Annotated in this window: 54 protein-coding genes and 3 pseudogenes (1 of these 57 only partly in view); 29 read left to right on the forward strand and 28 right to left on the reverse strand. The window is 61.3% G+C overall.

Annotated elements, in window-relative coordinates:
- Nucleotides 1–67: 67 nt before the first annotated feature.
- The gene (locus HK439_RS21810) at nt 68–523 is read right to left on the reverse strand and encodes an Arm DNA-binding domain-containing protein (protein ID WP_190293602.1); all 456 of its coding nucleotides are present in this window, start codon (nt 521–523) and stop codon (nt 68–70) included.
- A 287-nt stretch (nt 524–810) separates the two neighbouring features.
- Complete coding sequence (locus tag HK439_RS21815) at nt 811–1521, reverse strand: hypothetical protein (protein ID WP_190293603.1); 711 nt, start codon at nt 1519–1521, stop codon at nt 811–813.
- A gap of 145 nt (nt 1522–1666) precedes the next feature.
- On the opposite strand from HK439_RS21815, the gene HK439_RS26985 reads away from it, so the two are divergent.
- Nucleotides 1667–1948, forward strand: coding sequence for a helix-turn-helix domain-containing protein (locus HK439_RS26985; protein ID WP_235988057.1), 282 nt, complete (start codon nt 1667–1669; stop codon nt 1946–1948).
- A 119-nt stretch (nt 1949–2067) separates the two neighbouring features.
- Here the strand turns inward: HK439_RS26985 and HK439_RS21820 are convergent.
- A pseudogene (locus tag HK439_RS21820) lies at nt 2068–2972 on the reverse strand (type II toxin-antitoxin system HipA family toxin); the annotation flags it as partial.
- Between the two features lie 387 nt (nt 2973–3359).
- Between HK439_RS21820 and HK439_RS26990 the strand changes: the two are divergent.
- Nucleotides 3360–3584, forward strand: a pseudogene (locus HK439_RS26990) (hypothetical protein); the annotation flags it as partial.
- Here the strand turns inward: HK439_RS26990 and HK439_RS21825 are convergent.
- From HK439_RS21825 to HK439_RS27280, 4 genes and pseudogenes are all read right to left on the reverse strand, one after another.
- Nucleotides 3517–3867: a type II toxin-antitoxin system RelE/ParE family toxin gene (locus HK439_RS21825; RefSeq protein WP_190293604.1), complete on the reverse strand. Its 351-nt coding sequence runs from the start codon at nt 3865–3867 to the stop codon at nt 3517–3519. The pseudogene HK439_RS26990 and the gene HK439_RS21825 sit on opposite strands and share 68 nt — an antisense overlap.
- Nucleotides 3854–4123, reverse strand: a complete 270-nt coding sequence (locus HK439_RS21830) for a ribbon-helix-helix domain-containing protein (protein ID WP_190293605.1) — start codon at nt 4121–4123, stop codon at nt 3854–3856. Before HK439_RS21830 ends, HK439_RS21825 begins: the two co-directional genes overlap by 14 nt.
- A gap of 571 nt (nt 4124–4694) precedes the next feature.
- Nucleotides 4695–5110: pseudogene (locus HK439_RS21835) on the reverse strand (aldehyde dehydrogenase family protein); the annotation flags it as partial.
- Nucleotides 5111–5483: 373 nt separating this feature from the next.
- Nucleotides 5484–5627 carry an integrase arm-type DNA-binding domain-containing protein gene (locus HK439_RS27280; RefSeq protein ID WP_328804218.1) on the reverse strand — a complete coding sequence of 48 codons (144 nt, stop codon included), beginning with the start codon at nt 5625–5627 and terminating at the stop codon, nt 5484–5486.
- Between the two features lie 417 nt (nt 5628–6044).
- Here HK439_RS27280 and HK439_RS21845 point away from each other — a divergent pair, with 417 nt between their 5' ends.
- The 7 genes from HK439_RS21845 to HK439_RS21875 all read left to right on the forward strand — a co-directional run bounded on the left by HK439_RS21845 (nt 6045) and on the right by HK439_RS21875 (nt 12309).
- On the forward strand, nt 6045–7154 hold the full coding sequence (locus tag HK439_RS21845) for a DUF3734 domain-containing protein (RefSeq protein WP_190293606.1): 1110 nt from the start codon (nt 6045–6047) through the stop codon (nt 7152–7154).
- A 30-nt stretch (nt 7155–7184) separates the two neighbouring features.
- Nucleotides 7185–7931, forward strand: a complete 747-nt coding sequence (locus tag HK439_RS21850) for an acetoacetate decarboxylase (protein WP_190293607.1) — start codon at nt 7185–7187, stop codon at nt 7929–7931.
- 8 nt (nt 7932–7939) lie between these two features.
- Nucleotides 7940–8722 (forward strand): 3-hydroxybutyrate dehydrogenase, encoded by a 783-nt coding sequence (locus tag HK439_RS21855; protein ID WP_190293608.1) that lies wholly within the window; start codon nt 7940–7942, stop codon nt 8720–8722.
- 50 nt (nt 8723–8772) lie between these two features.
- Nucleotides 8773–9408: a hypothetical protein gene (locus HK439_RS21860; RefSeq protein WP_190293609.1), complete on the forward strand. Its 636-nt coding sequence runs from the start codon at nt 8773–8775 to the stop codon at nt 9406–9408.
- A gap of 145 nt (nt 9409–9553) precedes the next feature.
- Entirely contained in the window at nt 9554–9706 is a 153-nt protein-coding gene (locus tag HK439_RS21865) for a DUF3096 domain-containing protein (protein WP_190293610.1), read from the forward strand.
- 93 nt (nt 9707–9799) lie between these two features.
- Nucleotides 9800–10777: an HlyD family secretion protein gene (locus HK439_RS21870; RefSeq protein ID WP_190293611.1), complete on the forward strand. Its 978-nt coding sequence runs from the start codon at nt 9800–9802 to the stop codon at nt 10775–10777.
- Complete coding sequence (locus HK439_RS21875; protein ID WP_209011989.1) at nt 10774–12309, forward strand: DHA2 family efflux MFS transporter permease subunit; 1536 nt, start codon at nt 10774–10776, stop codon at nt 12307–12309. Before HK439_RS21870 ends, HK439_RS21875 begins: the two co-directional genes overlap by 4 nt.
- Nucleotides 12310–12321: 12 nt before the next feature.
- On the opposite strand, the gene HK439_RS21880 is transcribed toward HK439_RS21875, so the two are convergent.
- Both HK439_RS21880 and HK439_RS21885 read right to left on the reverse strand, forming a co-directional pair.
- Complete coding sequence (locus tag HK439_RS21880) at nt 12322–12948, reverse strand: DedA family protein (protein WP_190293612.1); 627 nt, start codon at nt 12946–12948, stop codon at nt 12322–12324.
- A gap of 311 nt (nt 12949–13259) precedes the next feature.
- Complete coding sequence (locus HK439_RS21885; protein WP_190293613.1) at nt 13260–13946, reverse strand: fumarylacetoacetate hydrolase family protein; 687 nt, start codon at nt 13944–13946, stop codon at nt 13260–13262.
- A 171-nt stretch (nt 13947–14117) separates the two neighbouring features.
- On the opposite strand from HK439_RS21885, the gene HK439_RS21890 reads away from it, so the two are divergent.
- The 5 genes from HK439_RS21890 to HK439_RS21910 all read left to right on the forward strand — a co-directional run bounded on the left by HK439_RS21890 (nt 14118) and on the right by HK439_RS21910 (nt 18261).
- Nucleotides 14118–14807, forward strand: coding sequence for a FadR/GntR family transcriptional regulator (locus HK439_RS21890; RefSeq protein WP_190293614.1), 690 nt, complete (start codon nt 14118–14120; stop codon nt 14805–14807).
- Between the two features lie 91 nt (nt 14808–14898).
- Nucleotides 14899–15873, forward strand: coding sequence for an ABC transporter substrate-binding protein (locus HK439_RS21895; protein ID WP_209011990.1), 975 nt, complete (start codon nt 14899–14901; stop codon nt 15871–15873).
- Between the two features lie 77 nt (nt 15874–15950).
- Nucleotides 15951–16712, forward strand: coding sequence for an ABC transporter permease (locus HK439_RS21900; RefSeq protein ID WP_190293615.1), 762 nt, complete (start codon nt 15951–15953; stop codon nt 16710–16712).
- Entirely contained in the window at nt 16699–17499 is an 801-nt protein-coding gene (locus tag HK439_RS21905; RefSeq protein WP_190293616.1) for an ABC transporter ATP-binding protein, read from the forward strand. The genes HK439_RS21900 and HK439_RS21905 overlap by 14 nt, the downstream gene beginning before the upstream one ends.
- Before the next feature lie 9 nt (nt 17500–17508).
- Nucleotides 17509–18261 (forward strand): ABC transporter permease, encoded by a 753-nt coding sequence (locus HK439_RS21910; protein ID WP_190293617.1) that lies wholly within the window; start codon nt 17509–17511, stop codon nt 18259–18261.
- A 23-nt stretch (nt 18262–18284) separates the two neighbouring features.
- Here the strand turns inward: HK439_RS21910 and HK439_RS21915 are convergent, their stop codons facing one another.
- Entirely contained in the window at nt 18285–19193 is a 909-nt protein-coding gene (locus tag HK439_RS21915) for a crotonase/enoyl-CoA hydratase family protein (RefSeq protein ID WP_190293618.1), read from the reverse strand.
- 362 nt (nt 19194–19555) lie between these two features.
- Between HK439_RS21915 and HK439_RS21920 the strand changes: the two genes are divergently transcribed.
- Both HK439_RS21920 and HK439_RS21925 read left to right on the forward strand, forming a co-directional pair.
- On the forward strand, nt 19556–21292 hold the full coding sequence (locus tag HK439_RS21920) for a B12-binding domain-containing radical SAM protein (protein ID WP_190293619.1): 1737 nt from the start codon (nt 19556–19558) through the stop codon (nt 21290–21292).
- The gene (locus tag HK439_RS21925; protein WP_190293620.1) at nt 21292–22053 is read left to right on the forward strand and encodes a cytidylyltransferase domain-containing protein; all 762 of its coding nucleotides are present in this window, start codon (nt 21292–21294) and stop codon (nt 22051–22053) included. The genes HK439_RS21920 and HK439_RS21925 overlap by 1 nt, the downstream gene beginning before the upstream one ends.
- Before the next feature lie 217 nt (nt 22054–22270).
- Here HK439_RS21925 and HK439_RS21930 read toward each other — a convergent pair whose 3' ends face one another.
- On the reverse strand, nt 22271–22789 hold the full coding sequence (locus HK439_RS21930) for a glycine cleavage system protein R (RefSeq protein WP_190293621.1): 519 nt from the start codon (nt 22787–22789) through the stop codon (nt 22271–22273).
- 95 nt (nt 22790–22884) lie between these two features.
- Nucleotides 22885–23298: a carboxymuconolactone decarboxylase family protein gene (locus tag HK439_RS21935; RefSeq protein ID WP_190293622.1), complete on the reverse strand. Its 414-nt coding sequence runs from the start codon at nt 23296–23298 to the stop codon at nt 22885–22887.
- Nucleotides 23299–23699: 401 nt separating this feature from the next.
- On the opposite strand from HK439_RS21935, the gene HK439_RS21940 reads away from it, so the two are divergent.
- Genes HK439_RS21940 through cobM form a run of 8 tightly spaced genes read left to right on the forward strand, consistent with a single transcriptional unit; the run spans nt 23700 to nt 30488 of the window.
- Nucleotides 23700–23948 (forward strand): DUF6732 family protein, encoded by a 249-nt coding sequence (locus tag HK439_RS21940; protein ID WP_190293623.1) that lies wholly within the window; start codon nt 23700–23702, stop codon nt 23946–23948.
- On the forward strand, nt 23945–25075 hold the full coding sequence (locus HK439_RS21945) for a sirohydrochlorin chelatase (RefSeq protein ID WP_190293624.1): 1131 nt from the start codon (nt 23945–23947) through the stop codon (nt 25073–25075). The genes HK439_RS21940 and HK439_RS21945 overlap by 4 nt, the downstream gene beginning before the upstream one ends.
- On the forward strand, nt 25072–25743 hold the full coding sequence (locus tag HK439_RS21950) for a precorrin-8X methylmutase (RefSeq protein ID WP_190293625.1): 672 nt from the start codon (nt 25072–25074) through the stop codon (nt 25741–25743). The genes HK439_RS21945 and HK439_RS21950 overlap by 4 nt, the downstream gene beginning before the upstream one ends.
- A complete protein-coding gene (locus HK439_RS21955; protein WP_190293626.1) occupies nt 25736–25963 on the forward strand; it encodes a hypothetical protein in 228 nt (75 codons plus the stop codon). The genes HK439_RS21950 and HK439_RS21955 overlap by 8 nt, the downstream gene beginning before the upstream one ends.
- Nucleotides 25960–27165 carry a precorrin-6y C5,15-methyltransferase (decarboxylating) subunit CbiE gene (cbiE, locus tag HK439_RS21960; protein WP_190293627.1) on the forward strand — a complete coding sequence of 402 codons (1206 nt, stop codon included), beginning with the start codon at nt 25960–25962 and terminating at the stop codon, nt 27163–27165. Before HK439_RS21955 ends, cbiE begins: the two co-directional genes overlap by 4 nt.
- 4 nt (nt 27166–27169) lie before the next feature.
- On the forward strand, nt 27170–27895 hold the full coding sequence (gene cobI, locus HK439_RS21965) for a precorrin-2 C(20)-methyltransferase (RefSeq protein ID WP_190293628.1): 726 nt from the start codon (nt 27170–27172) through the stop codon (nt 27893–27895).
- Nucleotides 27865–29718 (forward strand): precorrin-3B C(17)-methyltransferase, encoded by a 1854-nt coding sequence (gene cobJ, locus HK439_RS21970; protein WP_190293629.1) that lies wholly within the window; start codon nt 27865–27867, stop codon nt 29716–29718. The genes cobI and cobJ overlap by 31 nt, the downstream gene beginning before the upstream one ends.
- The gene (gene cobM, locus HK439_RS21975; RefSeq protein WP_190293630.1) at nt 29715–30488 is read left to right on the forward strand and encodes a precorrin-4 C(11)-methyltransferase; all 774 of its coding nucleotides are present in this window, start codon (nt 29715–29717) and stop codon (nt 30486–30488) included. Before cobJ ends, cobM begins: the two co-directional genes overlap by 4 nt.
- A gap of 24 nt (nt 30489–30512) precedes the next feature.
- Here cobM and HK439_RS21980 read toward each other — a convergent pair whose 3' ends face one another.
- The gene (locus HK439_RS21980) at nt 30513–31139 is read right to left on the reverse strand and encodes a hypothetical protein (RefSeq protein ID WP_190293631.1); all 627 of its coding nucleotides are present in this window, start codon (nt 31137–31139) and stop codon (nt 30513–30515) included.
- Nucleotides 31140–31267: 128 nt separating this feature from the next.
- On the opposite strand from HK439_RS21980, the gene HK439_RS21985 reads away from it, so the two are divergent.
- A complete protein-coding gene (locus HK439_RS21985; protein ID WP_190293632.1) occupies nt 31268–31894 on the forward strand; it encodes a class I SAM-dependent DNA methyltransferase in 627 nt (208 codons plus the stop codon).
- A 10-nt stretch (nt 31895–31904) separates the two neighbouring features.
- Here the strand turns inward: HK439_RS21985 and HK439_RS21990 are convergent, their stop codons facing one another.
- From HK439_RS21990 to cobA, 3 genes are all read right to left on the reverse strand, one after another.
- Nucleotides 31905–33473 carry a S1 family peptidase gene (locus HK439_RS21990; RefSeq protein WP_190293633.1) on the reverse strand — a complete coding sequence of 523 codons (1569 nt, stop codon included), beginning with the start codon at nt 33471–33473 and terminating at the stop codon, nt 31905–31907.
- A gap of 94 nt (nt 33474–33567) precedes the next feature.
- Nucleotides 33568–34872, reverse strand: coding sequence for a cobyrinate a,c-diamide synthase (locus tag HK439_RS21995; RefSeq protein ID WP_190293634.1), 1305 nt, complete (start codon nt 34870–34872; stop codon nt 33568–33570).
- Complete coding sequence (cobA, locus tag HK439_RS22000) at nt 34872–35735, reverse strand: uroporphyrinogen-III C-methyltransferase (protein WP_190293635.1); 864 nt, start codon at nt 35733–35735, stop codon at nt 34872–34874. The genes HK439_RS21995 and cobA overlap by 1 nt, the downstream gene beginning before the upstream one ends.
- Nucleotides 35736–35857: 122 nt before the next feature.
- On the opposite strand from cobA, the gene HK439_RS22005 reads away from it, so the two are divergent.
- Both HK439_RS22005 and HK439_RS22010 read left to right on the forward strand, forming a co-directional pair.
- The gene (locus HK439_RS22005; protein WP_190293636.1) at nt 35858–36952 is read left to right on the forward strand and encodes a cobalt-precorrin-5B (C(1))-methyltransferase; all 1095 of its coding nucleotides are present in this window, start codon (nt 35858–35860) and stop codon (nt 36950–36952) included.
- Nucleotides 36945–37694 (forward strand): cobalt-precorrin-6A reductase, encoded by a 750-nt coding sequence (locus tag HK439_RS22010; protein ID WP_190293637.1) that lies wholly within the window; start codon nt 36945–36947, stop codon nt 37692–37694. Before HK439_RS22005 ends, HK439_RS22010 begins: the two co-directional genes overlap by 8 nt.
- On the opposite strand, the gene HK439_RS22015 is transcribed toward HK439_RS22010, so the two are convergent.
- The 8 genes from HK439_RS22015 to HK439_RS22050 all read right to left on the reverse strand — a co-directional run bounded on the left by HK439_RS22015 (nt 37687) and on the right by HK439_RS22050 (nt 47631).
- Nucleotides 37687–38478 carry a WecB/TagA/CpsF family glycosyltransferase gene (locus HK439_RS22015; protein WP_190293638.1) on the reverse strand — a complete coding sequence of 264 codons (792 nt, stop codon included), beginning with the start codon at nt 38476–38478 and terminating at the stop codon, nt 37687–37689. The two genes, HK439_RS22010 and HK439_RS22015, sit on opposite strands and share 8 nt — an antisense overlap.
- A 431-nt stretch (nt 38479–38909) precedes the next feature.
- Nucleotides 38910–40505, reverse strand: coding sequence for a GumC family protein (locus HK439_RS22020; protein ID WP_190293639.1), 1596 nt, complete (start codon nt 40503–40505; stop codon nt 38910–38912).
- A gap of 162 nt (nt 40506–40667) precedes the next feature.
- Entirely contained in the window at nt 40668–41690 is a 1023-nt protein-coding gene (locus HK439_RS22025; RefSeq protein ID WP_190293669.1) for a glycoside hydrolase family 5 protein, read from the reverse strand.
- 56 nt (nt 41691–41746) lie between these two features.
- Entirely contained in the window at nt 41747–42814 is a 1068-nt protein-coding gene (locus HK439_RS22030; RefSeq protein ID WP_190293640.1) for an acyltransferase family protein, read from the reverse strand.
- Nucleotides 42815–42832: 18 nt separating this feature from the next.
- A complete protein-coding gene (locus tag HK439_RS22035; RefSeq protein ID WP_209011991.1) occupies nt 42833–44035 on the reverse strand; it encodes a hypothetical protein in 1203 nt (400 codons plus the stop codon).
- A 191-nt stretch (nt 44036–44226) separates the two neighbouring features.
- Nucleotides 44227–45399 carry a glycosyltransferase family 4 protein gene (locus tag HK439_RS22040; RefSeq protein WP_209011992.1) on the reverse strand — a complete coding sequence of 391 codons (1173 nt, stop codon included), beginning with the start codon at nt 45397–45399 and terminating at the stop codon, nt 44227–44229.
- A gap of 156 nt (nt 45400–45555) precedes the next feature.
- Nucleotides 45556–46686, reverse strand: coding sequence for a polysaccharide biosynthesis protein GumK (locus HK439_RS22045; protein ID WP_190293641.1), 1131 nt, complete (start codon nt 46684–46686; stop codon nt 45556–45558).
- A 42-nt stretch (nt 46687–46728) separates the two neighbouring features.
- A complete protein-coding gene (locus HK439_RS22050; RefSeq protein WP_190293642.1) occupies nt 46729–47631 on the reverse strand; it encodes an ATP-grasp fold amidoligase family protein in 903 nt (300 codons plus the stop codon).
- 349 nt (nt 47632–47980) lie between these two features.
- Between HK439_RS22050 and HK439_RS22055 the strand changes: the two genes are divergently transcribed.
- Nucleotides 47981–49519, forward strand: a complete 1539-nt coding sequence (locus HK439_RS22055) for a lipopolysaccharide biosynthesis protein (protein WP_190293643.1) — start codon at nt 47981–47983, stop codon at nt 49517–49519.
- A 50-nt stretch (nt 49520–49569) separates the two neighbouring features.
- Nucleotides 49570–51342 carry an alpha/beta fold hydrolase gene (locus HK439_RS22060; protein ID WP_190293644.1) on the forward strand — a complete coding sequence of 591 codons (1773 nt, stop codon included), beginning with the start codon at nt 49570–49572 and terminating at the stop codon, nt 51340–51342.
- On the opposite strand, the gene HK439_RS22065 is transcribed toward HK439_RS22060, so the two are convergent.
- The 4 genes from HK439_RS22065 to HK439_RS22080 form a co-directional block, all read right to left on the reverse strand.
- Nucleotides 51327–53774: a glycoside hydrolase family 2 protein gene (locus HK439_RS22065; protein WP_190293645.1), complete on the reverse strand. Its 2448-nt coding sequence runs from the start codon at nt 53772–53774 to the stop codon at nt 51327–51329. The two genes, HK439_RS22060 and HK439_RS22065, sit on opposite strands and share 16 nt — an antisense overlap.
- Before the next feature lie 65 nt (nt 53775–53839).
- Nucleotides 53840–54838 (reverse strand): DUF1839 family protein, encoded by a 999-nt coding sequence (locus HK439_RS22070; RefSeq protein WP_190293672.1) that lies wholly within the window; start codon nt 54836–54838, stop codon nt 53840–53842.
- Nucleotides 54839–54855: 17 nt separating this feature from the next.
- Nucleotides 54856–55767 carry an amino acid--[acyl-carrier-protein] ligase gene (locus HK439_RS22075; RefSeq protein WP_190293646.1) on the reverse strand — a complete coding sequence of 304 codons (912 nt, stop codon included), beginning with the start codon at nt 55765–55767 and terminating at the stop codon, nt 54856–54858.
- 5 nt (nt 55768–55772) lie between these two features.
- Nucleotides 55773–55818, reverse strand: partial view of an acyl-CoA dehydrogenase family protein gene (locus HK439_RS22080; RefSeq protein ID WP_190293647.1) — the 3' end only. Its footprint extends 1136 nt past the window's final position; the window shows 46 of its 1182 coding nt (coding positions 1137–1182); its start codon lies beyond the right edge, outside the window; it ends in the stop codon at nt 55773–55775.

Here is a 55818-nt window from a genome sequence, read left to right on the forward strand (position 1 = left end):
ACCGAAACGATGCAAACTGAAACATGATCGCAGGCAGATGGTCAGCCGTGCCCGAACTGTCCGGGAATTACTGAAACGGTTGTCCGGGATTTAGCGTAATCGCTGTCCGGTATTTCTGAAATCCGCAGGCGTATTTCGTAAGTGTCATCCGCCATTGAGCTATGTGTTTTTCATTGCGGAAAGCCGTCGCCTGTCCGTTCACAAATTCATCCGCAAATGGTCCGAAAGCGGGAACGTCCCTGATGGTCAGGTCAACCTCTTTCTTTTCCTTCAGAGGATCGCGCCCCTGCTTGAGTTCGTCGCGTGCTGCTTTGGCAAGCTCTCTGGCTTCCCGCAGCGACACGCCGCCCTGGTGTGCCGCTCCCAGGCCCATCTCGCGGGTCTTCCGGCTTTTTGGTGGCTTGTATCGGAGCACCCAGCGTTTCAGGCCCGTGTCGGTAACCCGCAGATACAGTCCACCGCCATCACTATAGCGTCCCGCAGCCTTGATAGAACTGACCTGTTTTGCGGTCAGCTTGTGCAATCCTCTCGCCATTTCAGTCCCACGTTCAGTCCCACTTTTGAAGTGCGATACAGTAATTTTTCACGAGATGGGATGATGCGAGCTATCTTCAAATAAGTAAATATTATCATATAGATAGATGACAGTATGTTACTCTATGAGAAATGAAAATAGCAGACCCTTAGTCCGACGAACTTACTTGTTCTGATTTACTGTGAAGCCTGAGCGCCCATTTTCAGAACAAGCATCGGTCAAAGTCCCAGATATCCTTACATCTCTTATGTACCCTGCGGGACGATGTGGGGCCATTATCGACTGCCGCTGTTGTCAGATGTTTCCGACAACGTCCCAATCCGGTCGTAACCGGGTATAAAGCTACCTGGCTGAATCTGTTGAGCGACACGCACAAGGTCGACTAGAGCCGAACGAATGACCGGCCACGGGAAGTCCGAACAGTCAGGCGAACTTTCCCCCTCGCGCAGGATAGCATCGAGCTTCCCCGCCACGCCGGCAAGAGACGTCGCAGGTGTTTTCATCAGAGCATCAAACACTTCCTGTTCCCGGAGAGACGCTGCTTCTTCCGCGTGTTTGGCAACGGAATACCCCAATTCTCTATCCGCGACATCCCAGCGTTCTTGGTGTGCCTCCAACTCATTTTCCGCAACTGCCCGGATCGCGTCCTTAGATGGATCATCGCGGAAAATCTCTTCAATCTGCTCATGCGAATGGAGAGAGACGTGTCTGTCCTCTTCCGTCAGATAGGCCTCTGCGCGGGGAAACCCGATCGTCCCGATCAATTGGGTTTCGAGGTCCTGCTGCTTGCAGCAAAGTTTCGAGGTGTGGAGGTAGGCCGCATTCCACTCGGACCAGAGCTGCAACGCGACATCCGGACTGCTTCTATTTGTCGGCGACCTGCCAAAGGGATTGATTGTCCATGCTACTGTTACCAATGTGGTCCCGGCTAGCAACATGCGACGCGTGACGGTAGACAGACTCGTGCTAATCTCAGAATCAGCCATGATCCGAGCTCCTTACAGCTTGGGTAGTGGTTAGGCTGGCTGGAGTGTTGCCGCACTCTAGTCAGCCGTTCTAAGTGCACGGTCCCACTTAAGGTGAGTACGCGCATTAAATTTGATAGAAAAAATATCAATTTGAACGGTGCGAATGTCAATAGAAAATCTATCAAATCGCGGCCCGGCTGTTACAATTCGGCAGGTCAAGGCTGCTAGGGCATTACTCGGATGGTCTCAAGGAGACTTGGCCGCCCATTCAACCGTCTCAGAGCCAACAATCGCTCGCCTCGAGGCTGATGAAGGTCTTCTTGGTGGGCGCCCGGATACAGCGGCGAAAATTGTTCACGCCCTAACGAATGCGGGCATTGAATTTATATCAGAGAATGGTGGCGGACTAGGTGTTCGGATCATGCGCCCCGCCGATGGTAAGTGATTACATCATAGCAGCGCACAAACACCGTCAGTTTCAATCATTCCACGCGCAACGATAAATGATGAATTTTACCCACCTCAGTTGATCAGAACCGTAGTGCCCAATTCTGGCCCTCCCCTTCAGAACTTGAAGGCCTTGCTTTGATCATCATGTTCAAAAGCAATGGCCATTCGATTGATCTCGGCGGCGCGTGCGCTGATTTCTTTTGCCGTTTCTCGCCAGGTGGAAGTCGCTACAGCGACTTCCTTAATGATCACGCGAGCATCTTTAAGCCCGAGACCGAAATATTCTGAAGCGCTTTCGAGCAACTCGACAGAACACGTGCCTTCATAGAGGTCGATATTGTTGGTGAGGACGCGGGCCTTGAGATCGACTGGCGTTGGATTTAAGTCGTAGGCCGGCGAGAGCGTCCAGCCCACCTTTCCAGCCTATAGGAACCCATGATTACGGAGATGGTCATCCACGTTGGAGATCAGAACACTGAAGGCGACGCGCCTATAGAGCTCAGCGGCATCGGTCTTTGCCCGTGCGCCTTGCTCTGCCAAAGCATCAACGATCTCAGGGTAACTGCCGCGCTCCCCGTCTCTCGAACCGGTCATAGCCATAGCGGAAAGGAACGGAATTCACGTGTTACCTTCCCTGTCAAAACGCTGCGATAGGAGCACCGCTTTGCCGGCGACCTCGATGAGTTCGTGCCTGGGCGTGTTGATCCCGGCACGCTCGGCAAGCCGAAGCGCGATCTCCTCCCAGGTGTCCATGCTGTATTCATCCGTTTCTTTCGGAAATTTTGCGATGGACAGTTGACCATGCTAGTCGATGATCGACGCTTTGGGGCGCGCGCACGAGCGCGTTCGTAACGGCAGGGCGCTTTGTGCTAGCGCCAGACAAGGCTGGTGTCCCGGTCGGACGCTTCGTCTACGGTAAAAGCTATCTTGGCAATTCGGATGCAGTTCCGATCGATCCGGCCGAGCTCAAGCTGGGAAGCGCTACCGTGTCGGCAACCCGCAGATACAGTCCACCGCCATCACTATAGCGTCCAGCAGCCTTGATAGAACTGACCTGTTTTGCGGTCAGCTTGTGCAATCCTCTCGCCATTTCAGTCCCACTTTTGAAGTAGGACACGGTGAATATCGATGAGATGACATATTGCAACGCAGTTTCTAATAATCCAATATATTCAAATAGATAATTGATATTATGTTATTATATGAAGCATGAAAATAGTTGAAATACAGGCCGGTAACTCCGCCAGAAAACCCAGCAGTCGGAACCGTTGGAGGCGTTTACGGAAAATGACAGCGCCGCTGCCATCAAATCCCGCAAGACTGCAGACCGTCTTTCCCAGATCAATCCCAAGGATATGCGCAACAATAGCTGCGTCTCGGTGGGAAGGCAGTTCATCCCATTAGCTCATTCATCGAATCCGGAGCTCACCTTGCGGGAAATCGCCTTCCGACTTGCGGCCCCTCATGAACGCACACGGCGCGGCAGCACAAAGTGGTCACCCTCTTCCGTCAAGAACCTCCTCGACCGTGCGAAGAAGACTGGCCTGGTGGAAGCAATTAGGCTTATTGTCGTGCTTCCAGCAGCCGCGCCAGCATATGTCGTATATGGTCTTGCCCCCCGAAGAAAATAGCTGCGACACGTATCGTTTGCGTATCATCGACCGGGGAAAACCAAATCGCCGCCTTATCGCGCCGCAAGAACCGAATTCCAGGATAGATGTCCGAACGAACGGTTCCGATATGTGGCGTCTCAATCAGCCGGTCTATCTCAGTCCGAAAATGGCGAATGCGATCCGCTGCCCGCCTCACAGCCTCTTCAGGCTCGTCACCGAATTCCACATAAGCCGACAATAGATGATCCAGTATGAGTTCGAAATCCCGCACGGCCTCAGCGGAAAATTCAATCCGCCACATCTAAAACTTTTCTCTTGATCATCGCTTCAATCTGACCGCCCATTTCATCAGAAGAGATGAAGCGGCCTTCAACACGGCGCCCAAGCAAAACCTTCAGCGCTTCTCTTTCTGCAGCCTCGGCTTCCGTGCGTTGTCGCAGCAGCTCAAGGCCTTGTTGCACTACGGCACTCAGGCTGGAATATTGCCCGTTTTGAACAAGAGCACGCGCGAATGCGTCCTGCTGCTCAGTCAGTGATATGGAGGATTTTACACTCATCAGCCGATCTCCGTTTCAAGAAATATGCGACCCAGTAGCACCAAATGTCAAGGAGAACGCATTTCAGAGCTTTCGAAGAGAGCTCGGCGAGATCGGTTTTCTGGCGCGAACGCATGTGTGGACGTATATGGACCCCGCCTGATTGCAACACCTGATCTGGTCGGGTTCGAGTTTCGCAATTGCGGACGTATATCCGGCTTCTTCGAGCGGCCCGATACTTCGTCGCCGCGAGCCCCGATGGATTTCCGCGTGCTTTCTCCTCAATGCCCCCGAGGCATCGGCAGGTGCCGTGCCGGTCCACACATCAGGTTCAGAAAGCGGTGGGAGCGACCCTTTCACCATCTCCAGCCAAGTTGCTTGTTGGTTTCCGCGCGGAAATGACCCTGTTTGCCATTTCCTACTGATTCAGGAATGAGGTTGATAAACCCAAATATTCCAAGCGACTATGAAAAGTCGACCGGATCAGCGACAAGTGCAAATGCAGATCAAATTCATGCGGAAGTCAACATCTTGCTCAAACGCTTTACGTTCCGCCAGCAACACGCTGCCGGCGGAACGATGGGAATGTTTCTTATTCGCCGTAACCGACGATACCCTTGATTTCAAGGAAATCGTGGATGCCCCAGTCGGCATATTCGCGCCCGTTACCGGATTGCTTGTAGCCGCCGAAAGGTGCCATCGTGTCCCAGTCCGGGTAATTGAGATAGACTGATCCGGCCCGTATCCGCGCAGCCACGTCGCGGGCGTCAGGATATTTTGAGACTGAATATAGGCGGCCAGACCGTAGACCGTGTCATTTGCGATCGCCACGGCGTCTTCTTCATCCTTGTAGGGCAGAATCGACAGCACCGGCCCGAAAATTTCTTCGCGCGCGATTGTCATGTCATTGGACACATTGCCAAAAACGGTCGGACGAACATAGTAGCCGCGGTTCAGGTTTTCCGGCCGTCCGAGGCCGCCTGCAACCAGTGTTGCGCCTTCCTTTAGCCTGGTTACGCCATGTCCTCACCGAATTGCCTCAGCGCACCGGCTACGCCGACATCAACGATCTGCTGCCCTTCAACTTCCCAAAAACAACTACCGCCCGATCGAACCGGACGCTCTCCGATTCGAACACGTCCCGCCAAGTCTCTGGCGTCAACGTGCAGGGAAATGAGCGCTTACGAATAAGTAAAATGCACCTGCAGTAGAGGTTGCATATGCCTGCAATGAAAATCATCGATACCACTGACGCTGAGAGGCTTCTTGCTGAACTTGGTATTCAGGTGATCCCGCCTAACGTGCCGATCCGACCGAAAGACGGTGACCCTCCAAAATGCAATGCTGCGGCCAGCGTGCAGTCACGGAAGACGAATTCTCATCAAACTACATCCTCAGATAGTACCCACCGTTTCAGGCCCGTGTCGGCAACCCGCAGATACAGTCCGCCGCCGTCACTGTAGCGCCCTGCGTCCTTAATTGAACTGACCTGTTCTGCAGTCAGTTTGTGTAATGACCTCGCCATCTAAGTCCCACTTTCAGTCCCACTTTCAGTCCCACTTTTGAAGTGGGACTCGGTGATTTTCTATGAGAAGGCATGGTGAGATAATTAGATTGAAAGATCAATATTATCAAATAGATAGTTGCTATTATGTTATTTTATGAGAAGTGAAAATAGCAGACTCTCTGTCCGCCATTTTTCCAAAATCAGAAAACACCCAACCTCACGTCGTAGGCCTTGTTTGAGGTTCACCGCCTGCTCGCGCCAAATTTGACGACCCGATCCGGGCCGAAGAGCGGGACGCAGACCCTTGCGGAGCTTCCGCTTCACGCCCCATGCCGGAGCCTGCGCAACTTACAAATTTGTAAAGTCCCGGCCATCTCCGCGTAATCCGGTCCCTGTTACGCCTCTGCCCATTCGGTCTTCGATTGGACACCGGGCATGGGACAGGCAGACGAAATCGTGGCGCTGGTTCTGCAGGGCGGTGGCGCGCTCGGCGCGTACCAGGGCGGGGCGGCCCAGGGTATTTTCGAATCCGGCAGTTCGATCGACTGGGTCGCAGGCATCTCCATCGGCGCGATCAACGCGGCGATCCTGTGCGGCAACGAGCCTTCGCAAGGCCTGCAAAATATCCGCACGTTCTGGGAACGGATTTCCTCCGCCCGCGTTATCCAGGAGCAGTTCGAAAGCTACCTGCCGCGCGGCCTGGTCAATGAGTTGAGCGCGGCGTCGACGGCGGTGACCGGGGCGCCGGGTTTCTTCAAGCTCCGGGTTCCGCCTGCCGCCGTGATGCCTCCGGGAGCGGACGGCGCCATCAGCTTTTACGACACTGCACCGTTGCGGGAGACATTGCTGGAACTCGTCGATTTCGATCGTCTGAATTCCGGCAAGACCCGTCTGAGCGTCGGCGCTGTCAATATCGAGACCGGAAACATGACGTGGTTTGACAACACGGAAATCGAAATCCGGACCGAACACATCATGGCCTCCGGGGCCCTGCCACCAGAGTTTCCGCCGGTCGAGATCGACGGATCCCTCTACTGGGACGGCGGCCTGGTCTCGAACACGCCGCTTCAATACGTGCTCGATGAGCGGATGCCGCACGAAAATCTGAGCGTGTTCCAGATCGACCTGTTCAGCGCCCGGGGCCGGGTTCCGGCATCGGTGTGGACCAGTGAGGCCCGCGAAAAGGATATCCGGTTTTCCAGCCGGACCCGGTTCAATACCGACATGATGCGGCGGATGCACCAGACGCGCGCCGCTGCCCGGCGGCTATACGGAAAGCTGCCGGCGGAGCTGAGAAACGACCCGGACGCCCTGTCGCTGATTTCGGGAAACGCGGATCCGCGTATTTCCATCGCCCATCTGATCTACCGGCAATCCCGCCACGAACACCAATCCAAGGACTACGAGTTTTCGCGCCGCTCGATGGAAGGCCATTGGTCGTCGGGTTTGCGCGACGCCCGGAAAACGCTGGCCCACCCGAAATGGAAAGGCCGGGGGACTTCGGAAGACCGTATCCAGGTCTTTGACCTGAACAACATCCGCTAGCGTCCCTCCCCACCCGTTGGAGATCCGACCATGAGAACCGACGCCGTCACCAGAAACGCCTTTGCGATGCCGCTCACGAGCCCGAGTTTCCCGAAAGGCCCGTACCGGTTCCACAACAGGGAATTCTTCACGATCACTTACCGCACCGATCCGGAGGAACTTCGCAAGGTGGTTCCCGAACCGCTGGAGGTGACAGAGCCGATCGTGAAGTACGAGTTCATCCGCATGCCGGACAGCACGGGGTTCGGCAGCTACAGCGAGAGCGGACAGGTCATCCCGGTCACGTTCCAGGGACGCGAAGGCGGGTATGTCCATGCGATGTTTCTCAACGACGACAGCCCGATCGCGGGCGGCCGCGAGATCTGGGGATTTCCGAAGAAACTCGCGGAACCGAAACTGACCGTCGAAAAGGACACGCTGGTCGGGTCCCTGCATGTCGGCTCCGTCCAGGTGGCCGGCGCCACGATGGGCTACAAGCACCGGGAACTGGATCGCGATGCGGTCCTGAAAAGCCTCGCCGCGCCGAGCTGGCTGTTGAAAATCATACCGCACGCCGACTGCTCCGGCCCGCGCATTTGCGAACTGGTCGAGTACTCTCTGGAAGATGTCACGGTCAAAGGCGCATGGGAGGGGCCCGGCGCCCTGGAACTCCATGAGCACGCGCTCGCGCCGGTCGCCCAGCTTCCCGTTCTTGAGGTGCTTTCCGCAACGCACGTGCTGACCGATCTGACCCTCGGTCTCGGCCACGTCGTCTTCGACTATCTTCAAACCGAATGAGGTGCATCATGAACCTGCAAGACAAGACCTGCATCATCACGGGCGCGGCCCGCGGCATCGGAGCGGCGATCGCCAAACGGTTCGTTGCAAGCGGCGCGAAGGTCGCCATCGCCGACCTGCGCCTCGCCGATGCGGAAAAAACGGCGGCTGACCTCACCGCCATGGGTCCGGGATCGGCCATGGGCCTCGAAATGGACGTGACTGACGAAGCAGCGGTGAACGCCGGCGTCGACAAGATCGTGACGGAGTGGGGCGGCATCGACGTCCTGGTCTCCAATGCGGGGATCCAGATCGTTTACGAGCTGCAGAACTTCCCGTTCGAAGACTGGAAAAAGCTCCTGTCCATCCATCTGGACGGCGGCTTTCTCACCTCCAAGGCCTGTCTGCCGCACATGTATGAAAAAGGGTCCGGTTCCATCATCTTCATGGGGTCGGTCCACTCCAAGGAAGCGTCGCCCCTCAAGTCCGCCTACGTCACCGCCAAGCACGGTCTTCTCGGGCTTGCGCGGGTGATCTCGAAGGAAGGCGCCAAGCATGGCGTCCGGGCCAACGTCATCTGCCCCGGTTTCGTGAAAACGCCGCTGGTCGAAAAACAGATCCCGGAGCAGGCGGAAGAACTCGGCATTTCGGAGGAAGAGGTCGTCAGGAACGTCATGCTCGGCGGCACCGTCGATCACGAATTCACCACCGTTGAGGACGTCGCCGAGGTCGCGCACATCTTCGCAGCCTTTCCGACGAACGCGCTGACCGGTCAGTCGCTGGTCGTCAGTCATGGCTGGTTCATGCAGTGACGGTGCGCGCGCACCATCAGCGAGCCTCGCCAACAAAGGAGCACAGACAAATGGATAGCTCAGACACATTCTACAAAGTACGCGAACTGGTCGCCCGTTTCGATGACGCCGAGACATTCGAAGACGCCGTCGAGCAGGTGGAAATGGCGGGCATCGATCGCGCGGACATCAGCATGATCGCAAGCCAGGACGCGATCGTTGAAAAGCTCGGGCACATCTACCGGAACGTCCGGGATCTGGAAGACGATGCCCGCGTTCCCCAGACCGTCAATTTCGACAGGCACGAGCTGGCGGAAGGCAAGGCAGCGATCATCGGTTTTCCCGTTTATATCGGCGGCGCGGGCGCAGGTCTCGCCGTCGTGGCATCCGGCGGAACACTTGCCATTGCCGCAGTGCTCGCCGCGGCCGGCGCCGCGGCGGGGGCCGGCATCGGCGCGATCTTCGCCCATGCCATCGACAAACGCCACGCGGACACGCTTGAGCAGCACCTGGCCGAAGGCGGCCTGCTGGTCTGGGTCCGGTTGCGCGACGAGACGCGGGAAGCGGAAATCGAGAAGCTGCTGAAGGCATGCGGCGGACGGGATGTCCACGGACACAGCCTGAAACGCTACTGGGGTACGGACGATGTTCCCTTGCACGACTTCAATCCCGATCCGCTTCTCGAAAAAGGTCCGAACTACGGCTGAAGAAGGAAATGCGACCTGCGCGGCAGTCGTCTGACGAGGTTGGCAGAGCCTTATGCCGTATTTTACTTAGGCGGCTAATGAAATTACCAAAAGGTATTGGCCCCTCCTTGGCAGATCCAGCCCGAATGCAGAAAGGAGTTTTGAAATGACAACGATCGTTCTCGTCCAACCGCTGCTGGCGCTGATTGCCGGCATTATCATCCTGTTCGTTCCACGCGTCCTGAACTACGTGGTCGCGGCCTATCTGATCCTGTTCGGTCTGATCGGACTGTTTCCGCATCTGGCGGGGATGACGTAACGCCCGCCGTGTAAACCAAAGACCCATCGAAACCGGCGGCTCCGTTCCATCCTTGTTTATCAGTGCGCGTCCCGAACCCTTGAGATCACGGCCATGAAGAAATGGAAGTTCGGCATCGCCGCCGTCGTGCTGATTGCGGCGGGCGGCGGGCTTTGGGGATATTGGTGGTATTCCACCCTGTATCCGTCGACACAGGACGCCTATGTGCGCGCGCATATCGTGGACATATCCGCGGAAGTCACGGGCCTGGTTTCAAAGGTCTACGTTACAGAGAACCAGAAGGTTGCCCAGGGCGATCCGTTGTTCGAACTGGACGACGAGATCTACCGGAACGCTGCGACCGAGGCACAGGCGCAGCTTGAGATCGCGAAGGACCAGCAAGCCGGCCTTGACCGGAAGGCGAAAGCGGCGAAGGCGGCGGTGAAAAGCACCTCGACGGCCGCAGAGACCGCTCATGCCCAGTTGACCAGAATTCGCGCGCTGTTCGAAAGCGGCGATGTCGCCCAGGCGGCCCTGGACCAGGCGAAAACGGCGGCGGCGCAGGCGGATACCGCGCGCGACACGGCCCGGGCCCAGCTTCAACAGGCACGAGACGCTGCAACCGCCAACAAGGACGCAATCGTTTCCGACGGAGCCGCCTACCGCATGGCGGAGTACAATCTCGCCCATACAAAGATCACCGCCCCAGCCGACGGATGGGTATCCAACATCCGTCTTCGGCCCGGCAGTTCGGTCACGGCGCACGAACCGCTGTTTGCGCTGGTCGACGCCTCGCACTGGTGGATCGACGCCAATTTCAAGGAAACCGACCTGCCGCGCATTCGCCCCGGGCAACCCGCCACCATATCCGTCGACATGCTCCCCGGCGTTACTCTGAAGGGGCATGTCGCCTCCATCGGCCGGGGATCGGGATCGACCTTCTCGCTGCTGCCTGCGGAAAACGCCAGCGGCAACTGGGTCAAGGTCACGCAGCGCTTCCCCGTCCGGATCGCGCTGGACAAGCCCGACCCGGGGCTGCGCGTCGGCGCCAGTTCCAGTGTCACGGTCGACACCACGGCAGACGCAAAGTGAGCACCACCGCCTCGATCGCCGAAGAGCCTGCCGCTCAGCGGCTCACCATCGTGGTCGCCGTCGTCCTGAGTGCCATGCTGGAGGTTCTCGACAGCACGATCGTCAACGTCGCCCTGCCTCATATTCAATCGGCCTTCGGCGCCACCACCGATCAGGCGACCTGGGTGCTGACCAGCTATATCGTCTCGGCGGTCGTCATCATGCCGCTGACCGGCTTCATGGCAAAGAGGCTTGGCCGGCGGCGGCTGATCCTGGGTGCCATCACCGGTTTCGCGGTATTTTCGGTCCTGTGCGGGCTCTCCTGGGGTCTTGGCGTCATGGCCGCTTTCCGGACGGCCCAGGGCCTGTTCGGCGCGTTCCTCATCCCGTTATCGCAATCGATCCTGTTCGATACCTTCCCGAAGGAAAAACGGGGACAGGCCATGGCCATGTTCGGGCTCGGGGTGGTGGTGGCTCCGGTACTGGGACCGACGATCGGCGCCCTGCTGACCGACTATTATTCCTGGCGCATGGTGTTTTTCGTCAATCTTCCGATCGCCGCGTTCGCCCTGCTCCTGCTTGCCGGCGAGCTGCCGAAGGACAAGCCCGAGCCGGTCAGGATCGACTGGACAGGGCTCGTCCTGATGGCCATCAGCATCGGTGCGCTGCAATTCGTTCTCGACCAGGGAACAACCAAGGATTGGCTGGCCTCCCGTGTGATTCAGGTCGCGGCACTTGCGTCGCTGATCAGCGGCGTGTTGTTCCTTGCGCGCGGCATCACCGAAAAGCACAACATCATCGACCTGACATTGTTTTCCGACCGCAATTTCGCGGCCGGCAACGCGATCATCGCAGGCTTTGCCGTCTCCATGTTCGGCGCGATCGCGATCCTGCCGCTCTTCGTTCAGGATCTCCTGGGATATCCGGTTCTTGAAGCCGGCTATCTTTTCATTCCGCGTGGACTGGCCGCCGGTTTTTCCATGGTCGTGACGGGTGCTGTTCTGGTCAACCGCATTGATTCCAGGCTGCTCGGCGCGGCCGGCCTCGGACTGACCGCCTGGGGCAATTTCCAGATGGCCTCTCTCAATCTGAATGCGAGTTTCTGGCAGCTGGCATGGCCTGGCCTCACATCGGGGCTGGGTATGGGACTGGTCTTCGTTCCTTTGTCGACCCTCGCATTCGACGGTATCGGGTCCGACCGTCAGGACGAGGCATCCGGCCTCTACGGCGTGACCCGGCAGCTGGGATCGTCGATCGGCATCGCCGTTGCCGGTGCCATGATCGTTCGCGGGATTGCGACGGACACATCCCTGCTCACGCAACATGTCACGCCGTACTCCGAAGCGGCACGGGCCTACCTCGCCCCGCTCGGTCTTTCCGTGCAATCTGCGAAGGGTGCTGCGGTGCTCTCGGCGGAAATCTCCCGCCAGGCAGCCATGATGTCCTACGCCCGCATCTTCAACTGGCTCGGCTGGGCCGCCCTGGTCCTGCTGCCGCTGCTGCTTGTCATGCACAAGCCCGCACACCAGACCTCCGCGCAGATGGCCCACTGACGCCTGAGAAGATCAACGCTTTCTGCGGAAGACATGCAGCCATCTGTCCCGGCCGAAAACCAGCAAGGCCAGGATGGCGAGAAAGACGGCCGCGCCGCCGACATAGACCAGATGATGCAATATCCAGGGCAGGGCCAGGCCGGCGACCGACTCTCCGAAGACATAGGCGATGGTCGCCCAGGTGCCCACCCAGAGTACGGCGCCGATGGCGTTCGCCAGGAAAAACACCGCCCAGTGCATGCCCGTCGAGCCGGCCACCAGACCGTTCAACTGGCGCAGGAGGACGACGAACCTGGCAAACAGCACCATCGCGAACCCGTAACGTTCCGCAAGCCGTTCGGCCTTCGCGTATTTTTCCTGCGAGACGCCGAACTTCGCACCGTGCCTTTCGATGAAGACCCGGCCGTAACGCCAGCCGATCAGGTACCCGATGTTGTCGCCCAGAATGGCGCCGAGAATGGCCGCAACGCCGACAAGATAGATGTTCAGTCCTCCGGCGCCGGCCGCAGCGGCGGCAGCGATGATCGCCGTTTCGCCGGGAACGGGCAGGCCCAGCGCTTCCAGACCGACAACGGCGAACACACCGGGCGCACCGTATTGATGGATGACATCGAGAACCTGGGACGTGAACGGGATCATGCGGGTCTGCTTGTCGATCGGCTTGGGGAGAGGACACCGGGCGGTGCCGACGTCCTGCTGGTCCGGGCACAGGTGTGCCTGTCCTTATGAAGAGCCATTCTATCGCCGGCTTTTTTAGAACGATCGCAATGTACCCGGACCGCCCTCATCGTTCAATCGGCAGACGGTCGCGCGCATCGCCGACGGCGGCTCGTGCGTGGCGCCCCGGGACGGATGTCCGGCCGGCGAATTCATTTTCGGGAGATCGACACACCTGCGGTCGCGTTCACCTCTAAAGACGAACGCGACCGCGGAATGTTTCGCAATAGCAATCAGACGACCGTGACCACCAGCGGGTCCAGGCCCTCGATGCGGGCTTCGAGCCTGTCGCCCTTCACCACCGGGCCGACGCCGGACGGTGTGCCGGACATGATGATGTCGCCGGCTGCCAGCTCGAAATAATCGGACAGATAGGAGATCATCTCGGGCACCTTCCAGATCATCTGGTTGAGGTCCCCTTCCTGCTTCAAGGCCCCGTTGACATGGAGCGTGACCGCGCCGTGGTCGAGATGACCGGTCTTGTCGGCGGGCACGAGCGGACCGACGGGTGCGGAGCGTTCGAAGGCCTTGCCGATTTCCCACGGGCGGCCCATGTCCTTGGCGATGCCCTGCAGGTCGCGGCGGGTCATGTCGAGGCCTACGCCGTAGCCCCAGACATGGTCGAGCGCCCGGTTAAGCGGGATGTTGGTGCCGCCGGACTTCAGGGCGACGACCATTTCGACTTCGTGGTGCACGTCGGAGGACTTCACCGGATAGGGAAACTGGCCGGAACTGTCGAGGTTGTCCGGATTCTTCTGGAAGAAGAACGGCGGTTCCTTGTTCGGGTCGTGGCCCATCTCCACGGCGTGGGCGGCGTAATTGCGGCCGATGCAATAGACCCGGCGAACCGGAAACCGGGCGTCGCTGCCGGCAACTGGAATGGCCGCCACCGGCGGCGGTGCGATCACGAACTCAGACATACGTCCCCCTTTGTTATTCTCGCGACACTGTCTTTCGCCATGACCCTAAACAATTTTGAACCAATCGCAACCAATTTTATTGAACATGCGAAATACCGCCAAAATCCCAATTGATTTGCAATTAATCGACTCATATGCCTAGTATTGGTTGACCAATAGAGAGGAATACCCGTGCTCACCAGGCTGGAAACATCCGAACGGGAAGAAGCGATCGCGGCCTTGCGCGAGTTCATCAGCGCCAGCGCCTACCAGCCCGGCGACCGGTTGCCGCCGGAGCGGGACCTGATCGGCCGGCTGGCCATGAGCCGCTCGACCCTGCGCAAGGCGCTGGATGCCCTGGAACGGGAAGGCCTGATCTGGCGCCACGTCGGCAAGGGGACTTTCGTCGCCGGCGACAACGACGGGTTCGACCCGAGCGCGCTCCTCGGGCTGGCCCAGCAGATCTCACCGGTTCGCATGATGCGGGCGCGCCTGTGCATCGAACCGGCGATTGCCGGCGAAGCCGCGATCAATGCGTCACGGGAAGCGGTCAACCGGATCCGGCTCGCCAAGGACCGGGCGAAACAGGCGCAGACCTGGAAGGAATACGAAACCCAGGACGAACTGTTTCACCGCGCCGTGGCCGAGGCGTCGGACAATATCCTGCTGATTTCGCTGTTCGAGCAGCTGAACAAGGTGCATCGGGCGGTTGCCATGAGCAACGTCGTTCGCGAGACCGAACGGCCGCCCGAGAGCCATTCCAGTTTTGCGGAACACGAATGCATTTTCGCTGCCATCGAGGCGCGCGATTCCAAAGCGGCCTACGACGCGATGCGGCAGCACATCGGCTCTGTGTCGGCTCGACTGTTCGGGGAGGTGTGACACCAGAGGACCATCGGAAAGGCCAACAGAGCAAAAAGCCGCGGCCTTTCGCGAGTAAACGGACCAGGGGTCCGTGAGTTGGGAGGAAAAAATGAATAAGCTACTTCGGAAGATCAGCGGTGTGCTGATAGCGATCCCGTTTGCCCTGGGCGTCATGGGGACCGGCGCGGAAGCCGGCAAGATCAAGATCGCCCTGGCGGAAACGCCCTCGGATGAACTGGCTGCTTTCTTCGTGGCGCTCGACCGCGCCAGGGCGGCCGGCCTCGACTATGAATGGACGGCCTTTTCCGACGAGGAACTGGCCATCCAGGCCGTCCTCAGCGGCCAGATGGATATCGGCTTCGGCACACCCTACGCCGCCATGCAGCGTTCCAAGGCGCCGATCCGCATCGTTTTCCAGCTGTCCAAGCTGAAGTTTTTCCCGGTTACGTCCAAGAAATACAGCAAGCTGGAAGATCTGGACGGTGAGCCGATCATGCTGCATTCGCGCGGCGGCGGCACGGACTCAATCGCCAACGTGATCGAGGAGAAGCTCGGCATCAAGTTCGGCCAGCGTTCCTATGTGCCCGGTTCGTCCAACCGCATCGTCGCCCTGATGGCCGGACAAACCGACGCCACCATCGTCGACCTCGCCAACAAGAACAAGCTGATGAAGCAGGCCGGCGACAAGTTCAACGTGCTGCCGATGTTCGAGGTCGATGCGAGCGACGAGGCGCTGTTTGCCAATCTCGACTGGATCAAGGCCAACGAGAAGGACGTCGACATTTTCGTCAACGCTCTGGTCAGCGTCTGGCAGGACATGGCCAAGGACCCGACGATCATCAGCCGCGAGACCGATCCTGAAGGCCCGATCGGCCAGTTGCCGAAAGAGATCCTCGACGGTCTCGACGGCTTCTACACGGATGCCGTTGAAGGCGGTCTCTACGATCCCAACGGCGACGGACGCAAGGCTGCCAAGGCGGACATGGAGTGGTACACGGCCGCCAACCAGCTCGACGGCGATCCGGCCAGCCTCAACATAGAAGACTTCTGGTATCTGGCGCCTCTGGACAAGGCCACCCAGTAAGTCTTTGCGGCGGCTGCGGGACCACTTGCCCTCCCGCAGCCGCCTTCATTTCCGCTTTCTGAATGGAATGAAGACCGATGCTGAGCCGCTCGCTCTATCTGAAAATCCTGTCCGCCGTGGTCGTCTTCGGTGCCTGGGAAATTGCCGGGCGGATACCGGTCAGCTATGCCTTTCCGACCTTCCTTGAATCCATGGCCGCTCTTGGCCGCATGGCTTTCGACGGCACGCTTTACACGGCCTATGTGGAGACGCTGAAACCGCTCGTGGTCGGCGTGTCCATCTCCGCCTTCATCGGCATCGGCCTCGGGCTGTGGATCGGGCTGAGCCGGGCGTTCGACTGGCTGTTCTCGCCGATCTTCATCGTCATGCAGGCCGCGCCCCTGGCGGCGCTGATCCCGCTGCTGGTCATGGCCTACGGCATCGGACTGACGTCGAAGGTGTTCGTGGTCTGCATCATGGCCATGCCGGTCATCGTGCTGAACACGGCCGGCGCCGTTCGCAACACGCCGGTTTCGCTGAAGGAAATGGGCCGGTCGTTCCTGGGCTCCAAGTCCGACATCATTCTCAAGATCATCATCCCGTCGGCCTCGCCGGTGATCTTTTCGGGTCTTCGCCTCGGCATCTCGGCCGGTTTCATCGGAGCGATCCTGGCGGAATTGAAAATCACGCCGACAGGAGTGGGCGACATCATCACCTACAGCCGTTCGATTGCGGACTATCCCAGCATGTACGCCGCAATCTTCTCCATCATCCTGCTCGCAATTCTGTTCCTGAATCTGCTTGAGCGCGTCGAAGTCTACCTGTTTGAAGGAAATGTCCGTGGTTATGCCTCAGATTAAGGAAGTCGCCGGCCAGGCCGGAGAAAGCCCCGTGGACAATGCCGTGGTCGCGCGCGGCGTTTCCAAGACCTACGGCACGGTGGAAGCGCTCAGGAACCTGTCCCTGGAGTTTCCGCGCGGACAGCTGACGTCCCTGCTCGGCCCGTCAGGTTGCGGGAAGACGACGCTTTTGAAGATCATTGCCGGGCTTCTGGAGCCGACCTCCGGCGAAATCGAGGTCAACGGCAAGCCGGTCAAGGGGCCGGGACCGGACCGGGCCTTCGTGTTCCAGGATTTTGCCCTGATGCCCTGGGCCAGCGTGATCCGCAATGTGGCCTTCGGCCTCGAACTGCGCGGCGTCGCCAAATCCGAGCGCGAGGCGATTGCCGAGAAATACATCAGGGAAGTCGGCCTTTCCGGCTTCGAGAAGGCCTATCCGCATGAACTTTCCGGCGGCATGCGCCAGCGTGTCGGACTGGCCCGCGCGCTCTCGGTGGACGCCGACGTCCTCTTGATGGACGAACCGTTTTCGGCCGTCGACGAGCAGACCCGGCGAAAGTTCCAGGAGGACCTGCTGCGCCTCGTCGAGAACGAGAGCAAGACCTTCATCTTCGTCACTCATTCGATCGAGGAAGCGGTCTATGTGTCGGACCAGATCGCCATCCTGCTGCCGCGCCCGAGCCGGGTGTCGGAGATCATCCGTCCCGGCGGCTTCCGCCAGAAGGGCGCCGATGCCATCCGCCGGGATCCGGAGTATCTGGATATCGTCGACCGGATCTGGGCCTCCCTGCGCAGCTACGTGGACTAGGGGGACGCGATGACGGTGTTCGGTTACAGGCTGCCTGCCATGTCGTCGCTGATCCTGTGGGGGATCCTTTGGGAGATCGTCGGCCGGTCGGGCCTGACCTTCTTCATCCCGCCCCTGTCGGACGTCTTCTCCACCCTGATATCGGTGATCGGCACCAAGCCTTTCCTGAAGGCGCTCAGCGAAACGGCCTACGCCTTCAGCATGGGGGTGCTTGCGTCTATCCTGATCGGCATTCCGGTCGGCATCCTCATGGGCAAGAACCGGCTTCTGGATGAATTGCTGCTGCCCTGGGTCAACATGTTCCTGAGCGCGCCGCTGACCGCCCTGGTGCCGGTCCTGATGGTGCTGTTCGGCTTCGGCATGAAGTCGATCATCATCACCACGACGCTGTTTGCGATCTGGATCATCATCCTGAATGCGCGCGCCGGCGTCATGCAGATCAACCGCTCGCTGGTCGAGATGGCAAGATGCTATGGCGCTACGCCGCTGGTCGCCTTCTACAAGATCTATTTCTGGGCCGCGCTTCCTGAAATCCTGGCAGGCGTCCGGATCGGCGTGATCCGCGCCGTGAAGGGCGTGATCATCGGCCAGCTCCTGATTTCCATCGTCGGCTTCGGCGCCCTGTTCGAGCTATACGCCAACAACTTCCTGATGGCTCATTTCTGGGCGGTGCTCCTGGTGCTGTTCGCCCTCGCCTTCACCGTGTCGGAGATCCTCGCCTACCTGGAGCGCCGGGTGTCCTATTACGCCGCCAGCCGGTAAGACCGGAAGCCGGGGACCCGGCTTCAGTCCGGGCCTTTTCCCTTGCCTTCCATCTCGCGGATGAGCGCGCGCGCCTCGTCACCTTCGGGGATCGGGCGCCCGCTGTCGCGCCACTCGACCGCCGGTTTGAATCCCTCCGTCTGGGCGTAGCGGCGGAACCAGAGACCTTCCGGATTGTGACGGGTGATGCCGTCAAAGACGGTCGCCATGGTCTGGGACTGTTCCAGACCCATGGTCAGCATCACCTGGTTTACCACCAGCTTGTGCATGGCCAGATGTCCGCGCGGTACGCCGGCAATGCGCGCGGCGAGCTTCTGCGCCGCGGCGTCGAGATCGGAGGCGGGGACGACCACATTGGCCAGCCCCCACTCGCCGGCGGTCGTGCCGGTGATCACGTCGCCGGTGAACATCAGTTGCTTGGCGCGCGCCGGGCCGAGGCGGTAGGTCCACATCGCCGTGGTCGGACAGCCCCACACCCGTGTCGGCATGTAGCCGATCCGGGCATCTTCGGCCATGACCAGCAGGTCGCAGCAAAGCGCAATATCGCTGCCGCCGGCGACCGCGGCCCCGTGAACCTTGGCGATCGTCGGCTTGGTACAGCGCCACAGGCTCATGAAGTCTTCCGTGTTGCGCTTCATGCAGGCGTAGTCGACCATCGGGTCCCAGGGCTGGCTTTCCTGCTGGCACGGATGTTCGGCGTCATTCTCCGCGTAGGCGACGAGGTCGTAGCCGCCGCAAAATCCCTTGCCCGCGCCTTCCACGACAATGACGTGAACGTCGTCATTCTCCTGCGCCCATTCGACGGCGGCGCGGATTTCACGCGGCGTGTCGTCGGTGATGGCATTGAGCCGCTCCGGCCTGTTCAGAAGCAGCCGCGCAATGCGCGGCTCGCCCGGGTCCTGGTCGATACGTAGTGTCTTGAACTCCGGCATGGCGGTCTCCTCCCCTGTGGCCTTTTGGGTCCCATGAAAGGAGATCGGGGGACGTCCGGCAAGGTGTGTTTTCCGCCTGCTACGGCAATCTTTACAAGGCGTGATGCGGAGCACCGGGGCGCTGCCCCGGAAAAGATGCGATTAGCCGTGGATCATTTCCCGGTTTTTCCGTTGACACCTACCGCCGCTCGCAATCTGCAAGATATTATCGATTGGTTAATGACTGTCCCGGTATGAGTTGGAATGACCCGATCATACGAAACGTTCGGCGGTGAACAGAGATTGAAAGCAGATAGGGTTGCCGCATTCGGCCGGAGATGTCCGGACCACCTGTTCGCCTGGAACATCTCGGCGAGGCAGTGATGAATTTTGTCGCTCCAACAAGCTTTCCGGAAACGCTCGGGCCCAACGCGCTGAAAGGCGTGAAGGTGCTCTTTATCAACATGCCCATTCGCGAGCAGGCCCGGCCGAACAATCCGCCGGTGGGGCCCGCGCTGCTGGCAGGCCGCCTGCGCGAATACGGCGCAGAGCCCAATATCGTCGATCTCAACATCTACCGCATCCAGGATGAAGAAGCCGCCCGGCGCGGACTGGAGTTCGGCCGCTCGTTGACCTTCGCCGAGGCGCGTGCGCTGCTTGCGCGCACCCTGGACAAGATCGGCCCGCAGCATGTGATCGGCATGTCCGGCCTGATCACCACGCTGACGTGGCAGACGGAAGTGGCCAAGATCATCCGGGACCTGGATCCGGACGCCATGCTGGCCAGCGGCGGCGGCCTTGCGACCCAGTTCCGCACCACCCTCTTCGACTGGATCCCCGAACTCGACGCCGTGTCCCACAGCGAGGGCGACGACGTCATCCTGAAGATGGCGCTCGACGCCAAGACCATCCGCGATCTCGGGTTCGACCGCGCCGAAAAATCCGGCCGTCTGGCGCCCTATTTCCACGATACGAAGAACGGCCGCCCGCGGTTCTTCTATCAGGGCTACCGGACGGCGGATCTCGATGCCCTGCCGTGGCCGGCCTACGACCTTCTCAAGGAAGACGTCGACGGCTTGCCGGTGATGGAGATCTATCTGAACACGCCGGTGTGGGGCGGGTCGGCCAAGAACAGCTCAGCGACCAGCTTCGACATGCCGCGCAGCATCTCGACCATTTCCAGCCGCGGCTGCCCGTTTGCCTGCAAGTTCTGCTTCCGCGGCGGCCAGGGCGAGCGCAACTACGGTGTGCGCAGCGCGCAGAACATCGCCGACGAGTTCCTGCACTACAGGGACTGCTACGGCGTGGAGTTCATCGCCCTGCTGGACGACAATTTCATGGTGAGCCCGAAACGGATCACCGAGCTTGCCGATATCCTGGAACCCTATGCCCGCGACGGCAAGCTGCAGTGGGGCACCCACGGCCGGCTGGACGAGGCCGCCGACCTTCGTCCCGACCGCAACGGCGGCTACAAGAAGGCGGACGTGCGCCGGGTCGACGAAATGGCGCGCGCCGGCTGCGTCTATATCGGCTTCGGCGCGGAATCCGCCTCCGCCCGCACGCTCGACGCCATGGGCAAGGGCGGCTTCATGCTCTCCAACGGCATTACCAAAATCAACGGCTACGAATTCCCGCTGACCATGGTGGAAGGCATCCGCAACACCTATGCGTCCGGAATTCACGGCAACTGCACCTGGATCATGGGCTACCCGGGCGAGACCCTTCCCGATCTCCAGACCAGCATCGCCTTTATCCGCTGGCAGGAGGAGGAAATTTCCAGGGGCCTGACGCCGGGATCGGCAGAGCACACAAAGGCGCTCGCCTCGATCAACAAGGCGCTCTTCACCGCCACCGCCTATCCGGGCACGGAAATGTTCCAGGCACCGAAGGTGATGGCCTCGCTCGGTGAGGTGTTCGGCCTGACCTTCGATGCGAAGACGAAGCAGCCGGTGGCCGACGAGAACTACCGCAAATACGTGCTGGAGCTGAATGACGCGAGCAAGTTGATCGCCAACAGCGACGGCCGCCCCCTGAACTACAGCGACATGCCGGACGATCAGTTTGTTGAGGTCCGGTCGATGCTGGATGCCGGAAAACTGGACGAAGTGCTGAGCCTGTGATGAAGAAGAATATCGTCGCGATGATCCCGGCCCGGTCGGGAAGCCAGGGTCTGCCGGACAAGAACATTCAGATGCTGAACGGCATCCCCCTTGTCGCGCACAGCATCCTGCCGGCCCTCGACTGCCCGGATATTGCGGCGACCTATCTGAACAGCGACAGCCAGCAGTATCTGAATATCGGCGCCTCCTTCGGCGCGCAGACTTACTTTCGGCCGGACACGCTCGCCTGCCATGTTTCGACCATGCAGGCGGTCATCGCCGATTTCATCGAGGCGCTCAGGACAATGGGCGAGGCGGTGGACGCGGTTCTGGTGCTCTACCCGACCTATCCGTTCCGCACGGCCAAACAGCTTTCGGACATCATCGCCTTTTACAATGCGGCCGAGGACTGCAGCAGCGTCGTCGGCTTCAAGACGCCTGACACCCATCCCTTCCTGTGCGCCAACCTGTCGGACAATGGCGAGATCGCGTCTTATGTGGACTACGATCCGAACCGGTATTACCGGCGCCAGGACTATCCGGCATGCTTCGAGTTCACTGCCTGGGCGATGATCGTCAACGCCGATCACATCAATGATCTGAACGCCTACCTGATTGGCCCGGGCTCCCGCGGCTTCCGCGTGCCCGACGACGTCAAGGTGGTCGATATCGACACCATCCACGACTTCCACTACGCGGAATTCCTGGTCGAAAAAGGCTACGTCAAGGCTTATGGCGGCCAGTCCTTCGCCGGCCGTCCGCTGACGGTGAAGACCGGCTGAGCGGTTCGGACTGCTGACAAAATCCGCCCTCTCCATCGTCATCCCGGAAAAGCCGACAGGCTTTATCCGGGACCGGCGAGCCTGTGCGTTTCCTGTCAGGTTCGGACTGTCCCCTAAGACACCCCGGCTCCCCGGTCCCGGCTCTCCGCTTCGCTGCGGCCGGGATGACGCCGAAAGAAAGTCATGAATCTAGAGCTTGCTCAGCGTCGGCGAGGCTTTATTCCGCCAGATTGAGATCCGCCATCATGTCGGCGGCGGTGGCCTGAAGCGCTTCGCTCAGCTCCGTCGGCTCCATGCCGTCGGGAAGGCGCAGGTCGGCGGTGGCCTTGAACAGGCGCTCGCCCGACATGGAGCCGGCGACGACGGCCGTTTCCAGATGTTCGATGCTGACGCCATACCGCGTCAGCACATGGGTGATCTTGCGCAGGATGCCGGGGTGATCCTGTGAGACCAGGTCGAGATGGGCGGCCTTGCCGGCAGGCTGCTCGTTGCTGTGCACATCCGAGCGCAGGGTAATGGCGATCCCGTCGGTCAGCAGGCTGTCGAAATGGGCATGCAGGTTGTCGATTGCGTCGTCCTGGATCTCGACGCTGACAATCCCGGCGAACTCGCCGCCCAGGCGTGCCATCGAGCTCTCCACCCAGTTTCCACCCGCCTGCGCGATGGCATCCGCCAGACGCTCGACAAGGCCCGGACGGTCCTGTGCAATCACAGTAAAAACCAGGTGGTTCAGCATGCGCGTTCCTTTTCACGATCTACGGGTGCGAAACCGCTAACACGGCTCGGCACACTACTAGATTACCAAAATTCCTGACAGACAATGAAAGGTTGTCAATCTTTTGACGCCACCAGATCGAAGACCGGGTCCACGGGCACCTGCATGGCAGTGACCAGATGGTTGGTCTTGGCGGCCAGCGATACGATTTTCATAAGCTCTGCGTACTGGGCGTCGGTCATGCCCTTGGCCCGGGCGCTCGCCGTATGCGAGTGCACGCAATAGGAACAGGCATTGGCGACAGAAACCGCGATATAGATCATCTCCTGGGTCAGGGGGTCCAGCTCCCCGGGAGTGGCCATGACGCCCTTGACCTCTTCCCAGGTCGCCTTCAGCAGAGGCCCGTCCACGGCAAGAGCTCGCCAGAAATTGTTGATGAAGTCGGTTTTCCGGGTCGCCCGGATATCGGCGAAGACTTCTGCGACGAGACCGGACGCTTCTTCATCCGAGACAAGCTTGACGGTGGACATGAGCGTTTCCTCTGGCATTCAAATCGGTTGTCCCATTCCATCCGCCCCGCCTTCGCAGCGCAAGCCCCATGGTGCCGCGGTCTTTTGGCGCAATGCACCCTGTGGACCTTCGGCTGACAGGACGCTCTCATACTTTTTCCTGTCGGATTGACGCTTGATCCGCAAACCGCGCTCCTCTAGCTTGGCCGCCACTGGACGGCGTCCCCTGGAGGGACTGAAAGCGATTCCGGTGACGGTTGACCCATTTCGGGGACCCAGTCCGGAGCTGTCGACGTTGATACCCTGCCCGGTCCGTCGGATCGGAATATTGTGTATTTGGCGCCCGCTTTCTCCCCCCTCGCCGGACGCCAGAAAAATCACGGCTCCAACGCCGTTGCGACAAAGACGAGGGAGACTTTCCAATGTTGAAGATTGCCGGAGCCTTATCCGCAACGATCCTGCCGCTGCTGCCCTCGATTGCCCATGCCCATGGCGGTCATCTCGGCGAACTTGCCGGTCATTCCCACTGGGCGGGTGTCGCGGCCATTGCCGGGGCGGCCCTTGTCGCAGGGATCGTCGCCCTCAAGGATCGCAAGAAAAAAGACACGGCGGAAAAGCCGGATGCGGAAGCGGAGACCGCAGGTGAGACCGAGGCCGAGGCCGCACAATGACCGAAAAACTCGGACTGATGATCTGCGGCCATGGCAGCCGCAACAAGGGCGCCGTCGGGCAGTTCGCAAAGCTGGCCGAGGCGCTGAGAGAGCGCTTTCCCGACTGGCCGGTGGAATACGGCTATCTTGAATTCGCCAATCCGGTGATCAAGGACGGTCTCGACCGCCTGCGCGCCGAAGGCTGCACCCATGTGCTCGCCGTGCCGGGCATGCTCTTTGCCGCCGGCCACGCCAAGAACGACATTCCCTCCGTGCTCAACACCTATCAGGCGCAGCATCCGGAGATGAAGATTACCTACGGACGCGAACTTGCTGTCGATACGCGCATGGTGCGCGCCGCCGGCGACCGTATCCGCGAGGCGCTGGAAGCCGCCGGCGGCGACGTGGCGATGCACGACACGCTGTTGATGGTGGTCGGCCGCGGCGCCTCCGATCCGGATGCCAATTCCAACGTCACCAAGATCACCCGGCTCTTATGGGAAGGCATGGGCTTCGGCTGGGCGGAAACCTCCTATTCCGGCGTGACCTTCCCGCTGACCGGTCCGGGCCTCGAACATGCCGCGAAGCTCGGCTACAAGCGCATCGTCGTCGTCCCGTATTTCCTGTTCACAGGCGTTCTGGTGCAGCGGATCTATTCCACGACGGACGAGGTCGCGGCCAAACATCCTGAGATCGAATTCATCAAGGCCGGCTATCTGAACGACCACCCGCAGGTGATCGACACCATGGCCGACCGTGTGCAGGAAATCCTGCAGGGCGCCAACGTGATGAACTGCCAGATGTGCAAGTACCGCGAACAGGTGCTCGGCTTCGAGGCGGAGATCGGCCTGGCGCAGGAAAGCCATCACCATCACGTGGAAGGCCTGGGCGCGGAAGCGGAATGCCAGCTGTGCGAGGAATTCTGTACCGGCGCCTGCGAGGAAAAGGTTCGCGCCGCCGCCCATCATCACCATCATGATGACCACGGCCATCACCATCATCATGATCACGCGCATGGGCATGATCATCACCATGGGCACGATCATCACCATGGGCATTCCCATGAACACGGGCATGACCACCATCATCATCCCTACCCGCATGCGGACCATCCGCTCGGGCCGAAGTCGATGGAACGTAAAGGGTGAGCGAAACGGTCCCTTCCGGTCCGCTCTATACTTATGAGCACGACCCTTCGGCGATCTACCGGCAGTCGTTTTCGACCGTGCGCGCGGAGGCGGCTCTCGACCGGCTGCCCGCGGCCATGGAACCGGTTGCGATCCGACTGATCCATGCCTGCGGCATGACGGATATCGTGACGGACCTTATGTTTTCAGACGGTGCCGTCCAGGCGGGCCGCGAAGCGCTGGTGAAGGGCGCACCCCTATTCACCGACGTGGAAATGGTCGCCCATGGCATCATCCGCTCGCGACTGCCGGCGAAGAACGACGTGCTGTGCACCCTGAACGACGCGCGCGTTCCGAGCCTTGCCAAAGACCTCGGCACGACACGATCGGCGGCGGCGGTGGAGCTGTGGCGGGACCGGCTCGAAGGCGCTGTCGTCGCCATCGGCAACGCGCCGACCGCGCTGTTTCACCTGTTGGAGACTATTGCCGCCGGCGGGCCGAAACCGGCCATCGTCCTCGGTTTTCCGGTCGGTTTCGTCGGTGCGGCGGAATCCAAGCAGGCGCTCGCCGAAAACCCGTTCTCTCTCCCCTATATCGCGCTGAACGGCCGGCGTGGCGGCTCGGCCATGGCGGCGGCCGCCGTCAATGCGCTTGCCGCCGGTCTGCCGGAGGAGACCGCCGGTGCCTGACGACAACAAAAAGCCCGGGCTGAAGTCCTCCACCAGGAAGCCGCAGCTGCGCTCCTACGGGTTTCTGTCCCATGGCGGCAACCCGGACCCGGATGACAAGAACGCCAGCAAGCCCGCCCGCTCTCGCGGCATGCTTTCTCACGGCGCCGTCAACGAACGCACGCCCCGCGAACTGGACCCGCCGAAGCCGCGGCGACCCTACCGGCGGAAAGACACATGACGACGCGCTGGCTCACACTGATCGGCATCGGCGAGGACGGCTTTCTTCCCGAGGCTGCCCGGCGGCTTCTCGCGGAGGCGGAGGTCGTCTACGGCAGCGCGCGACATTTCGAGCTGGTCGATGATTTAGCCGGCAAACAAAAGGCATGGCCGAGCCCGTTTTCGGCTGTCTATAACGAGCTGAACGATTTGCGCGGGCGCCCCGTCGCCGTGCTCGCCACCGGCGATCCGCAGTGGTACGGTATCGGCTCGACGCTTGCCCGAAAGTTTGCCGCGGAAGAGATTCGTGTCGTGCCCGCGCCGTCGGCGTTCCAGCTTGCGGCCGCCCGCATCGGCTGGGCGCTGCAGGATGTAGAGGCGATTTCTCTGCACGGCCGGCCGGTCGAAACCCTGAACGGGTTCCTCTATCCGGGCGCGAAAATCATTGCCCTGACAAGCAACGGCGAAACGCCGAAAACCGTCGCGGATAGTCTCGCAAGCCTCGGCTACGGCCGGTCGCGCATGACCGTGCTGGAACATATGGGCGGCGAAAAGGAACGCATCGTCTCCGGCAGCGCGGACGACTGGTGCGAGACAGTTGCCGATTTCAACACGCTGGCGCTCGAGATCGTCGCCGATCCGGGCACTGCCTTCCGGCCCCGCGTTCCGGGCCTTGCCGACGACGCCTTCGTGCATGACGGCAAGATGACCAAGCGCGAGGTCCGTTCGATCACGCTTGCCCACCTCATGCCCTATTCCGGCGCGCTGCTCTGGGACATCGGCCTCGGCTGCGGCTCTATCGCGATTGAGTGGATGCGCGCTGCCCGGGGCGCTAAGGCCATCGGCCTGGAGCCGAATGCGGATCGACGCGGAATGGCTTCCGAGAACGCACTCGCCCTCGGCGTTCCGGGTCTCGAGATCCGCGACGCGACGGCACCTGACGGCCTGAGTGGTTTACCCGCGCCGGATGCGATCTTCATCGGCGGCGGGCTGACGGCGGACGGCATTGTCGATGCCTGTCACGACGCGCTTAAAGATGGCGGACGACTGGTCGCCAACGCGGTGACGCTGGAGGGTGAAGCCGTGCTGCTCGATGCCCATCGGCGTCTCGGCGGCGGTCTCACCCGGATTTCCTTGGAACGGGCCGGTGCCGTCGGCGGGCTGACCGGCTGGCGACCGCTGATGCCGGTCACCCAATGGCACCTGATCAAGGGAGCTCAATAACACCATGGCAGGAACTCTCTACGGGGTCGGGCTCGGCCCCGGCGATCCGGAGCTTCTGACGCTGAAGGCTCACCGGCTGATCTCGACGGCGAAGGTGATTTCCTATCCGGCACCCGACACCGGCACGAGTTTCGCCCGCGCCATTGCCGCAGGCTATTTTCCGGACGGTGTCCGGGAAATCCCTGTGGTCATCCCGATGCGGGAAAGCCGGTTTCCGGCGAAGGAAATCTACGACCGGGCGGCGGAGGACATCGCCGACGTGCTCGAGACCGGCACCGATGTCATCACCCTGTGCGAGGGCGACCCGTTCTTCTACGGCTCCTACATGTATGTGTTCGAACGGCTGTCGGAGCGCTACCCGACCGTGATCGTGCCGGGCGTCACCTCTCTGACCGCCTGCGCGGCGGCGCTCAGGCGTCCGCTGACCAGCCGGACCGACGTGCTCACCGTCATCCCGGGCACCCTGCCCGACGACGACATCCGTGCCCGGATCGACAGCGCCCAGTCGATCGCCATCATGAAGGTCGGCCGGCATGTCGGTCGCCTGCGGGCCCTGCTCGATGACCTCGGCCTGACTGCACAGGCGGGTTATGTGGAGCGTGCCAGCCTCGACGAACAGAAGGTGCTGCCCCTTGCCGACTTCACCGGCGACAAGGCGCCTTATTTTTCCATGATCCTCATTTACAAGGGAGACGAAGCGTGGACGCTTCCCCCATCGTTCTCGTCCTGAACTCCGCCGGTCTTGAAGCCGCAAAGCGCATCGAGACAGGTCTTCCCGGCTCCGCGATCCACGGGCTTGCCGGCCGGATCAGCGAAGCGGATACGCTGTTCAGCGAAACCATCGCTCATATCCGCATGCTGTTTTCCGCAGGGCATCCCATTGTTGGCGTCTGCGCCAGCGGCATCCTGATCCGCGCGCTCGCACCGCTTTTGTCCGACAAGCGTGCCGAGCCGCCGGTGCTGGCGGTGTCAGAAGACGGTAAGAGCGTCGTGCCGCTTCTCGGCGGCCACCACGGCGCCAACGATCTCGCGCGCCGGGTCGCGAAGCTACTCGACGGCCATGCTGCCGTGACGACCGCCGGCGACACCGCGCTCGGCATCGCGCTGGACGCCCCGCCGAAGGGCTGGCGCCTCGCCAACCCGCAAGATGCCAAGCCGGTAATGGCCGAACTGCTTTCCGAAGCCGCGGTACGCATCGAAGGCAAGGCCGACTGGCTGGACCAGGCCGCGCTTTCGACAAGCAACGAGGCGGCGATCACTCTTGCCGTGACCGAGAAACCGGATCCGGGTTCGCCGACACGGCTGGTTTTCCATCCGCAGACCCACGTGGTCGGCGTCGGCTGTGCAAGGGGCTGCGACGCGCAGGAACTGATCGGCCTTGTCGACACCGCGCTTCGACAGGCGAACATTGCGCCGGGCAGCGTTGCCTGTGTAACCAGTCTCGATCTCAAGGCGGACGAGCCGGCCATGGCCGCGCTTGCAGAGCATCTGGACGTGCCGTTCCGGGTCTTTGCCGCAGCGCAGCTGGAACGGGAAACGCCCCGGCTGAAAAACCCTTCCGATGTCGTCTTCGAAGAAGTCGGCTGTCACGGCGTCTCCGAAGGCGCCGCCCTTGCCGGGGCCGGGACCGACGGCGCGCTGGTAGTTGAGAAACAGAAGACCGCCAACGCGACCGTCGCCATTGCCAGGGCGTTGCAGCCGGTCGACCCGGATCAGGTCGGCCGCGCGCGCGGACATCTTTCCGTCATCGGCATCGGGCCGGGCCAGGATGCATGGCGCACGCCTGAGGCAACACGTCTTCTGGCGCAAGCAGACGAGGTCGTCGGCTACTCGCTCTACCTCGACATCGTCGCGCCCCACATCAAAGGCAAGACCCGCCACGACTTCCCCCTCGGCAAGGAGGAAGACCGGGTGCGTTTTGCGCTGGAACGAGCCGGCGAAGGTCGCAACGTTGCGCTGGTGTCCTCAGGCGATGCCGGCATCTACGCCATGGGCGCGCTGGTCTACGAACTGCTCGACAGGGATACGGACAACGGCGGTGTCTCCGATGCCGCAAAACGCGTCAGCCTCGTCAACGCACCGGGGATTTCCGCGCTACAGGCAGCCTCTGCCCGCATCGGTGCGCCGCTGGGGCATGATTTCTGCGCCATTTCCCTTTCCGATCTGCTCACCCCCTGGGAGGCGATCGAAAAGCGGCTCAAGGCGGCCGCCGAGGGAGACTTCGTGGTCGCCTTCTACAATCCGGTTTCCAAACGGCGCCGGTCGCAGCTTGCCACCGCACGCGAGATCCTGCTGACGCACCGGCCCGCCGACACGCCGGTGGTGCTCGGTGTCAATCTCGGACGCCCGGAGGAAACGCTCAGGGTCACCACCCTCGGCGCGCTGACGGTGGATGAGGTCGACATGCTGACCACGGTGCTGGTCGGGTCCTCCAACAGCCGGGCGGTCCTGCGCGGTGACGGCAGACCCTTCGTCTATACGCCGCGCGGTTACGCCAAGCGGATCGATGCGCCCAAAGAAAACGCACAAGAAAAAACAGGAGAAACGGCATGACGGTCTATTTCATCGGCGCAGGACCCGGCGATCCGGACCTGATCACCGTGCGCGGGTTGAAGCTGATCCAGTCCTGCCCGGTCTGTCTTTATGCGGGCTCGCTGGTGCCGGAGGAAATCGTCGCCGCGGCGCCGAGCGACGCGCGCGTAATCGACACCGCCCCGATGACGCTCGACGACATCATTGCCGAGATCGAAGTTGCCCATGGCAATGGGGTCGACGTCGCCCGCGTTCATTCCGGCGATCCGTCGATCTACGGCGCGACCGCGGAGCAGATGCGCCGGCTGGATGCGCTCGGCATCCCTTATGAGGTTATCCCGGGCGTGCCGGCCTTTGCAGCCGCCGCCGCCGCGCTCAAGACCGAGCTCACCATTCCGGAAGTGGCCCAGACGATCATCGTCACCCGCACCACGATGAAATCCTCCGCCATGCCTAACAACGAGGATCTGGAAACCCTCGGCCGGAGCGGCGCGACCCTTGCCATTCACCTTTCGATCCGCAACCTGCGCGAAATCGAGCGCAAGCTGGCGCCGCTTTACGGGCCCGACTGCCCGGTGATCGTCGCCTATCGCGTCGGCTGGCCGGATCAGGCCTTCATCCACGGCACGCTTTCGACCATCGCGGACGAGGTGCGCAAGGCGAAGATCACCCGCACCGCGCTGATCTTCGTCGGCCACGCCTTGAAGCCCGCTCAGGACTTCCGCGATTCCGCCCTTTACGACGCCGATCACGTGCATGTGCTGCGGCCGAAGAGGAAGGCGAAAGGCTGACCACCCGGCCGAGAAACGATTTCGCTACCACCAGCAGAGCCGGCGGCTTTCCTTTGCCAACGGCTTCAGCCCCGCCGTGGGAAATTCCATTTCCAGAATATCGCCGGTCATCGTCTTCATGCGAACGATCAGCTTTTTGCTGTTCATGAGATTGAAAGCCAGGGCCCTGGTAATATTCGGGAACATCACCTTGAAGGGCAACGGCATATCTTCCGGAACATTAAAATCTTCGGACAGATAGGCACGTACCGTGGCGGGCGAAGTGAGCGGGAGTTCCCGGAAAATGTCATCGTCCAGCTTATAGGTCGCGGTATGGTCCTGTTGCGTGTTCAGTATCGCCTCGGCAGGAGGCATGATCGACACTGACAAATCATGATTTGACGCGACACAATATAAACTCAGACCGGCGGGTGACTTGAGAAGCTCAGTCTTATCGGAATATTTTTCAAATATTCTGCCCCTCCCCTCCGAATAGAAGGAAATCGATCCTGTTTTTCCCGCCTTCTCGCTGCGGAATACCTGCCAGTTAAGTGAGTGTGTTATTGAAGTCCCGGTTTTTTGACCATCCGACAGAGCGCTCGCGGGCATTGAGAGCATCCCCCAGAAAAAGAAACAAGAAAGGAGATGCCCAAGAAAGCCCGATAATTGCATTCGCTCTATCTTCCTGCTGTCAAATTACTTGAATAAAAAGCCGGCCGAATTTTCCATCGCTCACGAATTTGCAATCGACAGCATAGTCCGACTAGGTTTCAGAAAACAAATCCAACGGACGTTTTATTGTGTCACCGGAAAACCCGCTTCTGCTGCGCGCCATTTCGCTTGGCGGTAACAAGAATAAAATCATAGAGTTCTACGACGACTGGGCAGACACCTATGACACCGACATGATCGACACGATCGGGTATGTCGGCCATATCATTACCGCAGAGGCGCTTGCCGCCCTTGTGTCCGACGGCGCGGAAATTCTGGATGCCGGCTGCGGGACCGGGCTGGTCGCGGTCGAGCTGAAGAAGCGCAACGTCAGTCTGCGGATCGACGGGATCGACCTGACCCAAGGCATGCTCGACGAAGCAGCGGAGACACATGCCTACCGCGAACTCATCGTCGGCGACCTGATGGGAAAGCTCGATTTTTCCGACAATTCCTACGACGGCATCGTCAGCGCCGGTGTCTACACCAACGGCCATGTGGGCCCGACCGGTCTCGATGAACTGGTTCGTGTCGCAAAGCCCGGCGCACCGATTGTCCTCACGGTCAGAGACACCGCCTGGGAGGCGGATGGTTTCAGGACCTATATCGACGACCTCGCGGCAAAGGGGTTGATCAGGATCCGCGAGATCAGGCACAGCCCCTATCACGGCAACGAGGGTATCTTCTGCCAGCTCTGCATTCTGGAAGCCGTTTAAGCCACAGGGGTCAATTCACCGGTTTGCCTTGAAGCAGCTTCTGCAGTTCCGATGCGGGAACCGCCAGATTGGAACCGCCGTATTCGGGTAATATCGCCGACTGGATGGCGATGACCCGGCCGTGGCTGTCGAGGACGGGGCCGCCGCTACCGCCATGGGTCGTTTCCGCGTCGAAGACCAGGGCGGACGGGGTCATCTGGGCAACAATGCCGCGGCTGGCCAGCGGCTTGATATAGCCTGCTTTCGCCAACTGGGCGGATATCTGCCAGAAGCCGATCTCCTCGGTTTCCTGCAGGGACTTGATGAACGCCACTCCCGACTGGGCAAGCATGGAGCGCAGGCCGGCGGGGTAGCCCATGGCGATCACATCCTCGCCGACCGCCGGCGGGGCTTCGGCGATTTCCAGCCCGGGAACGGCAGGCGCTTCGCCCTTTACCGTCATCAGAGCAATATCCGCGTCGTCGCTTGCAGCTTCCAGCGCGACCTCCACCGGATCCGGTACGCCGGGGATATAGGCGATGAATTTCAGCATGACCGGCTCAAGCCCCACGATCGCCGCGGCCTTGGCGGCTGCGTCATGTTCCCAGGGAAAGACGACATGCCGATTGGTCGCAATCAGACCGGATCCGGAAATGAAAAATCCGGTTCCGACGATCTGACGCTCCGCGACCGGCCCCTTGCCCTCCAGCGACAACAGCGGATTGCCCGTCGGCCCGACCAGCGCCTTCCCCTCCTCATTGACGACCTTGCGCAACATGCGTCCCGAGGCCTGATCGCGCAGACCGAAGGCGCATTGCAAAAACACCACGGAGGACGAGGATCGGGCAACGATATGCGCGCCGGCCTGCCAGCGCTGTTCCAGCTCCTCCAGCCGCTTGACCTGCGCGGTAAACTGGCGGCCGACATCCTGGCGCAACAGGGAAAGATCCTCCGGCCCGAGCGCCTCCTCGCGGGCCACCGCCAGAGCGGCTGCGACCGCGTCGAGGCGCTGCTGGCCGGCCGCCACGGTTTCTTCCAGATCGCGGATCAGACGGCTCTGCTGCCAGGCGATCGCGGCGATCGCCAGGACGGCGACAACGATCGTGATGCGGAAGAGCACGGTGGTCCGCATGGCCAGCTCACTGGCGAGTTGCGACAGGGCCGTCAGGGTGCGTCGAAAAAACGGCCGCCGGCTGACACGGAAATAGGCCAGGGCATCCTTGAAGATATCCGGGATCGGGCGATGAAGGGGATGCGTTTCATCGATGATTTCGAACCGCGACAGCGGACCGTCCTCGCCGAATTCGATCATGTCGCGATGGGACAGCTGCTTTTCCTGTGCCGGCGCGCGGTTGACCCAGATAGTCCCGCCGCCGCATGGCTCGACAAGATAGGTGCCGCCTGTCCGCCGGAAACGGGCCCGGCAGGCCGGCGCCGGCCCGCCGTCCGGCTCGCCGACGATCCGGATCTCGCCGGTCGGCTTCAGGATCACGTCATGCTGGCCGAGACTGAGCCAGGACGTCCGCCCGCGCGAAGGTCCCGTCAGATGATGAAGCGCGGCGATCGCCGGCGGCTCTTCCAGGTCAGCGTCATCGTTCATGTTTCAGGTCTGATCCCCCTGACGGATCATCCCGAAACAAGCCGGACAAGTAAACCGTCTTGTCTCTGGTGCTGGCAGGGTATGCGATTGCCAATCAGCGCACACCGATCACGTGGGCGAAAGAACCCATGACCGATCCGATGCGAAGCCCCATGTCGGCAACGGCGGCGCCCACCGCGTCGGCGGCCGCAAACAGCCGCTCCGCAGCTCCTTCGCGCAGGGTCGTCGCGTAGTGAAATTCATGGGCCGCAAGTTCGCACGGCCATGGCAGGGCCGAACGGGGGGAAAGCACCCGGTAGCCGAGGTGGCGCTTTCTGTCCGCAAAGCTCGTCTCGAGCGGCAGGAGACCCAGCATCTGGTGGGCCACGCCTTGCGCGTCGACCAGCCCCTCGCCCAGGGCCATGTAGCCGCCGCACTCGCCGTAGATCAGGGTGCCGCGTGCCGCAGCCTCCCGCATGGCCTTGCGGAACGTGCCGGCCGCGGCAAGGGGTCCGGCATGGAGTTCCGGGTAACCGCCGGGCAGGAAAATGGCGTCGGCAGCCGGGTCCGGCTGTTCGTCGGCAAGCGGTGAAAAGAAGCTCAGGTCTGCTCCTGCCCGCCGCCAACCGTCCAGGATATGAGAATAGGAAAAGGCGAAGGCGACGTCGCGGGCAACCGCGATCCGCTGGCCAAGGGGCGGCAGGACCGCGGCAGGTGCGCGAGGCGGCGCGAGCGGAGTGGCCAGACCGGCCAGCGCGTCCAGATCGATCAGCTGCGCGCACAGAGCCGCTGCCTGTTCCAGAAAGGTGTCGAGATCGGCGTGTTCTTCCGCCTGCACAAGCCCCAGATGGCGCTCCGGCAGAACCAGATCATCCATCCTCGGCAACGCCCCGAGGACGGATACCGGGAGCGGTACCAAGGCATCGCGCAGCATCTTTTCGTGGCGCGCACTGCCCACCTTGTTGAGGATCACGCCTGCAACCGCCATATCCTCCCGGTAGGTCCGAAAGCCGTTGACGAGGGCCGCAACCGACTGGGCCTGCTTGCTGCAGTCGACCACCAGGACGACCGGCACGCCGAGGCAGGTTGCGAGATCCGCCGCCGATCCCTTGCCGGTCGCCGCCCCATCGAAGAGACCCATGGCGCCTTCCACGATCAGGAGATCGGCAGCTTCCGCGTGAGAGCTCCCGAGCGCGCGGACCGTTTCCGGCGTCATCGCCCAGGCATCGAGATTGATGCAGGTCCGGCCGCTCGCCGCCTCATGGAATTTCGGATCGATATAATCCGGCCCCGACTTGGCGGAGACGATTTCCCGGCCGGCGTTCTTTAATGCCCGAAGCAGGGCGAGCGTCACGGTCGTCTTGCCCGCCCCCGACTGGGGTGCGGCGATCAGGAGGCCTTTGGTATGAGTCCCCGCCATTATCCGGCGTCGGACGACCGGGCCTTCGACAGCCCGAGCGGGTCGGCATCCAGCAGACGGCCTGTGAGCGCGCCCATCCAGTCGAGACCGGCCCGCAGGCGCACCACCTCGCCGACACAGACGACCGCCGGAGGCTCCAGGTTTGCGGCGGCCGCATCCGCGGCACAGCGACCCAGCGTCGTCTCCAGAACCTGTTGCCCGGCTAAAGACGCATTGCACACAATGCCCACAGGCTCATCCACAGACCGTCCACCGGTTATCAGTTTGCCGGCTATGGTTTCCAGGTGTTTCATTGCCATGTACATGACGATCACCGGAGAGCCCGCGGCGATGCCTTCCCAGTTGATCGCATCCGGCGTCAGTCCGGTCTGGTCGTGACCGGTCAGGAAGGTCACCGCCTGATTGGTGTCGCGGTGGGTCGCCGGAATGCCCGCATAGGCCAGACCGCCGATGCCGGCCGTGATGCCGGGAATGATCCGGAAGGAAATACCGGCGCCGACGAGCCCGAGCGCTTCCTCGCCGCCGCGGCCAAAGACAAAGGGATCGCCGCCCTTCAGGCGTAGCACCCGCTGTCCCGTTTTCGCATAGTCAATCAGCTTCAGCGTGATGTCGCGCTGCTTCGGGCTCGGTTTACCGCCGCGCTTGCCGGCATATTCCAGGCGGGCTTCGGGCCTTGCCCAGGACAGGATGCGCTCATCCACGAGCGCATCATAGACAATTACATCGGCCTGCCGGAGGCCGTTCAGGGCATGGAGCGTCAGCAGGCCCGGATCCCCCGGCCCCGCGCCAGCGAGCCAGACCCAGCCCGGTTCGAATGCGGGCAGTTTTCCCGGCAGGTTGGCTATTTCTGTTTCCGTCGACATGATCCCGTTCTATCCGGCCTTGCCGGGAACGCCAAGCGCTATGGCAACCTGAATGCGCGCGCATGCGACATGGGCCGTAAATGACCGGTGCCTCAGTTGAAATTCACGCTATAAAGGCAGCCATGAGCGGAGCCGAACCTCAACATCTCAGACGCGGCTGGACAACAGGCGCCTGTGCCACAGGTGCTGTCAAGGCGGCCTTCACAGCACTCGCCACAGGCGATTTTCCAGACCCTGTGGATATTTCGCTCCCCAGGGGCGGCGCCACCTCGTTTGCGCTGGCCCGCCATGCGCTGAACAAGGGGTCCGCCTCCGCCGCAATCATCAAGGATGCCGGAGACGATCCGGACGTCACGCATGGCGCGCTTGTCAGTGCGACGGTCCGGCCCTTGCCCTCGGGCAGCGGTATCGTGTTCAAGGCAGGCGAAGGGGTCGGTACCGTGACCCGTCCCGGCCTGCCGATACCGCCCGGCGAACCGGCGATCAATCCGGTGCCGCGGGAGATGATGCGCCAGGCGATCGCGGAAGTCTCCGAACTGACCGGCCTTGCCGGAGACGTGGAAATCGAAATCTCCATCGACGGCGGCGAGGAGCTGGCAAAGAAGACCCTGAACGGCAGGCTCGGCATTGTCGGCGGCCTGTCGGTGCTCGGCACCACCGGCATCGTGCGGCCATTCTCCTGTGCCGCCTGGATTGCCTCGATCCACAGAGGCATCGATGTCGCCCGGGCGACGGGCATGACCCATGTGGTCGGCGCAACCGGCTCCACTTCTGAAGGCGCGGTGCGGGCCCGCTATGATCTGGACGAAGCCGCCTATCTCGACATGGGCGACTTTGCCGGCGGGTTATTGAAATACCTGCGCGCGCATCCAGTCGCCCGGCTGACCCTTGCCGGGGGCTTTGCCAAGTTCACCAAGCTGGCGCAGGGCGCACTCGACCTGCATTCGGCCCGCAGCCGGGTCGACTTCGCCTTCCTTGCGGATCTATTGGCGGACCAGGGCGCACCGCAGCCACTGTGCGACGCCGCACTCCACGCGAATACCGCCAAGGAGGTGCTGGACCTGTCGCTGGAAAGCGGGATCGATCTGAGCACGCCATTGGCGCACAGGACGAAGGCCGCCGTTCTGGAGATCCTGCGCGGCGCGCCGGTCGAGGTGGAAGTGCTGATCGTTGACCGCGACGGCCATGTGACCGGGGAAACCGGCTGGGATGAGTGAGCGACATCATATTCTCATCCTTGCGGGAACGCCCGAGGCCAGACAACTGGCGCGCGCGCTCGCAGACCGGTTTCCCGATGTCAGGCTGACGGCGTCCTTTGCCGGCGCGGTGTCGGATATTCCCGATCCCGGCATTCCGGCGAGAACCGGCGGCTTCGGCGGCGTGGAAGGCCTCGCCGCATTCATCGAACAGGAACAGGTGACCCTGGTCATCGACGCCACTCATCCCTTCGCGGAGCAGATCAGCAGGAACGCCGTGCAAGCCGCAAAGGCCGGGGGCGTGCCTCTGATCCGGTTCGAACGGCCGGAATGGGAACCGGAACCGGGCGAACGATGGGAACGTGTTTCAAGCCTCGCGGAGGCCGCCGAAAGGCTCCCGTCTGAGGCGCGCGTCTTTCTGGCAATCGGCCGCAAGGAAATCGCAGCCTTCAGCCATCGAAGTGATCTTTTCGCCGTGGCGCGGATGATCGAGCCGCCGGATGTTCCCCTTCCCGGTCACTGGCATCTGGAACTGAGCCGGCCCGCACAAACCGTGGAGGCGGAGGAGGATCTTCTGCGCACGCACCGGATCACCCATCTGGTTTCGAAGAACAGCGGGGGCAGCCTGTCCCACGGCAAGATCGAGGCGGCAAGACGCTTGCGGATTCCGGTGATCATGATCGACCGGCCGGCACCGGCCGGTGCACAGACCCGCAGCGATATCGAAGATGTCCTGCGCCTTGTCGCGCAGACCGTCACTTAGAGCTTGAGGACGCCTTGCCGGATCGTTTCAGGCCGTGGATCTTGTAGAAGAACCTGGGAATGCCGATCAGGTAGCGTTTCGAGAGCCGCCGCGGTTCCTGCAGCAGCCGGAACAGCCACTCCAGGCCGATGTTCTGGATCGGTTTGGGCGCGCGGATGACGGCACCGGACATGAAGTCGAACAGGGCACCGACACCGATCGCGACGGTGGCGCCCGTCCGATCCGCGTGCTGCGCAATGAAGCGTTCCTGGCGCGGATTTCCCATGCCTACCAGGAGCAGATCGGGGTTTGCCGCTTTCACCATCTCGCAGATCTCTTCCGCATCGCCAAGATCAAAATAGCCGTTACGGAACCCGACGATTGAATGGTGCGGATAGGTTTCGGCTATATGCGCCTTGGCCGCCCGGACCTGTTCCTCGGCCGCTCCGAGCAGATAAATCCGCAACGGGACGCCGATTTCCGCCAGGATCGCGGGAACGAGGTCGGTTCCGTTGAGGTTGTCGGGAAAGCCCTTGCCGTGAATGATCTTGCTGGCCAGTTCGGTGCCCAGACCGTCATTGAACAGCGTCAGTGACTGGAGGGTTTCGGCATAACCGGGATCATCGAGCGCGGAGAGGATCGTGTGAGCATTGCAGATGGCAATGTCCATGCGCTGACGCGAAAGCACCGCGGTGCGGACCAGGTCGATCGCCTCGTCCCGCTCCATGCGCAATATACTCAGCGGACCGATTTCCGCCGTATCGATCTCCCGTATGAAGTCGATGTCCTGATTTCGTGCCAGCATCGGATTGCTCAGACCCTTAAACGATTATTATTCCGCATTCGGATAGGCCGTTTTACGGAGGGTAATGTAGTCCTTTTTTCTAAAAACTGAATAAATTTCGCTTGTCGAAACATTATTAGGTTAACCAGCACCTAAACGATACATAGGCAAAATCTTAATTTTACGCAATGTAAACCATGCTTACTAAGAGGCCGCCTATATTGCTTGAGATTCAAAGCTTTTTCCAAGCGAAAGCATTCGGAATCTTTTGCCCACCGTCCTCAATTTGGGAGCGGTTAACCAAGCCGCGTCACCCTGTCGGAAGTCTCTCCGCGGTGCGTTTGTGCCAGCAATAAAGTTCAAGAACAGTTTCGGGAAGCCAAACAGCCGCAGACAGGGATCGAAAAAAGCCCGAGCCGTTGTCGAACACCGGCCGATCCCGGGTGCACAATTCAGCTGTAGCCGTTCGGGGCGAAATAGGAGCGGACGAGAGGGTGCCGTACCAGTCTGCGCATGATCGCGAAGAACAGACCTGCACCGAAACCGAAAAACGCCCCGCCGATGACGCCGGCGACCAGAAGCACGGACCGGCCGGGGCCGTTGGCCCTTGTGGGCGGCTCCGCCTTTTCGATCACCCGGACATTGCTTTGGGTTATATTGCGCTCTTCATTCGTCTCGCGGGTCTTTTTCAGGACGGCCTCGTAGATATTGCGCGCGGCGGTGGCCTGAAGTTCCAGGTTGTTGAGTTCGGCCTGGTTCGACGTGTTGCTCAGCTTGAGGGCCTTCTGCGCGGCCAGCTCCTTGGCGATGTCCTGTTCGGCCTTTTTCGCCTGGGACAGTTCCGTTTGCGCGACCGACGCAATCCGCTTCAGTTCCTTGTTGATTTCCGCTCGCAGTCCATCGAGCGAGGCCTTTGCGGCCGTCAGGGACGGATGGCGGCTTCCAAGCTGGCTTTCCAGCCTGCCGAGATTAGAGGCCGCCACGGCATATTGGCGGCGCAAATCGACAAGGGTGGCCGATGTCACTTCGCTGTCGCTCATGCCGGCGACCGCGTCCGCAAGGCTGAGTCGCTTTGCGGCATCGACCTTCGCCATCGCCTCGATGGTTTTCTGCTGGGCTTCGACCAGGGCGTCATTGAGCGCCGCCAGCCGGCTTTCCGAAATAAGGTCCCCCTTGGCGGTGACCATGTCGTTCTTTGCGCGGTAATCGTCCACCGCCGTTTCAGCCGCATGCACCTTTTTGCTCAGGTCGACGAGCCGCTGGTCGAGAGCCGTGTTGATCCCGGAATAGAGTTCGGAAACGGACTTGTTCTCATAGTCCAGGAAGGACGTGACGATGGCGTTGGCGATTTCCGCCGATTTCGCCGGCTCATGCGTCGTGACATTCAGCGCAACGATATAGGAATTGTCGTCGCGCAACGTGGTCACGGCTTTCTTCAGCGACGAGGCGACCGCATAGGGCGCTGCAGATCCGGCATCGGCGCCTGCGAATTCCGGATCGTTTGTGAGCGAGAGCTTTTCGACCACATTCTGCAGCACCGCATTGGACGTCAGGATCCGGATCTGGCTGTTGATGAAGGCGGCCGCCGACTGGGCTGTTGCCGAACTCTGCGACTGGCCGTCGAAGTTGAACTGGATCTGCATCGGATCGAAATAGAGGCTCGACTGGGCCGTATATTTGCGTGACAGCATCAGCGTTGCCGCCCCGCCGCCGATCATTCCGAGCAGCAGCAACAAGGCGATGAGACGCCGGCTGTCATAAGCGGCGCGGACCACAGAACGGATATCGAGAAGCGGTTCGTCCGGGCTGATTGCGGGCACGTAACGGTAGCCGCCATTCCTGCTCCTTGCCGGATAGGAGATGTATTCCGGTTCGACCACCGGACTGCTTCGGCGGAAAAACGGCAGCAGCTTGCGGGTGATGCTTTCCCGGCGGCGGGACCGGTCCCGGCCCTTCTGTCGCGGGTTGCGTCCGTCCTGCGGCTTCAGGGATTCGTTGCGCGCGCGCGCAATTGCGACAAGCTTTTCCTGGGGCAGCCGCGCAGGCACGCGCCGGCGCGGTCTTTCGGGCGCCGGATAGGGGGACCTGCGGCCTGAAGAATATTCCCACTCAGGAGGATCCCATTCATCGTCATACCGGCTCATCGGGTACCCGTACGCCTTTACGCAACAGCCATTCTAGACACACGCCGACAGCGTAGAAAAACAAGGTTAATGGAGCGTTGAACAGGACGGTCTTTCGCCTGTGCCGATCCCTTCCAGAATTGCCGCCAGTTGCGGCCGGTCTCCGCTTGCCGTCGGCTGGATATTGTTGCCTTCGGTTTCCGGCCACCAGTCGCCCGCAGCCCAATAGGTCCAGCCCAACCACTGCTCCGGCGCACTTTCCATTGCCTCGACCATCGCCGTCAGGCCCGCGAGGCAGGCCTTGTCCTTCGAGCCGCCGAATTCCCCCAGGAAACCCCGGGCATCGTGCCGCTTGAGCCATTGCGTGAAACGCTCCAGGCCTTCGACCGCTTCCTTTGCCTTCGGGCATGTGTCGTGGGTGCCCGATGAATCCTCGTCGAGATACTGATGAACCTCATAGGCGAAGTTGTTCCCGGGATCCTTCACGCCGCCCATGACGTCGCCGTTGACGCCCACCGGAAATTCCTGTTCCCAGCTCGAGGCCCCGCTCCAGTGGGTGCCGGGCACGAGAATGAGATTGCGCGCGCCACCGGCCCGGATCCCCGCAATGGCCTGATTGGCCGCCGACAGCCAGTCGGTCGCGTGAATATCGAAAGGTTCGTTCATCAGTCCGAAAATGATGTCGTCGTCATTGGCGAATTCGATCGACAGCCTGATCCAGAAGTCGGCGAAGGCCCGTGCCGGAAGGTCGGCGGTGCCCAGCCTCTTCTTGTGGTAGTAGCCGAAATTATGCGGATCCAGTACGACCTTCATCTTGTAGGAGCGGATCAGTTCGACCGCCTTGCGCAGCAGGTCAAGCTCGCCCGTGTCGAGCCGCTCGCCGAGAACGGGCTGAAGCCGCTCCCAGCGGAAAGGCAGGCGAACGATGTTCATTCCCTTTTCGGCAAAATACCGGACGGTCTTTTCCGACGGATAGACGTAATTCGTGCCGTAGACGCCGGCCGTATCGACACCGTATTCCGCACCGGAGATATTGACACCGTGGAAACAGACCCCGGCCGCACCGGCAGAGGACTGCAGGACCAACGTGCCTCCCAGGATCGACAGCATCCGGAGAACGGTCGTGCCCCGAACCGCCCGTCCGAAACAGCCTGCCAGCGGGTTTTTCATGCGGTCTCCCGGGCCGAAAGATAGCCGCCTGAGGCCTTTTTCGCCTGCCTCTGGCCTTTGAAAAAGGCCGCGAACGGCCTCTCGTAGAACCGGTAGACGAAGAGCGCTACGATGACGGAGGCGACGATACAGATCGCCACGAACAGAACCTCGTTTTTCATCCAGTCGAACGGCAGCATGCGATAGCCGATACGGACCCCAACAAGCGTAAAGACATGAGTGAGGTAGAGGCTGTAGGACGCATCTCCGAGCCTGTGCAGGAAGCGGAATTCCCGGATTTTGGAAAAATCGAGCGAGACCAGGCTGTATATGATCACCACGGACGGAACGCCTGCGGCAACCACCCTCGGGACCGCCAGATCCATGCAATCGGCCCAGATCAGGACGACGGTGCCCAGCCCCGCAAGAATAACGGCCCGGCGCGGCCGGATCAGCACGCGGGCCAGATACAGACGGGCGACCACGACACCTGCCAGGAACTCGAACACGACCGAATAGCCGTAAAACATGGAAGCGGTGGAGTTTCCCGGAATGGCATGCGCGACCAGGAAGATCCCGCCGACCACAGCGAACAGCGCCGCGATCCGCCTGTTTTCTGGCAAAAGAAGAAGAGCGCCGAAAATCAGATAAAAATACATCTCGTAGTTCAGCGTCCAGCCGGGAATGATGACAGGCGCGATCATGCCACCGTTCGCTTCGGCGGGATTGACCCACGGGATGAAAAAGAGAGAGGCCAGCAGATGGGGCAGGTCGAACTGCGTGGACTTGAGATAGGCGGGCAACAACAGCGCGATGGCGGCCGCCGCCAGGGTGAGCGCCCAGTAGAGGGGCACAATCCGTTCAATGCGGTGCTTGTAGAACTCGACCGGTCCGATCTTCCGGTTCGCCGTTGTCAGCCACATCACGAAACCGCTGAGGACGAAAAACAGATCGACGCCGTACTCACCGAAGACCACGCTGCCCAGGACCGCGCCCGGGTGAACGTTGTGCAATTGCAGGACGCTGTGAAAATAAACCACCACAAGGGCGGCGATCGCCCTGACATACTGAAGCTGAACCAGCATTCCGGTCTCCTGAAGACCCTAGCGCACTGAAACCGGTTCCAGCCTGGCATCCGCGGCAATCCTGCCCCGGCGTGAAAACTTCAGGTGACCAGCCAGCAACCACAAAAGGCCGGCTATTTTGATCGAAAAGATCGCCGTACCGCCGATCATCATATTCATGAAAATAAAAACAGAGAGTGAATGGGCGAAACGGCGCTCGTCGGGATGGTCGCAGGCGGGATAAAGCGTCACGAACAGCCACAGGAACAGAAAGCTGAAGATGGTGCCGATGACGACGACATAGATGTAGCCGCTGTCGGCGAAAGACGACGCCCGTTCCGCCGAAAAGCCGAGCAGGGTCAGCAGATCGACATCGGCGAAATTCTTCATGGTCGTGACCACGCGACCTGGAATGTTGTCGCCGGTGGCGTCCGGCTTCAGGGCGTAGACCGCAAACCCCATCGCCAGAAACGCCGGCATGACCAGAAAGCCCAGGATCCTCGGCACATGGGGAAACAGGAAATAGCCGATAAAACTGATGACGGAGAAAATCATCATCGTGCGGGTGTCGTTGGTCACCAGGATCAGAACGATCGTGAGGATGCAGAACGCCCGCTCACGCGGCGAAAACCGGCCCCAGAGCGACACGAGATAGATCATCATCACGCCGGAGAAATTGGCGAGCGAGACCTGTTCCAGGAACAGAGACGACGACCTGTGGTCGATGATGCCGAAGGAAAACCGGCCTTCGAAACCGAGCGCATTCCGGAAAAGCTTGGAATTGCCGATCTCGAATTGCGCGATCCCACGCGTGTTCTCGAAATATTTCGCCGGATAGAAGAAGTCCGCATACTGATCCAGAAGGAATATCTCCATCACGAGAAAGGCGAACACCAGGATGCTGGCGGTCATGAAAATGAACTTGACCGTTCTGTCGTTCGTCCATGTGCCCAGGGTCACGAAACAGAAAATGACCAGCACATTGCGGAAATAGTCGATGATGAGGAGATGATTGATCACGGACACGTAGACGGTCAGAAACAGCGTGATCAGCAGATAGAAAAGCGGCGCCAGGTCCTCCTCGTAAATCCCTTTCTTGAGGATGATGAGAACCGCGGCGAACATGATCAGCAGTTCCGTCGCGGCGACGCTCGTAAGCGACAGGTCCCGGACGTGGGCATTGATGACCGCCAGAATGGCATTGTAGACGACGGCGGCAAGCACCACCAACGCTATAGCCATGCTCCTTTTTTCGGATGTCTCTATGATGCGCCTCCCGGCTTGCCATGCGGAGATTGGCGAACAGGACCGGGACGGAAATTAACTGACTCCCGAAAGGGGAGCAAACCGGATGAGCGGTGAGGCCGCGTTCAGATGTGGACCATTTTCACCTGGACCGGAAGGCCCGTCCGGAAAAGCCTGCCGTGCCGTTTTCAGCCGAGGACGCTTCTGTAAAGCGCGTCATAAGCGGCGGCGGCGGCTGTCCAGCCGTGCTGACCGGCTGAGACGATCGCGGATTGTCTGGTAACCGGATCCCGGACCAGTTCGGCCATGGCGTGGGTAATCGTGCCGGCGGCCTGTTCGGGATCGGCGAAATCGGCCAGATGAACCATCGGATGGCGTTCGGCGAGCGAGCGGAATGCGGTATTCGGCTGGACGACGGGAATGAGCCCTGCGCTCAACGCCTCGATGAGCGCAATCCCGAAGCCTTCGTATTCGGACGCGCTGACGAAGATGCTGCTTGCGGACAGGACGTCCCTGACCTGCTCGTCGGACAGGCCCAGATGCAGATGGACATGGCGTTCAAGACCGCGCGCCGCCGTCAGGTCCTCAAGATCGGCGACCGACAGGTCGGAGGGAGAGCCGATGATGTCGAGTTGCCAGGCCGGATCGGTCCGGACCAGGTACTGAAGCGCATCCAGGGTCCGATCGAGGCGTTTATTGGCGGAAAACCGGCCGATGGTGACGATCCGCTTTTCCGGTGCGGGCGCCGACGCGTCGTGAAATTTCGACAGGTCGACGCCGTTTTCGATGAGCCGGGTCCTGGACGGCGCCAGTCTGCGGAACATCGCCAGGTCGTTCTCCGAGCAGCAGGCAATCCCGTCGTAGAAACGGGAAGACAGCCGGGTCATGGTGTTGAGCCAGACCTTCTTCAAACCCCGGCTCTGTTCGGTGTGAAAAAAGCCGCCATGGGTGGTCGCGACCAGCTTGCGCCGGTGAAACGGTTTTGTCAGCGCCAGTGCATCGAAAAAGAAATCGACCGCATGCACATGGATCAGGCCGGCCTCACCGAGACTGGAAAAGACGGCCGGTGCGACCGGATAGCGGCTGCTGCCGTAAAACGGGATCCGGTGAACCGGGATGCCGTCGAGAATGACGTCTTCCGGCAGGCGCCGGTCCGGATCGATGAACAGACGGTCGAGCGTAAGAACCCGCACGGAGGCAAACCGGCCCTTCTGCCGTGCGACGAGATTGCGGACGAAATCCTCCAGCCCGCCGACCATGGGTGCATACTGGCGCACCACATGCAACAGATGGACATCCCGAAAGTCTTCCAGACCTTCTGCTCCCTCCACATGCGTCATCATCGGCGGATTGGCGTTCATCGGCATGTCATCCCTTGCGCGAGGCAGACGCTCCCCAGGAGCCCGCGATCAGCACGGCAAAAGAATAGTCTTTCGACCTAAATGGCTTCTTGCCGAGGAGCCCGAAAGCCGGCGAATTTGGGAACAGGGTTTCGATTGTGTAAACGCGGCAGGACCCTATGCGGCCTTTTCAGCCGGCACCGAGGCCTGTGCCAGTTCCAGGATTTTCTCCGCCACTTCTTCCCACGTCAGGATGCCGTCTTGAAAACGGTCGCTCTTTTCCATCGTCAGGGCTGCACGGATCTTGCCCGGCCAATCGGTTTCCCCCTCCAGCGAATAGCCGATCAGGTTGCCGCGCCCGTCTTCAATCAGGTCCGGCGTCAATACCGGCAAGCGGCAATAGGCGTATTGCAGGAATTTCAGGCTGGTTTCGGCGAGATAGAGTTCGTTCGGCGAAATGCGGTAGGGCGCGATGCCGAAATCGGCATGCTTCATATATGGAATGAGCTCGGCAAACGGCTTTTCGCCGTGCTCGATCACATTTGCAGGTCGCGGACCGGCGAAATGCGCTCCGAAGATATGAAACGTCACGTCCGGAGCGGCTTCGGCCATGGCACGCAGGGACGTCTCGTCGAACAGCATGTTGCCGACGGAAATCGCATTGCGCGTGTTTTCCGGATAGGGCGAGACCGTGTCGGCGTCAAACAGGTCCTTGTTGATCGCCTGAGGCACGATTTCAACACGGCACGGCGCGGGCACCTCGGCTGCGATTTTCGACGACGGCGTGATCACGAGATCAAGTGTCCGGTACATCCGCTGTTCCATCTCCTGGAGAACGGCGGCGGCGCCTATTGTCTCCAGCCAGTCCCGCTGGATATACACGCACGCGGCTTTCGGATTGAAGCGCCTGACGGCTTCGTAAAAACTCAGGCAGGTTCCCGGTTCGAAGATCACCACATCTGCTTCTGCCAGCGGTGTCTTCATGTAGCCGGGGATCATGCTGCCGTAGAGACCGAAGAACGGCCGGTTGAGCATGTTTAACAACGGCTTGCCGGAGCTGAACGGATGCAGCGGCGGCATGTAGGCAGAGGCGAACAGTCCCGGACTTGTCTCCGCAAACCGGTTCTTTTGAGCCACCGACAGCCGCTGAAACAGCGCCTTGTTTTTCAGCAGGGTCAGATAGCTCAGACCGACGGTGGCCACATGAACGGTGTGACCGGCTTTCGCCCATTCCTCGGCAATGAAATGGGTGCTGACCTTGCGCATATCGGACAGAAACGGCTGGGATGTGAATTTGAAAATTTTCATGTGCGGACCGTTTCTCATAAAAAACAGTGTCGGAAGGTGCCGTCAGGCGTTGCAACGCTCCCACTCGCGTCCAAGATGGAGATCGTAGTCTTCCGGCTGATAGGTTTCGAAGCCGCCGGCCGGGTAAAGCGTCAGTTCGCCGGCGTAGATCCAGTCATCGGACGCATAGAGGTCCACGCGCATGAAGCTGATGCCCCTGCTGAGCTTGCGGGCCACATCCAGCATTTCCGCAAGCCGGGCCGGTTTCGGTGCCTCTTCGGTGGAGTAGAGGTAGTCGCCCGTCCTGACCGGCAGCCGTTTCCAGTCCGGCGCGTAGGTGTACTCATAGATGCCTCGGTCCTTCGGGAACCGCAGCTCGATGTGAACCACCTCTCCGTTGAAGGCGAACAGCCGGTAATCGGTCAGCGGCCGGCCGCCGTCTTCCAGCATCTTTTCGATGATGATCCTGGGCGTCAGATCCTTGTAGGCCCATTCCCGGTTGACCCGGTCGTGACGCAAGGCCAGCCAGCTTTCCTCCGGCCGCGCGGCCATGAGCGTTTCAATGTCCTTCGCCGTGCGCAGGAAAAATCCGTGCGCACTCGCATGGGTCGGTTTCACCACGGCCGGCAGGGGAATGGTGTCCCAATCGACCTCTGCCAGATCCGTCCCGACCCAGAGCGTCGGAATGACATATTTCTCGCCGGCGCGCTCGGCGATAAACCGCTTGGCATCGGCCTTGTCGACTAGGCTCGGATAAAGCGCGTTGCGATCCTCGATCTTGCGTGTCTGCAGCTTTTCCGTAAAGCGCCTGGGGTGCTTCAGGTCTGGAAAGCGGCCGACGATCGAGGCGTATTTGATTGCAAGATAGGGCCGGTCGGGAAGAACGGAAATCAGGCGCCAGAGCAAGTGCCGCGCCCGCTTCCACAGGGGCGGTTTCCTGCCTGCTCCGGGCGTGATGAAATCCATGAACAATCCTTCCGGGTGCGTTCTTAAATGCCCTGAATCCGTTACGGGAGCCGGGCGGCGAACCGTGGCCAGACTAAAAACCGAAACCTTGAATTTTTCCCTAAATGTCCTGCGAAATTTGACGAGCGCCTGCATCCGGACAAAACACATGAAAATGACACGTCATACAGCGTCCAGGACGGTCGGAAAGTTCACACAATTAGGGTTTCGCAAATCTGTTGCTGCTATTGATCGGCCAAACATACACGTCCGGCCGGCCATCCGCCTGCGCGCCGGGATGCCGGACATATTCTGGAACCGTAATCGTCCCGGTGGCCTCATGGTCATCGCATGAAGGCATTGTCATCCCATGCAAAGTCTGATCAGCGCCAGCATCATCAACACGGTGGCCGGAATGGGATCGCTGGTGGCCGGACTTTTCAGCACCATCCTGATCGCCCGCATCCTCGGGGCGGACGGGACCGGATCGACGGCCTTTGCCCTCTGGCTGGTTTTTTCCGCAACGGCGCTTGCGGATCGCGGCACCCCCTCCATTCTGCTGCGCTATATGGCCCGGGGAAGCGATAAAAGGGGAAGCGATACAAGGGGAAGCGATGCCGGCACCTCCGGCAGCGGGCTCCTCCGGGCCCTTTATCCCCGTTTCCTCTGGCCGACCGTTGTCGTGTTTGCCTGCTTTGTGATCTATGCCGTCTGGGCCGGACAGACCGAGACATCGGATGCCGGGTTGTTGTGGGCCGTCACCGCCATCATCTTTCTGATCTATGCCCACGGGAACCTGGCAATCGGCGCCGCCCGCGGGCTCGGACAGTTTTCGCAAGTTGCCAGATACACCGCGATCGGCTGTTTTCTTCAGATCCCTGCGGTGATCGCCGGCGCCTATTTTTTCGGTGCTCCGGGAGCCATGCTCGGCTACCTGGTCCGGCACCTGCCGCAGGGCCTGGCCGTTCGGCACTATCTGGAGGTCAAACCCCGCCCTTCCCAGGATGCTGTTACGGACCAGATGCGCCGCTACGGCCGGAATTCCTGGATTTCCGGCGGACTCCATGTCTTTGTCCGCACCCGGATCGAGTTTCTCTTCATCGGCTGGTTCTTCACCATCACCGAGGTCGGCTATTTCGCCGCCGGCATGACCTTCAACAGCCTGGTCATCCAGCTTGCCATGTTCATGCTGGCCGGGCTCACGCCCGGTTTCGGCCGCCTGCACGACACGGAAAATGACGCCCAGTTCGCCCTCAGTTACCAGCGCGCCCTGCGCTGGATGAGCCTGTTCCTGATGCCCGCCTGTTTCGGCGGCGCTGCCGTCATGCCGGCGCTCCTTCCGCTTGTGTTCGGCAGCGAGTTCGTCCCCGCCGTCCACATGTCCATTGTGCTCACCCTGTTTACCGTCGCCCAGGCCCTGGCGCTGATCCCGATGGCGGCGATGCAGGCGCGCGAGCGGGATCAGACCATGCTGCACGCGGCCGCGATTTCCGCTGTCGTTCTGATCGCGCTCAACCTGGCGATCACGCCCTTTTACGGCGGCGAAGGTGCGGCATGGGTCCGCGCAGGCGTGAATATCGTCACCCTGGCGTGGCTTCTCTGGCACAACCAGAAACATCTGAAGCTCCCCGCGCCGCTTTCCGGCCTGGCACGGATCAGTCTCGCCTCCGCGCTTTGTGCTGGTGCCGCCTATGGCCTGCTTCTGGTCGTCCCCGGCCTTGCCGGTCTATGCATCGCAATCCCAGCAGGCGCGCTGGTCTATCTGCTGGCGCTGCGGCTATTGAGAGCGATCCCCAACGGCGACATCGACAGCCTGACGACCAGCCTGAGAAAGGCCCTTCCGGGGCGTCTCGCCGGAATTGCCGTGTCTCTTGCCCGCCTGCTCAGAACACCTCAGCCGGCCAACTGACGCCGTCAGGTTCACTCACTGGAATGGAAGACAAAAGGTACCCGACTGCCATGCCCCGCTCCGCCGCCCTTCCGGTTTCGCTCGGCGAAGACTTCGCACTCTACCATGCCGCGTCAGGCTCGACCGGCTATGTGTTCTGCGGCGCCTGGGGGTATGACGAATTGTGCAGCCGCAAGTTCCTGAGACGACTTGCCGAAGACCTCGCAGATGCGGGCTTTCCCGTCCTGCGCGCCGATTACCCGGGAACGGTCAACATGCGCGATCCCGTTCCGGACACGGGTCTGGAGGGCTGGATCGGCACGGCCGTTGACGCCGCGGACCGGCTGAAAGAGCTTTCCGGCTGCAGCCGTATTCTTTACCTCGGTCTCGGCATCGGTTCCGCGATTGCTTTCCTGGCCGCACAACGGCGCAAGGACGTGGACGGTGTCGTGCTCGCCGGACCGGTGGCGAGCGGACGCCGTTACATGCGCGAAGTGCAGCTCCACGCCAATGTGACCAACGAGGGGCTCGGCCTGGCGCTGCAGGGCATCCATGGCGACACCGGCTTTTCCGGTTTTGCCATGTCCGAAAAGCTGCAGGCGGACCTCAAGACGATCAATCTGGACAAACTGGATCTTTCGACCCGGCCCAGATGCCTGGTTCTCACCCGCGAGGGCAACGAGAACGACAACGCCTTCGCCGGGAGCCTTGCGGAAAAGGGGCTTAAGGTCCAATGCGAGACCTTCGAAGGCTATTTCGCGCTGATGGCGGCGCCGACCACTTCGGTGGTCCCGCCGAAGGCGATTGCCGACATCGTTTCCTGGAGCAAGACCAATTTCGCTTCGGCATCGGATGCAGACCGCCCGGGCGTTGCGGCCTCACCGCAGACCGTCATCGTCAAGGGCGACGGATTTGTCGAACAACCGGTGACCTTCGGACCGAACGGCCAGTTCTTCGGCGTCCTGTGCCGGCCGGAAACAGGCGACAGCACGGGGGCGACCGCGGTCTTCCTCAATACCGGCTACGGCCACCATATCGGCTGGGGCCGGATCTGGGTCCGGGCTGCACGCGAGCTTGCCCGTAAAGGCATCACCTCGCTGCGGTTCGACATGGCGAACATCGGCGACAGTCCGCAGACCGACGGACTGCCCGATCAGGTGATCTACACGAAGGAAGCCTTCAACGACGTCTCCGTCGCCCTCGATTTTCTGGAACGGGAAGCGCCCGGTCCTGTCTTTCTCGTCGGGCGCTGCAGCGGGGCCTATGTGGCCTTCAACGAGGCCGTCCTGGATGCGCGCGTCAAAGGCGTCATGCTGATCAACCAGCTCAGGCTGATCTGGGATCCGGGTGAGGATGTCGAGGCGGCGCTCAGATCCGGCGCAAGGCCGCTCGACGAATACCGGCGCCGGGCGATGAGGCTGGAAACGGTCAAACGGGTCCTGACCGGCAAGGTCGATCTCATCAGGGCCGGCGGGCATATCTTCAGTCACGTAAGCGACCGCCTCTCGCGCAAACTGGCGCCCTATCTCGGGCCGCTGACCAAACTCGGCCGCTTCCGCCGGGCGTGTTTTTCCAATTTCGATGCCATGGCCCGGCGCGGCATCCCGGTGCATGTGGTCAATTGCGAAAATGACGGCAGCCTGGACGAACTCGCCCGCTATTTCGGCGCCGATTTCTCAGGGTTGAAGGCCTACCCGAATGTCGTTCAGACGATCGTTCCGAATGCGGACCACAACCTGACACCGGAAGATGCGCAGCAGCATCTGCTGTCGCTTCTGGATCAGGCTCTGCTCAATGCGCGCTGGAATGACGGGCAAGCGGTCAGGTCTCAGGCGGCCGAATAAGTCTTCGGCGCCAGCCCGTTCAGGGCTGCAAGCTGAACAACGGGCAACAGGTCCGGATCGGTTCCGGCCTTGCGCACCAGCATCAGCTTCTTCCCGGCCCCCGGCGCCAGATGGAACCAGTCGTCGGCAACCTGGAACCCCGGAATGTCGAGATGCACGGACTGGGCGAAGCGTCTGGCTTCGAGACGAAGCGTCCAGGTCCCCTCGCCGGCCTGCTCCAGCTCCCCCTCGATTTCCAGCGGCAGGCGCGCCTGCGGATAGCCTTGCGGGAAATGAAAGGCTTCGGACAAAACCTCATCCGTTGCCGGATCGATCAGCCGCGCCACGGTGACATCGTGCGCCGGGGGGCCGAAGCGGTAGGCATAGGTCACGTCGAAGAACGCGCCGAACAGATCGGTGGCCGCGATCTCCTGCGCTTCGCGCGGGGCCAGGTCCAGCTCGCGGCGCCCGGAAACGACGGGCACGCTGCCATCGCGCAGACAGGCGAGCGTCAGCACAAGCGGCTTCGTCTCCGGTGTCTCGTTGAGGACGTGAACGCCAAGACCGTTCGTGCCTTCATCGGTCAGGGTAACCTGTATCGGCTGGAAGGTGCGCTTCAGCGCATAATACGCCGGCTTCGGAATTCCGGTCGCATCGACGATCCCCCAGCCAGCGCCCGGCAGCAGATCCTGAAAGGTCCAGACCAGCGCGCCCCGGCAGGACGATCGCTTGCGCCGCCACTCGGCGAAGGTCGCCGCCATGACCTCGCCGGTCACCGCCCGCGACAGATCGAGGTAACGGTCGGGATCGCCATAGCGAACAGTCGCCGGATCGAGGCCGTAAAGCTCCTTGAAATAGTGATCGCGCACATCCTCGAAGTCCCAGCCGACGCCCCGGTCGCGGGGAACCCGCGCCTTCCAACGCGGATCGTGGACGGGTTTCGCCGATAGATGTTCGGCAAGGGTTTCGCCCTGGGGCACGTTTGAAAAGGCCAGGCACTCGGCCGCGAAGCGGACATCGGCGCGGCGGGCATCCTCCAGCGGACGCTGATAGGCGCCGACGCCGTAATAATGGGCGATACCTTCGTTCGGGGAAAACGGCAGAGCGCCGTCACAGGGGGAATTGGCCACGTAAGCCACATCCGGGCGCCGGTCGCGGCTGATTGCCGCCAGGATCTCTTCGCTCAGCGGCCCTTTCCAGCGGCTTTCCGGCAGGCCCATCATCGCGCCCTGCTGGTAGATCTCGCTGCCGCCGCACAGCACGGCAAGCGACGGACAGCCTTGACAGACGTCCAGCTGGTAGCGGGCTTCCGCCTCAACCGTTTCGACGAAGGCCTCGTCCTTGACCGGGTAGTCGTGATTGGCGAACTGGAAGTCCTGCCAGACGAGGATGCCGAGCTCGTCGCAAAGCTCGAAGAAGGCGCGCGTCTCATAGGTCATGGTGCCGCCGATGCGCAGCATGTTCATGCCCGCATCGCGCGCCAGTTCCAGCCACGAGCGATAGTTGTCCCGGTCGCCGGGAAGGCGCAGGATATCGGCATTGGTCCAGACCGCGCCGCGACAGAAAACCGGCACGCCGTTGACGACAAGTCCGAAACCCTTGCCGTCCGCCCCCCGGTCAACGTCGATCGTCCGGAAACCGGTGCGGCCGAGATCGAGGTCCGTGTCGCCGCACAGGATGCGGACATCGTGCAGGGCCGGCTTGCCATGGGTGTGCGGCATCCATGGTTCGACACCGGGAATGGTCAGTGTCGCGGACCAGCGGCCGTCGCCGCCACGCACCATGTGGGTGCGCGTGCCGCAGCACCCCAGCACCGGTGCGCCGCTGTTGCCTTCAAGGTCCGCCGAGACGGCAAGGACCCCGTTTCCGGACCGGTCGACGGTCGCCCCGATCTCCCTGGCCGTCACGCGCGGGGTCGACGTGCCGGCCAGGGAGATCGGGCGATAGGGACCAACCGCATGCACATCCGGGCACCAGCCGGGCATGTGCCCTAAAAGCGTGGTGCGGACGAGGCGCAGGCCCTGTGAGGTTGCAAGCTGCGGACGCCAGCGCGCGCGGGGGCCCTTTTCATCGAGAACCGGCTGCAGCGCCCGGAAGCAGAGCACCAGCCGGTTTTCCGGGCGAAGCTCGACGGGAACCTCGTGACCAAGAAACATGTTCCGGCTTTCCAGGATCTTCTCGTCGTTGAGGTAGACCTCTGCGATCGTCGCCAGGCCGTCGAAACGCAGGATGCGGCGACCGGGTTCATCAGCGGCGAATTCGGTGACGTACCAGATATCCTTGTCATGCAAGGGCGTGGGATTTTCGGGATCGTAACGGCCGGCAAGCGCCAAGGCTTCCGCCGCCGTTCCGGGAACCCTGGCTCGAACCCAGTCGGTCAATGTGGAGAGGCCGGAGGGGTCCTTGATCCCTCCGGCCTCCGCCACGGCAAGAGACCAGCCTTCCGTCAGCATTTTTTATAGCGCCCCCTGACAGAAACCGTCTTGCCCCTATTCATATCGCTCGGCCGAACCGCGTCTCACGCTGCTTTCGACGCGGCCTTGCCGAGCCGGGTATCGAGAGTGTCCATGATGGTGTCCCAGGCGTCCGCTGCCGGCTGCAGGGCCGGAGCGAGCTTGTCGAATTTCTTGCGCATCACGGCGCGGGCCAGCTGGAACTGGACCGTCTTGGCGGTCGCCGAGATCACCCTTGCGGCGTCGGCCGATCCGCTCAGGTCGGCAACGCCTTCTGCCGTCATCCAGTCCAGATGCGCGGAGAACAGCTCGTAATTCGCACCGAGCTGGCGCAGCGTGTTGAACGCGTAAAGATGGAAGAAACCGAACGGCCGGTCGGCGACTTTTTCGACCTGCTCAGGGAACACCCTGGCGAAGGCCGCAATCGGATTGGCCTTCGGCCTGCGCGACAGATGGCGGGCAAGCAGACCGGCGGCCGTCTCCCCGATCCGTTCCCGCGCCGGAACACCGTCTTCGGGAAACTTGACGAACTCCGTGTACGGCAGGAACGGCAATGCGCCTTCCGGAGCATCCCTATGAAAGATGCCGTCGAAATCCTCGCCCTCCAGCCGGTGCAGTCCGAGATTATGGAAGTAATCCATCGTCCGGCCTTCGACATCGAGCCGGTTGATCGCGACCGTGGTCTTGCCGTGTTCGCTCCGGTAGGAGGTTCCTTGCGTATCGGGGAGAAAATAGCTGTCCATCTCGACCAGCGTCAGCCGGCCGCGGCGGATCTGCTCTTCCACGTGGCGCTCGACACGGTCGTAGATCGCAAGCTCGGTGACGCGGATGCCGTAAAGCGCCTCCAGATCCTCCAGCGGCACCTTGAAGAAGGTGAACTGGTCGCCCTCGAAATCCTGGGTGACCGCAAAGCCGAGACAGGCTTCCGGCGGTACGCCGTAAGCGGCCAGCACCTCGATCCAGATATCGAGATAGCAGTTGGTCTCCGGCCAGTCGCGCGTCATCGCGTGCAGGGGATGACGTGCGTAAGCTGCCGGATCGAGACCCGGAAACACCGCTTCCATGTCGACGTCCTTCGGCATCAGGCGCCCCAGAGCGCCTTGCGCACCGGCGCCGGCCAGTCGTTGGTGTCGAGCCCGTGATGGGCGAACAGCGCCAGCGCGATCCGCTCCAGGCCGAAGCCCACGCAGGCCGTATGCGCCGTCCCGCCGTCGGCGGTCTTCAGACCCCAGGTCGAACCGAAGTGGTCCTGGTGGTAGTTGAACGACAGGCAGGCCGTCGGGTTGGCGGTCGAGGTCACCGGGATCAGAAGTTCGAATTTCAGGTTCTGGTCACGCTGATTGTTCGCCAGCATCTTGCCGGCGCGGCCGAAGAACGGATCGTTGGCGACATCCACATGAACGGGAAGCCCGACCGTTTCGATCAGTTTCTGGCCGCGCTCCATCCAGAGCTGGCGAAAATCCTGAACCTCGGCCGGGGTGCCCATGCGGACATATTCGCGCATGCGGAACAGCTGCATCCGCGCCGGATCCTTCGACGGCTCGTGGCGGAAGCAGTAGGATTGCAGGTCGAACAGGCCGCCGCCGGCGGGCAGCGGGCCGCGCTTGGCAATCGTCGGGTAAAGCGGATAGCAGGCAGCCGGCGTCAGAACGATATCCGTCGCCTGCTGGTCCTTGGTCCAGTCCTCGCCTTCGGCCATGCACTGCAGGAGGTTCATGTGGTCGAGTTCGCAGCCGCAGAAGCTGTGCACGGTGCCGGCCAGCTGCGGAAAGCTCTTCATGTAACCGGAGCCCTCGAAATGGGCCCGGTTCATGCCCGGCGGAAAGCGGATCGCCTCGGCGCCGTCGTCGCCGCCGAAGGTCTCAATCAACCGTTCGAAGGCGGCAATCACGTCCTCGAACTTGCCGGACCGGCCGTAAAGACCGTCGACGCCGGTTTCGATCAGAAGGCCGCTCGCAAACAGCCGGTCGAGAAGCGAAGTCTGCATATCCATTTTGCTTATCCCAACAGGCTGGTGTCTTGCTTGCCGACAAGGAGCATCGTC

Source organism: Roseibium aggregatum, from assembly GCF_014692675.1.
GTDB classification, from domain to species: Bacteria; Pseudomonadota; Alphaproteobacteria; order Rhizobiales; family Stappiaceae; genus Roseibium; species Roseibium aggregatum_C.

Excerpts from the sequence above, each read along its gene's own strand:
- HK439_RS21815 (WP_190293603.1), bottom strand. The coding sequence starts at position 1,521 with ATGGCTGATTCTGAGATTAGCACGAGTCTGTCTACCGTCACGCGTCGC.
- HK439_RS26985 (WP_235988057.1), top strand. The coding sequence starts at position 1,667 with ATGTCAATAGAAAATCTATCAAATCGCGGCCCGGCTGTTACAATTCGG.
- HK439_RS21825 (WP_190293604.1), bottom strand. The coding sequence starts at position 3,867 with ATGTGGCGGATTGAATTTTCCGCTGAGGCCGTGCGGGATTTCGAACTC.
- HK439_RS21830 (WP_190293605.1), bottom strand. The coding sequence starts at position 4,123 with ATGAGTGTAAAATCCTCCATATCACTGACTGAGCAGCAGGACGCATTC.
- HK439_RS27280 (WP_328804218.1), bottom strand. The coding sequence starts at position 5,627 with ATGGCGAGGTCATTACACAAACTGACTGCAGAACAGGTCAGTTCAATT.
- HK439_RS21845 (WP_190293606.1), top strand. The coding sequence starts at position 6,045 with ATGGGACAGGCAGACGAAATCGTGGCGCTGGTTCTGCAGGGCGGTGGC.
- HK439_RS21850 (WP_190293607.1), top strand. The coding sequence starts at position 7,185 with ATGAGAACCGACGCCGTCACCAGAAACGCCTTTGCGATGCCGCTCACG.
- HK439_RS21855 (WP_190293608.1), top strand. The coding sequence starts at position 7,940 with ATGAACCTGCAAGACAAGACCTGCATCATCACGGGCGCGGCCCGCGGC.
- HK439_RS21860 (WP_190293609.1), top strand. The coding sequence starts at position 8,773 with ATGGATAGCTCAGACACATTCTACAAAGTACGCGAACTGGTCGCCCGT.
- HK439_RS21865 (WP_190293610.1), top strand. The coding sequence starts at position 9,554 with ATGACAACGATCGTTCTCGTCCAACCGCTGCTGGCGCTGATTGCCGGC.
- HK439_RS21870 (WP_190293611.1), top strand. The coding sequence starts at position 9,800 with ATGAAGAAATGGAAGTTCGGCATCGCCGCCGTCGTGCTGATTGCGGCG.
- HK439_RS21880 (WP_190293612.1), bottom strand. The coding sequence starts at position 12,948 with ATGATCCCGTTCACGTCCCAGGTTCTCGATGTCATCCATCAATACGGT.
- HK439_RS21885 (WP_190293613.1), bottom strand. The coding sequence starts at position 13,946 with ATGTCTGAGTTCGTGATCGCACCGCCGCCGGTGGCGGCCATTCCAGTT.
- HK439_RS21895 (WP_209011990.1), top strand. The coding sequence starts at position 14,899 with ATGAATAAGCTACTTCGGAAGATCAGCGGTGTGCTGATAGCGATCCCG.
- HK439_RS21900 (WP_190293615.1), top strand. The coding sequence starts at position 15,951 with ATGCTGAGCCGCTCGCTCTATCTGAAAATCCTGTCCGCCGTGGTCGTC.
- HK439_RS21905 (WP_190293616.1), top strand. The coding sequence starts at position 16,699 with ATGCCTCAGATTAAGGAAGTCGCCGGCCAGGCCGGAGAAAGCCCCGTG.
- HK439_RS21910 (WP_190293617.1), top strand. The coding sequence starts at position 17,509 with ATGACGGTGTTCGGTTACAGGCTGCCTGCCATGTCGTCGCTGATCCTG.
- HK439_RS21915 (WP_190293618.1), bottom strand. The coding sequence starts at position 19,193 with ATGCCGGAGTTCAAGACACTACGTATCGACCAGGACCCGGGCGAGCCG.
- HK439_RS21920 (WP_190293619.1), top strand. The coding sequence starts at position 19,556 with ATGAATTTTGTCGCTCCAACAAGCTTTCCGGAAACGCTCGGGCCCAAC.
- HK439_RS21925 (WP_190293620.1), top strand. The coding sequence starts at position 21,292 with ATGAAGAAGAATATCGTCGCGATGATCCCGGCCCGGTCGGGAAGCCAG.
- HK439_RS21930 (WP_190293621.1), bottom strand. The coding sequence starts at position 22,789 with ATGCTGAACCACCTGGTTTTTACTGTGATTGCACAGGACCGTCCGGGC.
- HK439_RS21935 (WP_190293622.1), bottom strand. The coding sequence starts at position 23,298 with ATGTCCACCGTCAAGCTTGTCTCGGATGAAGAAGCGTCCGGTCTCGTC.
- HK439_RS21940 (WP_190293623.1), top strand. The coding sequence starts at position 23,700 with ATGTTGAAGATTGCCGGAGCCTTATCCGCAACGATCCTGCCGCTGCTG.
- HK439_RS21945 (WP_190293624.1), top strand. The coding sequence starts at position 23,945 with ATGACCGAAAAACTCGGACTGATGATCTGCGGCCATGGCAGCCGCAAC.
- cbiE (WP_190293627.1), top strand. The coding sequence starts at position 25,960 with ATGACGACGCGCTGGCTCACACTGATCGGCATCGGCGAGGACGGCTTT.
- cobI (WP_190293628.1), top strand. The coding sequence starts at position 27,170 with ATGGCAGGAACTCTCTACGGGGTCGGGCTCGGCCCCGGCGATCCGGAG.
- cobM (WP_190293630.1), top strand. The coding sequence starts at position 29,715 with ATGACGGTCTATTTCATCGGCGCAGGACCCGGCGATCCGGACCTGATC.
- HK439_RS21980 (WP_190293631.1), bottom strand. The coding sequence starts at position 31,139 with ATGCAATTATCGGGCTTTCTTGGGCATCTCCTTTCTTGTTTCTTTTTC.
- HK439_RS21990 (WP_190293633.1), bottom strand. The coding sequence starts at position 33,473 with ATGAACGATGACGCTGACCTGGAAGAGCCGCCGGCGATCGCCGCGCTT.
- HK439_RS21995 (WP_190293634.1), bottom strand. The coding sequence starts at position 34,872 with ATGGCGGGGACTCATACCAAAGGCCTCCTGATCGCCGCACCCCAGTCG.
- cobA (WP_190293635.1), bottom strand. The coding sequence starts at position 35,735 with ATGTCGACGGAAACAGAAATAGCCAACCTGCCGGGAAAACTGCCCGCA.
- HK439_RS22005 (WP_190293636.1), top strand. The coding sequence starts at position 35,858 with ATGAGCGGAGCCGAACCTCAACATCTCAGACGCGGCTGGACAACAGGC.
- HK439_RS22010 (WP_190293637.1), top strand. The coding sequence starts at position 36,945 with ATGAGTGAGCGACATCATATTCTCATCCTTGCGGGAACGCCCGAGGCC.
- HK439_RS22015 (WP_190293638.1), bottom strand. The coding sequence starts at position 38,478 with ATGCTGGCACGAAATCAGGACATCGACTTCATACGGGAGATCGATACG.
- HK439_RS22025 (WP_190293669.1), bottom strand. The coding sequence starts at position 41,690 with ATGCTGTCGATCCTGGGAGGCACGTTGGTCCTGCAGTCCTCTGCCGGT.
- HK439_RS22030 (WP_190293640.1), bottom strand. The coding sequence starts at position 42,814 with ATGCTGGTTCAGCTTCAGTATGTCAGGGCGATCGCCGCCCTTGTGGTG.
- HK439_RS22035 (WP_209011991.1), bottom strand. The coding sequence starts at position 44,035 with ATGGCTATAGCGTTGGTGGTGCTTGCCGCCGTCGTCTACAATGCCATT.
- HK439_RS22040 (WP_209011992.1), bottom strand. The coding sequence starts at position 45,399 with ATGAACGCCAATCCGCCGATGATGACGCATGTGGAGGGAGCAGAAGGT.
- HK439_RS22045 (WP_190293641.1), bottom strand. The coding sequence starts at position 46,686 with ATGAAAATTTTCAAATTCACATCCCAGCCGTTTCTGTCCGATATGCGC.
- HK439_RS22050 (WP_190293642.1), bottom strand. The coding sequence starts at position 47,631 with ATGGATTTCATCACGCCCGGAGCAGGCAGGAAACCGCCCCTGTGGAAG.
- HK439_RS22055 (WP_190293643.1), top strand. The coding sequence starts at position 47,981 with ATGCAAAGTCTGATCAGCGCCAGCATCATCAACACGGTGGCCGGAATG.
- HK439_RS22060 (WP_190293644.1), top strand. The coding sequence starts at position 49,570 with ATGCCCCGCTCCGCCGCCCTTCCGGTTTCGCTCGGCGAAGACTTCGCA.
- HK439_RS22065 (WP_190293645.1), bottom strand. The coding sequence starts at position 53,774 with ATGCTGACGGAAGGCTGGTCTCTTGCCGTGGCGGAGGCCGGAGGGATC.
- HK439_RS22070 (WP_190293672.1), bottom strand. The coding sequence starts at position 54,838 with ATGGAAGCGGTGTTTCCGGGTCTCGATCCGGCAGCTTACGCACGTCAT.
- HK439_RS22075 (WP_190293646.1), bottom strand. The coding sequence starts at position 55,767 with ATGGATATGCAGACTTCGCTTCTCGACCGGCTGTTTGCGAGCGGCCTT.